This is a genomic window from Bacillus coreaensis (assembly GCF_050586445.1).
Classification (GTDB): domain Bacteria; phylum Bacillota; class Bacilli; order Bacillales; family Cytobacillaceae; genus Robertmurraya_A; species Robertmurraya_A coreaensis.
On the sequence record NZ_JBOCCY010000024.1, the window covers coordinates 1 to 54,418 of the forward strand.

The window sequence follows — 54,418 nt, forward strand, 5'->3', positions numbered from 1 at the left end:
ATCAAGGGTCCATTCGGACAGGAGCCAGAGCAGAAAGCGTAACCAGAGTCCGAATGAAGGGTGGATTTAGACAGATCAGAGCCCGAAAACAAGCATTGAGTCCAAATAAACAGCTCATTCGGATAGGATCCACTCAAAAAGCTAAAAATGAGTCCAAATAGCGTAGACCTCAGAGCTTATCGGTTTAAATCTATTATTCACTCTAGCTTCCCCATATACTAGCAATGCTATCTCAGCTCCTAACTAGAGATCTGCTTTGTTTTCAAATGCTCCCCCATTTTCACTTTCTATGTTAGATTACCTTACAAAAATATACATTTCCAATTTTTATTTTGTTATGATTCATAAATACACTGAATTATATGAAAATTGAGGAGGGGGCACGGATGGAAGCAATCCATGACATTCTACAGAAGATATCAACTTCTAATGAGGGGGTTCTTGCAACGATCATCCGAGTGGAGGGCTCCGCCTATAGAAAAGAAGGAACATCGATGTTGTTCCAAAAAAATGGAACAAGGACTGGCATCCTCAGTGCAGGCTGTCTAGAAACCGATCTTGAGTATCGAGTCAAAGAATGCTTTGGCACAAGTGAGCCCCAAACCATTGTTTATCATATGCAAGAGGAAGATGATCTTTCATGGGGGCAAGGGGCAGGCTGCAATGGAATCATTACAGTCTTACTCGAACCGATTGACGATCAGCTTCTAGAACATTTGATTATTTTAAAAAATCATCTAGCACTAGGCAATAGAGTGACGATGATCAAACAACTAGATGAACATTTATCCGCATCCTCTTGCCTGTTTATTACTGATGATGGAACGATTTTTGGGAGCTGGACGGGGAGTAATGTTTTATCAGCTAAAAGCCTTTTAAAGAATTATCATTTAATGACCCCAAAAAGTGGAACACTGTATTCCTCCGAGTTAGCTTCAAATCTATATATTCATACCTTTGAACCCAAACCTCGGCTCATGATTTTCGGAGCGGGAGAAGATGTCATTCCATTAGTCGATTTAGCTTCTAAAACCGGATTTTCGGTAATTGTATCTGATTGGCGTCCGGCATTATGCCATCAAGGAGCTTTTCCGAAGGCAGACCAACTGATTGTGGGATTTCCTCAGGAAAGCTTTGAAAAATTAACTTTCCAGCCTACAGATTCAGCTATCGTCGTTTCCCATAATTTTCAGAGAGACAAAGAATATTTACAGTATTTGCTTACCAAAGAGATCAGGTATTTAGGCGTACTTGGTTCGAAAAACAGGACACAGCGTTTGCTAGAAGGAAATATCATTCCATCCCATGTAAAAAGTCCAATTGGTTTATCTATTGGAGCAGAGGGACCAGAGGAAATTGCGGTTAGTATTGTCGCTGAGTTAATTCAACAACGGAAAAAAAGTAAAGAGGGAATACACTATGAAGAATGGAATCATCGCCATATATCTTGCTGCGGGTAAGAGTAGCAGGATGGGGGAAAACAAGCTTTCTCTTCCACTCTCTACTTGTACCATCGGAAGCTCCGCCCTACGTACAGCATTATCTTCCTCCCTGGAACATGTCCTTGTTGTTTCAAAAAAAGCAGACTCCCTCGAATGGGTTGATCCCTCTCTCTTTGATTCTCCTTATTCTAGACAATGGTCTCATGTGGTTTGCGATGACGCTGAGAAAGGGCAGGCGCATACATTGCAACGGGGATTATATGCAGCAATGAGGCGTGTGAATCCAAAAGGAATCATGGTTCTTCTAGCCGATCAGCCTTTTTTGTCGAAGGCTACCATAGATAAGGTAATCACAACTTATATTAGTGCTGACAAGCAAGATTTCGTCGCTGCTTGTTACGAAGGAATCGCTAGACCACCTGTCATCTTTTCACCACGAGTCCTCCCTAAGTTGATGAAGCTACAGGGAGATGTAGGGGCACGAAAGATTTTTAAGGAATTAGAAGGAATGTTTGTAGAGTTCTCAGAAGCTCGCGACTTCTATGATATTGATACAAAGAAAGATTATGAAAGGGTAATTGGTGGTGAATGGAGATGATTAGACAAGGAACGACCTCACTAATTGATACGGAATTATGGATGCCTACCTCACTCGTGGAGGCTTGGGATCTAATGGAAAAGTTAGGGGAAACCGCTTCGTTTATTGCAGGCGGAACTTTAATGCAAACTCATTGGGCGAAAGGGCTTGATGCTCCTTCCCATTTAATTAGTTTAGATGGTATTAAAGAGATGAAAGGCTGGGGGAAGGAACTTGTTAATGGTCAATCATATACTCGTTTAGACGCAGGTATTACCTTGGACTTCTGTCGTCAAAACAATGAACTTTTCCATCCTCTTCTTGTGGAGGCTGCTAGAAATATTGCGGCACCTGCTGTCCGAAACAGAGCAACGATAGGTGGTAACATCGCTAATGGATTTGGCGATATGATTCCTGCTTTACTAGCCATGGATGCTGTCCTTGCCGTGTATGACGGAAACTCAGTTCAAAATCAACCGTTATATGATTATATAAAAAATAACAATCACTCGCTTATTATCTCTGTCCATGTGCCAGACGATCAAACGAAGCGTTTTTTTTATAAGAAGCTTTGTCATCGTGAAGCATTTACACCGAGTATTGTGACGGTGGCAGGAACCTTCCATCTGCATGAAAAAAGGAAGATATCAGCCGTTCGATTGGCTGTAAGCGGGAGTACTACTCATCCTCAGCGATTATATGAATCTGAGCAACTATTAGAAAGTGCTTCACTTACGAACGATCAATTACAGAAGGTCTTCCAAACTATTGAAGAAGAATATACTCCTTCTACAGATTCTTATTCAACTGCCACTTATAAAAAATCAGTAGCCGCCAATTGGATAGTTTCAGAGATTGCAAGGGGTTAGCTAGATAAAGGAGGGGGCTCAAGGTGATAGAAACTAAGAAAAAGAAGATACGTCCTGACGGTCCTGGAAAAGTAACTGGTGCACTAAAATATTTAACTGACTTATCGTTTCCAGGTATGTTATACGGAAAAATATTAAGAAGTACTGAACCTCATGCAGAAATACACTCTATTTCCGTGGTCCAGGCAAAGCAGCTTCCTGGGGTAAGAGCAATTGTCACTTATGAGGACGTTCCAGGGTTAAACGGGTTTGGACTCATTTTTCCTGACCAGCCTGTGCTTTGTGAGGATCGAGTGCGCTATGTTGGGGATGCGATCGCAGCTGTGGCAGCAGACACAATAGAAATTGCAGATGAAGCGTTGCAGCTTATAAAGGTGGAATATAAGAAGCTCGCGGTCATTGTTGAACCTGAAGAAGCTCTTCATCCTGAGGCACCCAAGCTTCATCCTGATGGAAATCTACTCCACCGTGCCTATTATTCAAAGGGAGATGTGGAGGAAGGATTCCAGTCATGCTCCCATATTGTAGAGGAAACGTATGAACTTCCAAGACAAATGCATGCTTATATGGAAACAGAAGGTGGAGTGATTGTCCCTGAAGTTGACGGGAAATTAACGGTCTATGTTGGTACGCAGCATGGGTTCAAAGATCGTTATCAGCTATCAAGAATTTTAAATATGAATGAGTCTGATATTCGGATTGTTTCGAGTCCAATGGGGGGATCGTTTGGGGGGAAAGATGAATTAAACATTCAGCCATATGGAGCACTACTCGCACTTGCAACAAATTGTCCTGTTAAAATTCACCAAACGAGAAGAGAATCGGTTCGCGCTGGGCTAAAGCGACATCCGATGAAAATAACGATGAAAACCGGTGTGGATGATTCGGGAAAAATCCTCTCACATAAGGTAAAGATTTTAACGGATACAGGAGCTTATGCCACACTAGGTCCTGCCGTTTTGGATTTTGCTGTTGAGCATGCTCCAGGTCCATACGTCATTCCGAACATTGAAATAGAGGGCTTGTCCGTTTTTACGAATAACGGTGTGGCAGGTGAATTTAGAGGATTTGGTGGGAATCAGGTAACGTTTGCACTTGAAGGCCAAATCGACCGTTTGGCTGAAAAATTAAACATGGATCCTATTGTATTTCGCGAGAAAAACTTGAGACAAGTGAATAGTCCAGGACCGTTAGGACAAAAAATTGCTCCAACTAGTGGCGCTAGAGATGTGTTAGAGGAAATCAAGGGAAAGGTGGTTGAAAAAACAAACGAAAGTCATTTATCAGATCAGTGGAAGGTAACAGGAACTGGAGTGGCCATATCCATTCACGGCGGAGGATTAGGTGTTGGTCGAATTGATCCGGCAGGTGGACGACTATCTTTTACTAAAGAGGGGAAAATAGAAGCTGCTTTTGGCTTCGAAGAGTGTGGGCAAGGCTTGTTAGCTGTGATTGAGACCTTAGTTATGGAAGAATTTAAGTGCAAGGAAGATGATATTCGTATTGTTGTCGGAGATACAGATGCTGTACCCATATCGGGATCGTCCACAGCCTCTCGTGCAACGAGCATGGTGTGGAATTCCATTCAAAGAATGAAGGAAACATTTCGAGACGAGATTTTGGAGAGGGCATCGAATGTAACCGGTATACCAGTTACTGAACTGAATATGGGACCAAATGGAATTTGGCTCACTGATGGCAATCTATGTGTCTCGTATGCCGAATTAGCCGAAAAAACTCTCAATGAACCACTTTTAAAAGTAGAAACTTCCTTTAATTTTCCTGTAAGTCCTGATGCGGTTGTTGACGGAAGTCATTTTTTATATGCGTTCTCTTCTGTGTTAGCAAGGGTGGAGGTAGACCTGTTAACAGGAAAGGTAAAGGTGCTTGATTTAGATCAAGCGATTGCTGCAGGTCCTGTTGTTAGCTTGCTAGGTTATCAGGGACAAATTGAAGGAGGAGGGATTATGGCGCTAGGCTACAGTTTGATGGAAGAAGCAAAGATGGAAAATGGAGCGTACGTTAATGATAATTTTGATACGTATCTAATCCCTACCATCCAAGATGTGCCGTTCGTCATGAATGTGGAAGCAATCGAGAAGCTTCAAGAGGGGGATATATATGGACCGCGTGGAGTGGGAGAGATTGGTACCATTGCCGTTGCTCCAGCGATTGTGAAGGCGATCCATGATGCAACGGGGTGTTGGGTCAATAAGTTACCTGTATCAAGGGAGTTTTTACTAGAGCAATTGTCTGTTAGAGGGGAGAAGCGATGGATATGAAAGAACAAACAGAAATCATGACTCCTCCCAAAATGGAGCTCTCTTTAACCATTAATGGAACCCATGTTATATTACAGGTTCCCCCCACGAAAAGGCTTGTCACCATTTTGAGGGAAGAACTAAGCCTCACTGGTACGAAAATTTCGTGTGAAGTGGGCCGTTGCGGAGCTTGTGCGGTTCAAATGAACAATCAGTTAGTTAATTCATGCCTAGTGATGGCTTATCAGGCCAATGACGCTTCTATTGTTACGATTGAAGGATTAGCAGGAGAGGAACTGGATCCTATTCAACGTGCATTTTTAGAAGAGGGTGGTTTTCAATGTGGTTATTGCACACCGGGAATGGTGATGGCGGTAAATGCCTTGTTAGCTACAAACCCTTCTCCATCAGACGAGCAAATCCAGGAAGCCCTATCTGGGAACCTTTGTCGATGTACGGGATATGGTGGAATAATACGAGCTGTCCAAAAGGCGATTGCAAGTAATAATCAAGAAATTTGAGGGTCCTTTCATAGGGCTCTTTTTTATATACAAATCTTTAAGTATATTTTACAATTCTCCAAAGTCTCGTTTAAAACACTTTTTTATACTAGATGGATAGTATGAAAGGTGTTTTTTATTTTATTTAGACTCAAGTTTGTCCGTATGTAAAAAACGAGCAAAGGTGGCTAAATATGAAAATCTTACTAACAACAGAGTGCTATGCGCCTGTTATAAATGGGGTAGTCACGTCTGTTATGACTTTGGAAAAAGAACTAAGGGGACTTGGACATGAGGTGAAAATTCTTACGTTGTCTATGACCAAACGGTCGTATAAGAAGAACCATGTTACTTATATTAGCTCACTTGGAGCGGGTAAGTTGTACCCTGGAGCAAGGTTTGCTTGGCGCACAGATACGGAATATCTTGACGAGTTGGTTGACTGGCAGCCGGATATTATACATTCTCACTGTGAATTCAGTACCTTTTTAATGGCACGACAACTAGCAAGGAAACTGGGGATTCCGATTGTGCATACATATCATACGGTTTATGAGGACTATACGCATTATTTTTCTCCTAACAAAAAGTGGGGCAGAGCCATGGTTGCACTTTTTACAAGAAAAGTATTAAAAAACACTCAGTGTGTGATCGCGCCTACGGGAAAAGTTCGCTCTATTCTCCTTGAATATGGAGTGACTCGACCTATTCAGGTGGTTCCTACAGGAATTAATTTATCTAGAATAACCAGACCCATTGACGACCAAGAGAAGCAAACTCTTCGAATGAAAATGGGTATTCCTAAACATCATCAGGTACTTTTATCAGTTGGCCGTTTAGCAAAGGAAAAGAACCTCGAGGAGATTCTATTGTTTCTATCAAAAATAGAGCAAAAGGATGTGACCTTACTGATTGTTGGAGATGGGCCAAATCGGGAGAACCTGGAGCAATACGCAAAAACTTTAGGAATTCATAATCATGTGATCTTTGTGGGAATGATCTCCCCCTCAGAAATTTCTGCTTATTACCAATTGGGGGATGTATTTGTTAGTGCTTCGAATAGTGAAACACAAGGATTAACTTATGTTGAGGCATTAGCAAATGGAGTGCCTGCCCTTTGCAGGAAGGATAGTTGTTTAGATGATGTGATTATTGATGGGGTAAATGGGTGGCAATACTTGAACTTTGGAGAGTTTGATGAAAAGCTTCGCCTGATGCTGAGTCAGGAAGAGGTGTATCGTCGATTAAGTCTTCACGCAAGAACGAAAGCCGCATGTGACTACTCTTCAGAATCGTTTGCCGTGAAGGCTGAACAAATTTATCACCAGGAAATTATTAATTATCGGAGAACGATACTAAAATCCAGAGGTGGCGGTCTTCATAGAGTGGATGAAGGACGTTAGCCCAGGCAATATGGGAGGAAACGGTCTTCATAAAGTGGATGAAGGTCATTAGCTCAGGCAATATGGGAGGAAACGGTCTTCATAAAGTGGATGAAGGTCATTAGCTCAGGTAATATGGGAGGAAACGGTCTTCATAAAGTGGATGAAGGTCGTTAGCTCAGGCAATATGGGAGGAAACGGTCTTCATGAAGTGGATGAAGGTCATTAGGTCAGGCAATATGGGAGGAAATGGTCTTCATGAAGTGGATGAAGGACGTTAGCCCAGGCAATATGGGAGGAAACGGTCTTCATAAAGTGGATGAAGGTCATTAGCTCAGGCAATATGGGAGGAAACGGTCTTCATAAAGTGGATGAAGGTCATTAGGTCAGGCAATATGGGAGGAAACGGTCTTCATGAAGTGGATGAAGGCCGTTAGCCCAGGCAATATGGGAGGAAACGGTCTTCATAAAGTGGATGAAGGTCGTTAGCTCAGGCAATATGGGAGGAAACGGTCTTCATGAAGTGGATGAAGGTCATTAGCTCAGGCAATATGGGAGGAAACGGTCTTCATGAAGTGGATGAAGGTCGTTAGCCCAGATAATTTAGAAGAAACGACCTTCATAAGGACGCTAGCCCAAAATAACATGATGATAATTGGTGAATTTATATTAAAATGTAAGTAAATGACAAAGGGGTGAAGTTAATGGGAAAAGTAGTAGGTTTTGAATTAAATAGTCAGGACCCAAAAAAGGCGACTAGTTTTTACTCTGCAGTTTTTGGTTGGGAGATTACAGAGCCACATTGGGATTATCAAACAGTAACTACTACGAAGGATCAGGAATCGGGAATCAACGGTGGAATTGCAAAGGGACCGCACGACTATCCTCACGGTATTCGCTTGCAAATAGAGGTGGATTCGATTGAGGAAGCAATCACTAAAGCAACTGCAAATGGTGCATTAGTGGTTAGGGACAAGATGGAGTTCGCAGAGTTTTATCTTGCTTACATAGTGGATCCGGTAGGTCTCGGATTAGGATTAATTGAGAGAAAGTAACATGAACAAGCACCAGAAAATTCTGGTGCTTGCTTGTTAATAAGATACTCCGGTACGCTTATGAGATTTTTCAAATTCTGTTGGATTTGGATCAAAGTACTCTGCTGTGTACTGTGCGACGAAAGCATCGTCTTTAATATAACCTGCTCCCCATGTTGGATCCATGGTCAGCCAATTTCCATCGACTTTTGCTTCTACCCAAGCATGCTTTTGCGGCCAAAATCCTCCAAAGGCATTTCCTTCAATTAATCGTGCTTCTACATTGCTTGCTCGTAGTAAGGCAATGGTTAGGTAAGCGTAGTCCTGACAAATCCCCTTCCGTAGCTCAAGTGTTTTTAAGGCACTATCATCCCAGTTATAGTTTTTCGTTTCGTATTTTTCAACATCGTAGGAGATATTGCTTGCCACATATTTAAAAATGGCTTCTCCTTTTTCCCTGTCGGTGGTTAAACCGTTTGTTAACTGCCCAGCTAACTCTTTAATTTCTGGTGCATCGGACTCAACCCCACGTGATGGTAGCAGATCACGTTTATCTTCAGAGGTTGACTCTACTTCAAATTTGGCAAATCCAAAATATCGAAATCGATCACTATTCTCTTCCTTGATTTCAGGGACGCTAAGCATGACTTCATACGTTCCAGGTCCAAATCGTAAGTAGAAGGAATCATCAAACGAGAAATTCTCTACAGGAATTACGTCTAGCGCTTCGTCTTCGCCTTTTTTCGTTGTCACATAAATATGTGTGGTTTCGGGTCCAAATGAAGCCTTCGGGTCAATCGTACCTTTAATCGTAAAAAGGCCATCCGATTCGACTCCGCCAAAATGTGGATACTGGAGTGTGACTCCTCGTTCTAGATAAGTACTTGAAAAATCGATTGGTAGCATGGTTCGGTCAGATTCATTATTAATGAGAATCTTTGTTGCTGGTTGATAATATTTTTCTCGCTCTTCATCAGGGACTAGAACTTCGAGTTCATGCACACCTTTTCCATATAAAAGGGGGACATCAAAGGAAAATTGTCCATCCACAATCGGCAATACATGAGTCCAGGAATCGGAGTCTTTGGTTAGTTTAATCATGATGGTGTCGTTATCGGATAATGTTCCTGCATCTCCACTTATTGCAAAAATTTCTTTATCCGTCACATATCCGTGATCAAGATTTAGTAGTATTTCTGCTTCTTGACCAAAAGGAGAATACGTCACATCACGTTCAATGTCTGGGTTCACGTTATGAACATAAATGATGCAGTTTCATAATAATAGTCTTCACGATCTAAGCTAGGAACCTGCACTTTTACTTCATACTGGCCTTCTCCATTAAAAAGGGAAATCTCTTGCTTAAACTTCCCTTCACTAATCGGTGCGTAATATTCCTGCTCCATTCCAGCTGGTCCCTCTTCGTTAGCTCGAACCTTGATCCAAACATAGTCAAACTTGGTCTCTGAAAACTTCTCGATCGCACCTTCTACCATCACTTTTTGATTGACGGCGAATTCTTTATAAGTGGGTTTTTTTAATGTGACTCCTGCTTCCTCGCTATAAGAAGTTAGCTCAATGGGCTGAAGATCGAGTTCTTTGTTCTTTTCTTTTACAAGCTTATCGTATGTGTTTTCTTCTTTTTGAGCTTCCTTAGAATGACTTGCCTCAGAGTTGCTGCATCCGGAAATAAAAAGAATAATGCTTAGTAAACTGATGATAATACATATGAAAGGTGTTTTCTTTTTCATATATCCTTCTTTATAACGACCGTTTACAAAGGTATTTACGTTATCATGGTGGATTTGGTTTCTGGGTCTTCCTCCTTATTTATTGATTGTGATAGTATTCACAAAAAGTTCAATATTCCTATCACCCAAACAACGTTCGGTAAAGTATATTAATAATATGTTAATAGTGCTAATCGCAAGGAGGACTATCAATGAAGAAAATCTTTTTCTTTACAACACTAATCGGAGCTATTTTAACCCCTTATTTTGCACAAGCCCATGTGAAGTGGTTCACAAATATAGCGCCACAAAAAGAAACCATTGAAAATATATTATCGCCGTTTTTTATATCTTTAGCACTACTTGCTGCGGTTGTTTTAGGGGTACTCACCTTACTTATTCCAAGATTTGCTGAATGGAAGCAAATTAAAGTTTGGGATGACAAATTATCAAGTCTCAGAAAATATTCAAGACATCTGCTGAAATACGGGACTGCCATCGCGCTTATTTTACAAATTATCAACGGAACTTTATTTGCACCAGAACTACAAGTAAGTCAGATGGTATCCATTATTGCTTGGATTAGTGTTGGATTCTTATTGATTCCACATCATATAGCAACAAAGGTCGGTTCAGCTATTCTTTTAGGATTATTTGTTTATATTACTGCCGAACATGGTATTTTCTACATGCTTGATTACAGCTTTTATATCGCCATTATTGGAGTTTTACTTGTAGGAAAAACAAAACTAGAAAATGTAGGATTTCCATTTTTATATTTAGGAACAGGGTTATCTCTATGCTGGGTGGCCGTTGAAAAATGGGTGTATCCAAGCATGGCAATGGATATTATTGCGATCCATCATGTTCCAACATTTGGTTTTGCGCCAGCGACTTTCCTTGTGATGGCTGCATTTATTGAATTTGTCGTAGGTTATTTACTTGTGGTAGGTATTTTAAATAGAGTGTTAGGTCTTGTTGTTACGGTTATCTTTATTATGACGACCATGTTGTTTGGTTTTACAGAAATTATCGGTCACTTTATGATTCATATTGTTTTAATCATCTTTATCATTGAAGGTGTATCTTTCTATAATCCACCGATCAAATGGCATAAAACAAAACTGGATCAATTTATCTTTGTATTTTTAAATTTCTTGTTTGTACTAGCAACGATTGTATTAGTTTACTACCGTTTTGGATAAAAATATGGATCTTTGAAAGCTACCGTGTTTTCGGTAGCTTTTTTTTCTATGTTATATAATCTGACATGTTCCTTGAACCACTGCTTTCCCACGTCTATACTTCAGAGTATAAAAGCATACGGGTTCTCGTTAGAATAATTGAGGACGAAAATGGCTCTCTAGGGTTCCGGTTGGAAAACGTCTGGTCCGAGAGAGAGCGTACAGTACATCTGTAGACACGGAGGGACAAAAGCCCGGGAGAATTTTTTTGTAAAATTCTCCTGGGCTTTTGTTTTTTTATAACACGAAATCCAAAAAAGAAGGTGTTAGAGAATGAACAAAGGAACAGGATTAGTAAAATCACTTAAGCTACATCAAGTTGTATTTATGGGACTTGCTTGGATGACACCGATGATTTTCTTTACCGTATACGGTGTTGCTTATGAAGCATCGAGTGGGATGATGGCGGCTGCCTATGTAACAGCCTTCATTGCAATCTTTTTCACTGCTTATAGTTACAGTTTAATGGTTAAGGCTTACCCGGTCTCAGGTTCTGCCTATACGTATACGAAGAGGGCCGTTCACCCAATGGCAGGATTTCTTGTTGGTTGGGCTCTTCTTTTGGATTATATTTTCTCTCCTATTATTGCTATCCTTACGTTTGGCATCTTCATGCATACAGAATTTCCTTCTATACCGGTTTTTGTTTGGATTATCATTATGAATATCATCCTTGCTATCGTTAATATCGTTGGCATCAAATCGGCAGCTCGCGTGAGTGGACTATCGGTCCTTGTTCAAATCGGATTTATTCTCATTTTTTGTATTCTCGTCGCAAAGGATCTTTTAGCAGGTGGAACAGGTGCAAGCTCATTATTCTCTTTAACACCTTTCTTCGGTGAACATATTGCCTTAAGTGCCGTATTTTCTGGTGCAGCACTCATCTGTTTTTGCTTCCTCGGTTTTGACGCAGTGACAACGATGGCAGAAGAAACGATCGATGCAAAAAAGACGATACCAAAAGCCATCTTTCTCATTGTGATCATAGCGGTAACGATGTACACAGCGATTTCTTATTTGACTCAACTTGCGTATCCAGACTTTACTTTTTCCAATCCTGATAATGCAGCTTATAATCTCGTTCAATTAGTTGGTGGCAATTTATTCAGTTCTCTTTTTATTATGGTTCTTATGATCGCAACCTTTACACAGGGTGTTTCCTCCGTAACAAGTGTGAGCCGATTTTTATATGCACTTGGTAAGGAATCGATTCTTCCAGGAAAAATATTTACAAGCATTCATCCTAAGTACAAAACACCCTTTGCCAATATCATGTTGGTAGCCATTATTTCATTATCTGCGGTGTTTATTAGTCTAGATACGGCTGTCATGTTTGTAAGCTTCGGTGCTTTAACCGCATTTATATTTGTCAATTTATCAGTCATTGCTCATTATTATGTGAAAATGAAAAAACGCTCACTAAAAGACACTTGTTTTTATCTTATTTTTCCACTTGTCGGGGCAAGTTTTATCGGTTGGCTGTTAACCTTGCTTGATAAGCATACATTAACAGCCGGAGTCATCTGGGTTGCTGTAGGATTTACGTATCTCTTCTTGAAGACTGAATGGAGCAAAGCTAAGGAACGTAAAATGGCTTTGGATTTCCATCAAACAGCGATTAAGAAAAACATTGTTAGATAGTCTGACACTTTCATTGTTATCTGTCTTTTCTGACAGTTATACTAATTACAACAACATACAGGTTTCCACATCCTGTTGGAAACGAAAAAGCTTTCTAGGGTTCCGGTTATTAACGTCAGGTCCGAGAGAGAGCGTACAGCAATCGCTGTATACACGGAAGGATAAAAGCCTGGGAGATGAATGATCTCCTAGTCTTTTATCCTTTTTTATTTTAAAGGAGGCTAAATGATGAGTAAGCTACTTACGAAAATAATTCCTGCTGGTGGAAAATGGTCAACAAAAATTAGAAGTGGAAAACAACTAACTTTTAAAGCTCTTGGAGACGGAGCCAATCTTTCTCTCCTTTTATATAACGCAGATGACACATCGGAGCGCTACAATATGCCGGATACATTAAAGGCTCAGCATACCGCTCACTTAACGACTGGAAACGTCTTGATGAGTGACAATGGAAGAGTACTAGCTAGTATGATTGATGATTCTCTTGGCTGGCATGACACGATATCAGGCTATGCGACACGCCTTATGATCGACGAACGATATGGGAAGACCACATATCAAGAACAAAGAAATGATTGGTATCGAAGTGGGGAAGAAAACTTTGCGGTTGAATTGTTCCGAAATGGATTAACGAACAGAGATCTGATCCCTGTTGTAAATTTATTCTCAAAAGTATTTTGCAAGGAAGATGGTTCACTCCATTTTGCTCGAAGTCATTCCAAAAAGGGTGACACCATTACACTGAGAGCCGAGATGGACGTTCTTATTATTTTATCAAACACGCCAAACCCGCTTGACCCAAGTTCCAACTATCCTTCTGTTCCTGTCGAGATAACGATCACCGATGCAGCTCCTGTAGAGGAGAACGATATTTGTGTGAACTATCGTCCGGAAAACCGTCGTGCATTTGAGAACACATGGGACTATTGTTTATTAACAAAAGGAGGAACAAACTAATGGCCACTTTACAATATAAGATTAGTGAAAGACAGATAGATGAAGCAATTGATAACTACATCGTTCCTGCTGGAGAAGGGTGGACCAAAATTCTTGAACCAGGACAGGTGTTAAGAATAGTGGATATAGAGGGAAACCAGGCAGCAGACACACTATTCTACGATGCTGATCATCCAACCGACCATTATAGTGCAATAAATACGATTCAACGCCAGGGCAATGTGTATTTAACGACGGGTTCAGTTCTAGTTTCCGAGTCAGGGAGAGAACTGGTTGAGATTGTTGCCGATACATGTGGACGCCACGATACGCTTGGTGGTGCTTGTTCCGCGCAAAGTAACACCGTTCGCTATGCTCATGACACGCTTCCGATGCACAACTGTCGAGATACATTTATGCTTCAACTATCAAAGTATGGAAGCCAATTTAACAAACGAGATCTAGCACCAAACGTCAACTTCTTTATGAATGTTCCTGTGACTCCAGAAGGTGGATTAACGTTTGAAGATGGTGTGTCCGCCCCAGGATATTATGTAGAAATGAAAGCAGTCAGTCGGACACTTGTCCTTATTAGCAACTGTCCACAATTAAATAATCCTTGTAACGCTTATAATCCAACTCCTATTCAACTACTAATCTGGGATAAATAACATAGAGAGGAGCTCCAACCATGTTCAAGAAAGTACTAATTGCCAACCGTGGAGCGATTGCGGTTCGAATTGAAAGAACTCTAAAAAAATTAAACATTGCATCTGTTGCAGTTTATACAAAAGCAGACCAAGATAGCCTTCATGTCGATCACGCGGATGAAGCAGTATTAATTGGTGAAGGTGCTGCAAAAGATAGTTATCTTAACGCAGAGCTCATTTTAAAAACGGCACTGAAAACAGGAGCGGAAGCCATTCATCCAGGATATGGGTTCCTTAGTGAAAATGCTGATTTCGCCCGTGCATGTCAAGCACATGGAATCACCTTTATTGGTCCTACTCCTGAGCAAATGGAGCTGTTTGGTTTAAAGCATTCAGCACGTGAAATAGCTATGAGAGCAGGAGTTCCACTTTTACCGGGAACATCCTTAATAACCCAAGTAGAAACCGCCGTTGCTGAAGCAGAACGAATTGGATATCCTGTTATGCTTAAAAGTACAGCGGGAGGTGGAGGAATTGGAATGCGTGTTTGTGCAGATGAGTCTGCCCTAACAGATGCCTTTGATTCGGTCTGTCGCCTAGCTGAAACGAATTTTAACAACGGAGGAGTCTTTTTAGAAAAATATATTCAAAAAGCACGCCATGTGGAAGTTCAAATCTTCGGAAATGAGTACGGTGAAGTGGTCGCATTAGGAGAACGTGATTGCTCCGTTCAGCGTCGTAATCAAAAGGTGGTAGAAGAAAGTCCAGCTCCATGCTTATCTTCAGCTGTACGTGAGGAAATGCTAGCTGCTTCTAAACGATTAGCCGAAGAAGTGGGCTATAGAAGTGCAGGAACGGTGGAATATTTGTATGACCCAGAAGCGGAAAAGTTTTACTTTCTAGAAGTGAATACCAGACTTCAGGTAGAACACGGTGTGACCGAAGAAGTGTTAGGTCTTGATTTAGTCGAGTGGATGGTTCGTGAAGCGGCTGGTGAGCTTCGTGATCTAAATACTTTGTATACCCCTCCGAAAGGGCATAGTATTCAAGCTCGGATTTATGCGGAAGACTGTCTGAATGATTTTCGTCCGAGCGGTGGCCTGTTGGATCAAGTTCGATTTTCAAAGGATGCCCGGATTGAAACGTGGGTAAGAGATGGCTTAACGGTTACCTCTTTGTATGACCCTATGCTTGCCAAAATTATTGTTCATGCAGACACTCGTGAACAAGCCATTAATCAACTAAGTCAAGCATTACAAGATACAAGACTATATGGTGTCACAACCAACTTACAATATGTGCAGTCCCTGTTAGAGGAAGAAGAATGTCGCTCTGGACATGTGCATACTCAAATGTTAAAGGAATTTTCGCCAGCGGAATGTGCTATTGAAGTACTGGATGGTGGGATCCAAACGACTGTTCAAGATTGGCCAGGACGAGTGGGGCACTGGGATGTGGGAGTTCCTCCTTGTGGACCGATGGATCCTTTCTCCTTCCGAATCGGAAATCAGTTGCTAGGGAATGATTCTCATGCTGCTGGGTTAGAGCTAACGTTACGAGGGGGCTCTTACCGTTTCCGTGGAGATATCGTTTTTTGCTTATCCGGCTCCGATATGAAAGCTACATTGGATGATATTCCTGTTCCGACCTATAAAGTGGTCACTGCCAAGCGCGGCCAAATTCTTTCATTTGGTGAAGCTACACAAGGAATGCGAACTTATTTACTAGTTGCAGGTGGGTTCGATATGGCCCTCTATTTAGGAAGTGCTTCAACCTTTACGCTTGGAGGGTTTGGCGGACATGGTGGGCGTGCGCTTCGCACAGGAGATGTGTTGAGAGTTCATCCTTGTGCTACACCTTCAAATAAAGAGCTTAGCATTACTCAACAACCTGTATTAACAAAAGAATGGACAATTGGCGTCATTCCAGGTCCACACTGTACAGAAGAGTTTTTATTACCAGAGTATTTGACACAGTTGACAGAAACAAGCTGGGAAGTCCATTTTAATAGCTCACGTACAGGTGTCCGTTTAATTGGGCCGGCTCCACTTTGGGCTAGAGAAGACGGAGGAGAGGCAGGGTTACATCCTTCTAATATTCACGACAACGCATATGCGATAGGTACATTAGATTTAACCGGGGATATGCCGATCTTACTTGGTCCTGATGGTCCGAGTCTTGGCGGGTTTGTTTGTCCAGTGACAACAGCATCAGCCGAATTTTGGAAACTCGGCCAGCTTCACGCAGGTGATCGTGTCTGCTTTCAGCTTTTAACGCTAGAAGAGGCGGAACAACTAAGAAAATCACAAGAACTATTTTTGAAAAATATAGGAGATCACTCAGTTCCTACATTGCCAGAAGAAACGAAGCTCTTATCACCAAGTTATCCGATACTTGTTCAAAATGATGAAAGTCATTTTCCAATGACGATTCGTGCAGCGGGAGATGAGCATATCCTCATCGAGTATGGAGAAATGGAGCTAGATCTCTTGCTCCGTTTTCAAATACATGCATTGATGGATGCTATTCAAGCTCGTAAGGATATTCCGGTATTAGATTTAACACCAGGAATTCGTTCCTTACAAGTTCATTTTGATGCATCTCAAATATCGACCTTTACTATTTGTGCATTAATGGAAGGGATCAATCGAGAGTTACCGCCTCTAGAGGAGATTGAAGTTCCGTCCCGTGTAGTTCGACTTCCACTTTCATGGGATGATCCAGCCACTCAACTTGCCATTGATCGTTATCAAAAAAATGTCCGTCCTGATGCTCCTTGGTGTCCAAGTAACTTAGAATTCATCCGACGAGTCAATGGTTTACCTCAAATAGAAGATGTGAAGAAGACGGTCTTTGATGCGAGCTATTTAGTCCTAGGTCTTGGGGATGTTTACTTGGGTGCACCTGTTGCAACTCCAATCGATCCAAGACATCGATTAGTAACAACAAAGTATAATCCGGCTCGAACATGGACACCGGAAAATGCCGTTGGAATTGGTGGCGCCTATATGTGTATTTATGGAATGGAGGGTCCAGGCGGATACCAGTTTGTTGGACGTACCGTTCAAGTTTGGAATCGAGTTCGCGAAACAAAGAGCTTTACAGAGAAGAAGCCATGGTTACTTCGTTTCTTTGACCAAATTCAATTTTATCCAGTCAGTACAGAAGAGCTTACAGTCATGAGAGAAGATTTCCTTAGAGGCCGTTTTGAAGTAGAAATTACCGAGACAACCTTTAACCTTGGAGAGTACCTAGCGTTTTTAGATTCGATTAAAGAGAGTGCAGAAGGGTTCCGAAAAACGCAGGAGGCAGCATTTAAGGCAGAGCGTGAGAGTTGGAAAGAGCTTGGTCTTGCTGAGTATATTTCGGAACAATCGGTGTCTGAAACGGTTGAAGAAGAATTGCCACAAGGAGTAGAAGCGGTCCGTTGTACGATGCCAGGGAGCGTGTGGAAAGTGCTTGTTTCTTCTGGAGATGTTGTAAAGAAAGGCGACGTATTAATGATTGAGGAAAGTATGAAGATGGAATTTCCTCAACATGCACCGTTTGATGGCGTGATTCAATCTGTCCACGTATCGCCAGGTGATGAAGTTCATGCGGGACAACTGTTTGTCTCCATTACAAAAGAAAAGCGGGGGATATCTAATGAAAACGATGAACACGCCAAAGCTACTATCCATTCATAATTTAAGAGAAAAATATAAGTCTAACGAATTAACACCAGAAAAGCTGATTCAAGAGATTATCCAACGAAGTGAAGCTGACAAAGAGATGAATATTTGGATCACTCCACCATCAATGGAATTCATCCAGCCTTACTTAGATAATTTGAAAAAAATGGACCCAGAGAAAGCTCCTCTCTGGGGAATCCCCTTTGCGATTAAAGATAATATTGATCTAGCAGGTGTACCAACAACAGCGGGTTGTGCTGAGTTCGCTTATACTCCTGTAGAACATGCGACAGTAGTTAAACGGTTCATCGACGCTGGAGCCATCCCGGTTGGAAAAGCAAATCTGGATCAATTTGCTACCGGACTTGTCGGAACCAGAAGTCCTTATGGTGAAACAAAAAACGCTCTGAAATCTGAATTGATTAGTGGAGGATCAAGCTCAGGTTCAGCTGTATCAGTTGCGAGAGGTCAAGTAGCCTTTGCTCTTGGAACAGATACAGCAGGATCTGGCCGTGTACCAGCTGCGCTTAATCGATTGCTAGGCTTTAAGCCAAGTCTCGGTGCATGGCCAACAAAGGGGGTAGTTCCAGCCTGTGCGAGTCTAGACTGTGTCACGGTATTTGCTCATACTTTATCTGATGTTGAAATCGTTGACGAGATCGCAAGAGGCTTTGATAAAGAAGATCCATGGTCGAGGGAGCTTGCAAGTAAGCCAAATGCTTTACCGGAAAAAATCTACATGGTCCAACAGCCGCACCGCTTCTTTGGTCCATATGCAGCTGAATATCAAAAAGCATGGGAAATGGCAATTTTACAATTGGAACAGCTAAATATTCCAATTGAATACATTGATGGAGACTATTTATCCGAAGCAGCCAGCGTTTTATATGATGGTCCGTGGGTGGCAGAACGCTGGGCTGACCTAGGGAATTTCATTACCGAGAATAGTGGAGTAGCTTTTTCTGTAACGGAGACTGTTTTGCGTTCGGGGGCGAAGCCGGAATATGATGCTGCATCTGTTTTTAAAGCGATGCACAAACTTCAGATGTTTAAACAGAGGGCTCACCAACAGTTTAAAGATGGTGTTCTCGTGATGCCTACCTCTGGTGGAACCTGGACTAGAGAGGAAGTACGAAGAAACCCAATTGAAACCAATAGTGCGATGGGATTGTACACCAATCATTGCAATCTATTAGATCTTAGTGCGATTAATATTCCGACAGAGGATGCTGCTAAAAATCTACCTTTTGGCATTACCCTATTTTCCAATCATCAAAATGAACATATCATACGGGGACTGGCGGATTTATTTCTTCATGGAAATCGCACTGAAGGTAACCAAACTACAACATTAGTAGCCGTTTGTGGTTTGCATATGAGAGGTTTTCCACTGGAAAAGCAAATGACCCTGCATCGTGCAACCTTTGTAAGAGAAGCTAAAACGGCTCCATTCTACAAACTTGTAAAACTTGATACGCTACCGGCAAAGCCAGGGCTTATTCGAACGAATGACGCTGGAGCTTCTATAGAAATAGAGCTTTGGGAGATGCCTATTTCGGAATTCGGCAAGTTTGCCCTGTTGATTCCTGCTCCACTTGCAATGGGAAAGGTGCAGCTTGAGGATGGAACTGATGTACCTGGATTTGTTTGTGAAACGAGTGGCGAGAGAAATGGAAAAGATATCACTCACTTTGGTGGGTGGAGATATTTACCGAAATAAAAAGAATTTGAACCCTTTGCATAAAAGTGCAAGGGGTTTTTTTGTGGTAGAAAAGATTAGCAGTTATTAATTTATTCCACAAGCTTTTATAAACATATCCCTATTTCTACCGATATATAATAAAAGATTATTCTAGGGGCTTATTATGGATAAAACATTGAATAGACAGTATGGAAAAATCAGCATTATTATCCTCCTTTTTATTGTCTCTGAGTTGATTGAGTTTTTTATTCCACACAATTCTGATGTATTTAAGGTTGCGCATTATCTTTTCGTTGTAATGATTATCATTCTATTATTTTTTTTAACAAAAAGAATCAATAAGCATACAACAGATTTAAACGAGACCAACCAACGGCTTAGTACCATTTTTGAAACATTGGACGTGGCGATTTGGTCCATGAATTTAAAAACTAATAAACTTCTGATCACTCCTGGAATTGAAAAATTATACGGCTATCCTTTATCAGATTTTTACGAGAATACAGAGCTATGGAAGGAAACGATTCTAGAAGAGGATTCTCTTGTGCTTGAGGAAAGAAAGAAAAAAATAGAGAGAGGTGAAGCGGTCACTAGTGTGTACCGTATTCGCCGTCCAAATGGTGAGATTCGTTGGATTCAGGATAGAGGGATTCCCATACTAGATTCATGCGGAACCTTAATCGATTTTACAAGTGTGTTATTTGATATTACGACTCTTAGAGAAAGTGAAGAACGTTACCGTAGCTTGGTGGAAATGTCACCGACTTTTATTGCAATTATCAAGAATAATAAGGTAGATTATTTGAATCTTGCAGGTTATCAGCTATTGGGTATCTCAGATGATCATCCGATAAGTAATGAATCGATTACAAAATTTATGAAGATCGAAACAATTAGACATATAAATAATAGAATGTTAATAGATCAATATGAGAAAAATTTCTTAAGTTATGAGACCGTTATAACCGACATACAGGGAAGGGGAATTTCAGTCGAACTTTCTGTATTACCTATCAATATTGAGGGACGTCCTGTGTACCAAATCATTGGTAAGGACATTACGGAGAGGAAAAAAGCAGAAGAAACGATCCATCATATGGCTTATTATGATACGTTAACAGGGTTAGGTAATAGAAATAAACTAAAAGAACATTTAGTTCATGAAACTTCCTTTTCTACTACATTCGCTGTTTTGTTTCTTGATTTAGATAGATTTAAAGTAATTAATGATACGAAAGGCCATTCTACCGGGGATTTAATTTTACGAGAGGTTGCCAATCGGTTAAATACGATTATTGGAAAAAAAGGCTCCGTATTTAGGCATAGCGGTGATGAATTTATAGTGGTTTTTTCTTATCATGAAATACAAAAAATTGAGCAAATAGCAAATAGTATCCTTCGAAATCTTAATACTCCTTTTGAAATCAATGGAGAAGAGTATTATTTAACGACTAGCATTGGAGTAAGTCGCTATCCTGAAGATGGCGAAGATCAGGAGACGCTAATTAAGCATGCAGATACAGCCATGTATTTGGCGAAGGAACATGGGAAAAATAATTTTCAATTTTATACCTCTCAGCTTGATGAAATAAAACTAAGGAAATTAGAGTTGGAAAATGGGTTAAGAAAAGCCATTGAGTTAAAGCAATTCTCTTTATTTTATCAACCTAAATTTCATTTGAAAAGTAAGGAAATTGTAGGTACCGAAGCGTTGTTGCGGTGGTTTCATCCAACCTTAGGTATGGTGTCTCCGATTGAATTTATCCCTCTAGCTGAAGAAACAGGGATCATAGTTGATATTGGAAAATGGGTTCTAAAAGAAGCTGTTAGGCAAAATAAAAAGTGGCAAGATACAGGGCTAAAGTCAGTTTCAGTGGCTGTTAATATTTCGGTCAGGCAATTGTTAGAAGAAGATTTCATTGAATTCGTGGATAACACATTATCAGAGTATAATCTAGAACCAAAGTATTTAGAGTTAGAAATTACCGAAACGATTATGCAAGACATTGAGAATTCTATTCGTGTCTTAAATCAATTAAAGAATTTAGGCATCACCATTGCTATTGATGACTTTGGTACGGGTTACTCCTCTCTAAGTTACTTAAAACATCTTCCTATTGATACAATTAAAATCGATAAATCCTTTTTAGATGATTTAGAAAAGGAAACGGGGACTAATTCTATCGTAAAAGCTATTATCGAAATGGGAAGAACTTTAAAGTTTGATGTTATTGCAGAAGGAATCGAAACAGAATATCAAGCAAAGTATTTAATCAATAACTATTGCGTTCATGGGCAAGGGTATATTTTTAGTAAACCCGTAAGGTCAGAGGAAATTGAAGCCCTGCTAGTGTAAACTAATATTGCAGCCCTGGGCTGCAATATTTTTTTCTAGAGTGCACGACGAAAGGAGCAAAAGATTGAAAAAGCAAGGGGTCATTTCACTAGGTGAGGCTTTTGTTGATTTTATCTCCCAAGATCAGACGAATACAAATTATCAGCGACTTTTAGGAGGAGCCACTGTTAATGTCGCGGTAGGAGTTCAAAGGTTAGGAATTCCTTCGTATTATTTATGTAAGCTTGGGATGGATGAGACAAGTGTGTTTGTGCAAGAAGAAATGAAAAAAGCACAAGTGAATCTATCTTATTGTACTTACGAGGCCACTAAAAAGATTTGCTCGGTATATGTTCATGTAAATGATCAAGGGGATCGTTATTTCCATTCATACATAAATGAAACGCCTGATGACTGGATGACAGCAGAAGAACTCGACAAAGAGCTGTTCATTCAAAGTAAACTATTCTATTTTGGATCAGGCACCCTTTTCCATCCAGTAGCAAGAAAAACAACCAATCAAGCTCTCGCATTTGCTAGTGAAGGGGATTTGCTTGTAGCATTTGACACCAATATTCGTTTGAAACGCTGGGAAAGTGAAGAGCAATGCAGAGAAGTGATTCTCTCCTATGTAAAAAAGGCGGATATCGTAAAAATGGCAGAGGATGAATTATTGTTTTTAACACAATCGGAGAATGTTGAACAAGGGCTACTTGCTATTTCTAAACTGGGTATTCCTTTTCTTTTTATCACGAGAGGGAAGGAAGGAGCGATGGGTTTACATGGACAACATGTGGTAAAGGTTCCTGGTGTAGCTGTGAAAGCAGTGGATACAACCGGTGCAGGAGATGCGTTCTTGGCAGCCCTTATAAGTGAATTTCATAATCATGGCTTGCCTGAAAAAAGATCCCAGTTAGAAAGATTTACGAGAGTTGCTAATGATGCAGGAGCACTTTCGACAACGAAGGTTGGTTCGCTATAGTTAAAAACGTTAAAAACCCTCCTAAGATAAAAAGGGTTTTAACGTTTCTAACGTAATTTTAATGTTCTAACTGTGGTGGTAGCTGCTTAAAACCATTCGTTCGAAAATAAAGAAATGCGATTCCAATGATTAACCAAACAGTTCCTAAAATGAAAGCGAATTTGTCCATACCGCTCCATACATAAGCAATTACTGCAAAGCCAAGTGCTGGAAGAACCATGTATCTTAGGTGGAATATTCCAAAAGGTTTCCAGTTAACTTGCTCATATAAATGGAGTGGTGCTTCTCCTTTTTTCTTGATGTAGTACAACCATATAACGGATAAATTTAAAGTAGCAAATCCAAAAAATGCCCCATAGTTTACTAAATTAGAGATCATTCCAATATCGACCGTAATTCCAAGTACGAATTCGATGGCAACAATTAGTATGATATTAAAATGGGGAGTATTAAATCGTTTGTTGATAGCGGCAAATATTCCTTTTGGTAAAAGATTATCGCGGCCCATTCCGTAAAGTAGCCTAGCACCTGCAGCAGTTGCTACTAAATTAAATACTGCTAGGGAGCTTAAAAAACCGGCAGTGAAAAAGAGGCCAAAAGCGTCGCCACCTGTTAATATGGATACTTGAAATAAGACCGTATTCATCCAATTTTCGTCAGATATGGAATCTCTCCAATCTGGAATAACAAGCATAGCAATATAGCTACATACCACCATAGTTATTAATCCAATTCCAATGCATAGAAATATTGCTCGAGGAATGTCTTTTTTAGGATTGCGAGTTTCTTCCGCTAATGTTGTGATAGCATCAAAACCTAAGAAGCTTAGGACAGCTAATGAGGTAGCTGCGATTAATCCAGTCATGCTATCAAACTGAAATGGTAAGCTACTTATTAAAGTACCAGTACCTATACCATCAGAGTATACGGCTTTTCCCCATACGAGAATACAGGTCCATACAACAAATTCACCTAAAATTAAAAACCATATCCCCATCTTAGACATTAATTCCACACCAAGAATATTCAGTAAACCAATACCTATGGAGAACATACCAAGTAGAATCCAGAAGGGAATAGTGGGGAAATACTGTTGAACTAAGTATGCAGCACTTACAGAAGTTATGGTTGGTATCAATACATAATCTAACGTAACGACCCAACCCGCTAAAAAACCAAAGTGGGGATTCCAGCCACGACCTACATAACTATAAACCGACCCAGCTAAAGGGAAATTCTTCACCATAGTAGAGTAACTAAATGCGGTTAATAGCATCGCAATACCAGCAAGGAGAAATGGAAGAGCGACCGTACCACCTGATGTAGAAAGGAGTACACCAAAGATAACGGCAGGAGCTAGAGGTAGCATATAGTTAAGACCAAATGCAGTTAGTTGCAGTACAGTCATCGATCCTTGCAGCTCTTTTGTGTAGCCGAACTTGTCTACCAACATACTATCATTATTTTGTACCATATTTTTTTCTTGTAACTCCAAATTAATTCCTCCTTCTAATTGTTTTATTTTTTTTCAAACTTTATGAGAAGTACTTATATGGAGGTTTTAGTGTGAGTGTTTATGAACAGTTGGTTGAAATTCAACCTGTTCTTTTGTCACAGATTGTAAAACTCCTATTGTACTAATAAATGTGATACTTAGGATAAATACAGTATAGTAGATAACAATTTTTGAATTCAGCTTCTTTTGTTTTTCCACTTTCGTCAATAGCAGCATGATTGCTAGTAAGCTTATTAGGTATATGATATCGGCAGCAATGACCATAGTGACTACTTCGCTAGTCGATAGCATAACCCCTAACATCGCACCCATCATGGCTCCCATAAAACTCGATGATTGAGCCTCTATGATTCCACTAATCCCAAACACTCTTCCTATCAAAAATGCAATAATAGCGGATAGCATGATGGAAAATATAGTTGATATGGCAAGTAGGTGAGGAATCCAGATGGCAATAATTAAACCTATTGTGACACTACTAGTCATACTTAGTAACATCGGAATACACTTTGCTAAAGAGGAATTCGATATATGTTCTCTTACAGTTCTACTAGTACTAAAGTAAATGCTGTATGCAATGACCATCAGTAAACTAATCCAATTAATCATTTGTATCTCTCCTTACTTATTAGGAGAAGAATGTTAGGTTCTTCTCCTTGGTAGCCAAGTATTGTTAGTGACAATTTGTTTGATTGTTCATATGACAAGTAGATCCTTTGGCCTTTGGGCGAGGTAAATCAAGAGCTGGGTTACGATCAAAGAACCCTACTGGTTTTAACTGGAAGTTAATATAAGCAGTTGGCATAACAGGCCAGTCTTCCGGACGTGTGATATGATGATGTCCCATGGTGTACCATAAAACGATGTCCTCATTTTCAATATTTCGATTGGCTGAAGCATATTTTGGAAGACCATCTCCACCTTTATGCTGATTTGGATAATTTCCAGTTGCAAATTTTTCTTTCGAATTGTACTTAGTCACATAAAGGTGATTTTTAAGGAAACCCGCCCGCTTCATTACGCTAGAGTCCTGACTAGCATATGGCAAGCAGTTTTCTCCAGGCATGATTTTATATCCAACTGGTGTACCAACCGCATTTAATGAATGAGGATTAATCACCTTCCACGTACGTTGAGATGCGAAATCCATTGTTCTTTGTGCTTCCTGTTCCGTTTTAAATGTTTTCGTCTCAATATAGAAAGCATTATTATTCGGGTTATGAGGTCCTTTTGTCTCAGGTAAAGTGCTTACTTCTACTACTGAATTTTTCATTCCATCCAACATGGTGTCGAGGCGGAAGTTAAAGAAATGCTGGTGGTAAGCCGCATTTAATTGAGGAGCGATTTCCGTACCGTATTTAGATTTGCCAGTCTCATCAAATGTACCAGTATTGAGCATCCCGGTTAATTTCACTTCACTTTCAATTGTTCCGTCTTGATAGAAGCTCCAGTAAAAACCATAGTCATAATTTCCAACTGTACAGAAAAAGGAAATAACTAATCTGCGAGAACGACGCGTTTCTACTTGGTCGGTTCTCCAATCCGTATGCTTCCAAGCAACTCCATAATCTTCCTCGTGAAGACAAATCGCATTAGGGATCGTACGTACATTTCCTCTACTGTCTGTCATGACTGCATCAAAATATCGTATTTCACCTAAACAGTCACATCCTAATGTTAATGGGTTGGCAAGCTGACCCATTCCGTATTCTCCTGCATCAAAAGCATTTTGCGTGTTATGGGCAAAGCTTCCATCTGCATAAGGTACAACCATTTCGGATAAAGCTGCACGGTATAAAATAGGACGAATAGTACCTTTATCCTCATATCCTACTGTATAAAGAACGAGTCCTTCTCGTGGAGTAAAACCAAAGCGTAAATGCCATTTTTGCCATTTAATATAATGGCCATCTACTTCAAAGCTTGGACCTTCAGGTTGGATAATCTCTAATGGTTTCAAATCTGTTCGTAGTGTAATGCTATCGGACGTTTCTGGTGTATAGTTTGCATCCGTAGGTGGGAGTGGACGAATACCATGGTCCTCAAATCTATGAACCTCCATTTTATTTAAATCTACATAAACTACGATTCCTGTTAAGGGGTACGCATATCCATTATCAGTTGGAAATTTTCTTACCCAACAAATTGCTCTAGCTAGCCGTTTCCCTTCATCTTCTTCTATACCGAAGTAACCAGCCGACCAAGGGTCTACCATAACAAGATCTGTGTTTGTGATTCCCCTTTTTAGTAAAGCAGCCTGAAATTCTGGGCACTCTTTGACTACCTTTTCACACTCCTCAAATTCATCAAGCATGATGCCTGGTTGGACTCCTGGAATGTGTTCCCATGTAACAACTGTTTCGTTTGTAATTGAAACAACAGCCTCGTAGGTTTGTTCTGATTCATTGTCGAGAATGATAATAAAAGCTTCTCTTTCGATTTCCTCTCCCGTTTGAAAATTAAGAACAAAGTCTTTCTCAGGCTCATTTAACACGACTGTAACAAATCTTACATGTTCACTTAAGTTCATCTCTTTACGTAAAATGGCTACAGCTTTGTTAATTTCTTCTCCAGTTAAAGGTTCTAAAGGATGCTTCACTTTATTTATTACTTTTACTTTTTCCATTTGTAGTTCCTCCTTGTGATTGGTTGTTCTAAATATACGAAACACTCAGAATAAAATCATTGTAAAAAAAGGAACTACGTAATAACTAGTAACAAATGATGTTATATTATCTAACGCATAAGGAGGGGCTGGACTGTAAATAAGTTATAATGTTTCTCAACTTGTATATGGTGAAAATATTTGTATAAAGGAGGATGAAAATGACTTGGTTATTTAACCCTACCCAGCCGGAGATGATTAAAAATAGCTATTATTATGAGGAAGAAAAGCCTCCAGAAATCTTAAAAAAGAATGTATCTTTATTCTATCAATTTAAAATTTTAGAAACGTCCTCAGGTTTTTTACCAGTTATTCCAGATGGCTGTGTAGATCTACTTTTTTGCTTTGATTCCGCCAAACCTTTTGCGGTTGTTGCAACTAGCCCCTTACAAAGATGTACATATGAATTCAGGAAGGATGCTGACTATTTTGGTGTGAGGTTTTATCCTGAACAAGGCAGTTTGAAATTCCAATGTTCCTTAAAGGAACTGCTTCATCATCAACAAATCCCTTTATTTGATGCATTTACATTTCATCCGTCCATCCTAGAAGAATTAGCAGAACAAACCACCTTAAATGATCGGATCATGTGGTTTACTTCGTTTTTAACTTCAATAAACTATGAAGGGAATTATGACTTAAATCTAACCAATTTTTGCTTAAATAAGATCTATTCTTCTCAGGGCTCAATGAGTGTAAAGCAATTGTCTTCCATTACAGGCTATACGGACAGGTACATTCGGAAAAAGTTTGACCAATATATTGGTTTTTCTCCAAAGGAATTTTGCCAAATTGTTCGATTGCAAAAGTCTATCCATCAACTCCTAGAATTCAGCAAAAATATTGAGGATCAAACGGTAGATGATTTAGGCTTCTTTGATAAATCTCATTTCTATAAGGAATTTAAAAAGTATATGTCCATAACGCCAAAAGAATATAAAAATCTCTTTTTATATCAGGACCAATAAAAAACGCCAATATCCAGTTTCAATATTGGCGTTTGTATCTTAATTTTTACTGAGTCTATCAATTTCAACCTCTGGCTCTAACGAATTACTCACTTCTTCTACAATGATATCTTTGGTAACTGTGAAGGTAGCGGTGCCTTTAATATTTTCTGATGAAGCTCCAACCTTTACAGTATATTTACCTTTTTCTACAATCCATTGATTTTTCTCTTCATCAAAGGAAGCGAGGTCTTTCGCTTTCAAATCAAACTTTAATAGTTCAGTTTGATTTGGTTTTAATTCTTTTGTTTTTCCAAATGCCTTTAATTCTATTTCAGGTTTTTCAAGCTTTCCATCTGGAGCCGAAACATATACTTGCACCGCTTCTTTTCCTGATACTTTTCCTGTATTTTTTATATTAGCAAATACGGTAATTTGATCTTTGAATTTACCTCCCTGATTCACTCGAACATTACTGTAATCAAAGCTTGTATAAGACAATCCATATCCAAATTCATAGGCAGGTTTCACATCAAAGGTTGAGTAATAGCGATAACCAACATAAATGTCTTCTTCATAGACAACCTGAGTAGGGTTCTCTGCTGGTGTACCAGGGAAATTTTCAGATGAAGGTACATCTTCATATTTTACAGGGAAGGTGGTTGCTAGCTTTCCGGAAGGGTTCACCGCTCCAGTTAATATATCTGCTACCGCATCACCTGCTTCCTGTCCCGGTTGCCATGCTAGAAGGATGGAATCCACTTGATCTCTCCAACTTGCTATTTCAACAGGGCCACCAATATTCAGGACAACTGCCACTTTCTTTCCAGCATCATGATATGCTTTTGAGACGTTTTGAATCATCGCTTTTTCCGTATCTGTTAGAAGGTAATCACCTTTTACATTTTGACGATCCACACCTTCACCAGAATTTCTTCCAATCACAATGACCCCGATATCTGATTCACCCTCGATTGTTTTAATCTGGTTCGTATCTAAAACCATTTCAGGAATGACTGGTATTTCTTTTCCAAAGTCCTCACCCCATGGACTCGGCTTTATTTTGTATTGTTCCATTTGTCTTAACTCACTAATGTGGTTGCTATATTGATTCACAAGGTCTTCATGGAGTGAATATCCTGCATGTTTCAATCCGTCTACAATAGACACGGTATAGGCTGCGTTTACATCTCCACTACCTGTTCCACCTTTTACCGTTTCAATCTGTGCGGTACCAAATAACGCCACTTTGTTTTCTTTTTGAAGTGGAAGTGCATTTTGATTATTTTTTAATAGAACCATTCCATCCGCCGCAGCTTGACGAGCAACTAGGGCATGAGCTTGGAGGTCTGGATTGTCAGAATGGCTATAATTTTTAAAGCTAGGAGATTCGACGACGAAGTTTAAGATGTTCTTAACATTTCTATCTAATATCGCCTCGTCTAAGCTTCCGTTTTTAACCGAATTTGCAATTCGTTCTGAGCTTTGAGGGAAACCAGGCATAATCTGATCATTTCCTGCTCTCATTTGGGCAACCGGATCTGTTCCAGCAAACCAGTCAGTCATCACATAGCCATCGTAGCCCCAATCTCCTCTTAAGACTGTTGTCAGCAATTCTTCATTTTGAGATGCAGGTGTACCATTTAGCAGATTATAAGAACTCATGACAGCTTTCGGATGAGATTCCTTCACAGCGATCTCAAAGCCTTTTAAATACAACTCTCTAAGAGCTCTTTCAGAAACAATCGTATCAATGGTAAAACGATTGGTTTCCTGATTATTAGCTGCATAGTGTTTGATGGTAGCACCTACTCCATTAGATTGGACACCATTTACTAAGGCAGCGGTCATCTTACCTGCAATCAAAGGATCCTCAGAAAAATATTCAAAGTTTCTTCCGGTTAATATGTTTCGGTGAAGGTTTAGAGCTGGTGCAAGCAATACATCCACACCGTATTCCTTCACTTCATTCCCCTGTGCTTGCCCAACCTTATTTACTACACTCGTATCCCAAGTGGATGCCAATGAGGTAGCGATGGGGAAGGCAGTGGTATAATACGTTTTTGACTCTCCAGGACGTGTTGGACTAATTCTTAACCCGGCCGGTCCATCCGCATAATACATGGCAGGAATTCCTAATCTCTCAATGGCTGGTGTTCCTCCCACTGCACCTTGCACGGGAAGTTTAGGAATTGTCATTCCAGGCATGCCCACACCTACTACGAGTTTTGCCTTTTCCTCCACCGTCATAGCGGCGATGACAGCATCAATGGAAGCCTTGTCTACTAATTGAGGAACTATATTTTTGATTGTTTGTTCTGTCTTTAGTGCTTCTTGTTCAGCTGCGAATACTCCTGTTTGAAAACTTAATCCGGATAAAGCAATACCTGTTGCTAATGCAATGGAAGTTAATTGTCTTCTTTTTTTCCTCATCTTCTTTAACATCATATCCCCCCAAAAAGTTAAGTGAGTATGTTTGGTAACGCTTTCATAAACAATCTTACCAACTAGAGTGTGAATTTTCAGAAGTTTTAAAAAGGAGTATTTTAGTATTACTAGTAATTTTTCAATGCAAAATCTACTGAAAATTGCCATACGACAACATTCACTTTTAATCGACAGAAAGGTATACTTGAAAAAATAGGTTAAAAGTCGGGTGAATACGATGAACTTTACATATGAAATTATCGAAATGAATAAGGACCTGCCGATACATATTTTTCTGCACAGCGTTGATTATGTGACAAACCATTGGCATGACAGCATAGAAATGATCTTTGTGTTAAAAGGGAAGGTTGCTGTTTCGGTTAATGATAAAAGATACCATTTAAATGAAAAGGATATTTTTCTGATCAACGCAAATGATATCCACTCCATACAACATCAAGAAGATAATTTATTACTAGCTCTTCAAATCCCGATCCCTGATTTGAAGAATAATATAAAAGACGCCGACACATATTCTTTCTCTTGTAAGTCTTTTTTATTCGATGAAAGCCATCAAGGGGAGTTTAATGAGATTCGAGCTCTGCTTGCACAAATGATGTGGGTTATTAATAAAGAGGGAGAAGGATATGAGCTACAAATACAATCTCTTTATTTCCAATTAATATACTTGTTAACGAAAAATTTCAAAGATGAAAACGTTAAGGAAAGCAAAATCTCCAGCCAAAAGCATATCGATAGACTCTTACGAATCACTTCTTATGTAAAGGATAATTTTAAGCAAGAAATAACACTTAACGAACTAGCTCAGATTGAGTTTCTTTCTATTCACTATCTTTCTAAATTTATTCAGAAGCATCTTGGCATGCCCTTTTCAAAGTATGTCGATAGTATTCGACTAGACCATGCGGTAAAAGATATTGTTTTTACCGATATTCCTTTAACGCAAATTGCCCTTGATAATGGATTTGCTAGTGTAAAGGCGTTTAACCGAGCTTTTAAGGAATTTTATCAACAGACACCAAGTGAATATCGACGGGCCGTTGAAATGGAACCAAGAAAAACAGATAGTAGCAAAGTGACGCTTGCTAACTATGTTGAAATTGATAAGGATCAAGCCTTCTCAAAGCTCTTTTCGTTTTTACCTCAAGAGGATAAATTAATTGAAGTGAATCATAAAGCGGTGGTTAAGAAAAAGATTCCTATTAATATAAAAGGGAAAACCTCTAAACTGAATCATACTTGGAAAAATTTAATGACAATCGGAAAGGCGAAAGAGGGTCTTTATACAGGTGTTCAAAAGCAAATAAAGAGAGTGAAAAAAGCAACCGACTTTCACTATCTTCGCTTTCATGGATTGTTTGACGATGAAATGATGGTATACGCGGAAAACGATAGGGGTGAGGTCGAGTATAACTTTTTCTATACAGATCAGCTATTCGATTTTTTAAAAAGCATAGACGTAAAACCATTTGTTGAACTTGGTTTTATGCCAAGAGACTTAGCTGAAAATCAAGAGGAAACGGTTTTTTATAAAAAAAGTATTATTAGCCAGCCGAAGGATATCGAAAAATGGAATTCTCTAGTGAAGAACTTTATTTTACATTATGAAAATAGATATGGAACGGAAGAAGTGAAAAACTGGTATTTTGAGGTATGGAATGAACCTGATTTTTACGTGTTTTGGAGAGGGACCTTTGAGGATTATTGTGATTTTTATAAAAGTACCTATAACACGATAAAAAAGCACAATCCTACCTATAAAGTGGGCGGCCCAAGTATTAATACGGTGAATAGTGTTTGGTTACAGGGGTTTTTAGACTTTTGTAGTAACGAGAATTGCATTCCTGATTTTATTACGTTCCATTGTTACTCACATGAAGAAAAAGATATTAATAAGAAAAGAAAAATGGTAGACGGCGATTCCTTCGAGTTTGGTTACATTTCACGAGACGAAGACTTTTTAAAAAATAAGATTAACCGACTCAAGGACATTCTAGCGGAGAAAAAAATGTCACAATTAGAGGTTCACCTAACAGAATGGAATTCAACCGCCTTTCATCGAGATTTAACAAATGATACAAGCTTTAAAGCCGCTTTTATCGTTAAAAATCTGCTTGAAAATATCGATAAGATCCAAAGCTTGGGCTATTGGACTTTGACAGACTTCATTGAGGAACAAAGGATTGCCCTTGAAACGTATCATGGTGGCCTCGGTTTAACAACGAACAATGGCATTCCAAAGCCTGCTTTATATGCATATGAATTTCTAGGAAAGCTTGGAAATGAGTTAATAGCATCAGGGGAAGGGTATTTTGTGACCAAAAGTTCTGGGGGGTATCAAATCATTCTTTATCATTATTGCCATTATGACAGATTGTATTGTATGAATCAGCATGCAAAAATCGATTTGACCGATCGCTATAAGGTATTTCTCGATAAAGATGATATTCGCATGACACTATATGTAGGCGGTTTGGATAAGGGGATTTATATAGTGAACCAACACAAAATAAACCGAGGCAATGGGAGTAGCTTTGATCAATGGGTAGAAATGGGAGCGCCTATCCGGATGGATGAGGAAGCCGTTGAATATTTAAAGCATTCTTCCATTCCTAAAAAGCATATAAGAGAGGTAAGTGTTGAAGGAGAGTTCATTATAGAAGAGACCCTACAGCCTCACGAAGTGCAATTAATAGAAATTATTCCTCAAAGAACCCTCTAGGCAGGCTAAAATACCTGCCTTTTTTTGTTGTAGTTAGTTAATGTAAAAAGTCAATTCAAAAGAGAAATGACAATTTACGGTCTCTCTTTGAGCAAATATCGGATAGTGTAAAGGTTTTCATAGTTCTATAATGAAGTACATAGGAAGCGTTTCCAGCGCGGAAAGAAAATGAGTTTATTTAGCACTTATGTTATGTAGTAGTTTTATAGGGCTTTTGAAAGCGCTTAGATAGTTATTAAAGGGAGGTTAAACAAATGGAAAGTGTAACATGGAATAAAACACCTACACCGCTGTTTCGATTAGTTTTTGCAGCTATTTTGGGAGTAGGTACGGCAGTAGCTCCTCTCGTATTACTTGGTTTTGGTCTTATTCAGTTTAATATTATTCGACTTGTTGGAGAGGAAAATGTAACCGCTGTTTATGGTATGGTTGCTGGGATTGGTGGACTTGCGATTGTATTTTTAGGTCCTTTAGGCGGAGTCATCGCTGATAAGACTCGCTTGAAGTTTGGTAGAAGAAGATTTTGGATGGTTGCGGGAAGTATCGGTGGAGCGCTATCCATGCTTTACTAACATATGCCCCATCAATACCTGTTCTAGTAGTAGGTTTCTGCTTAGTTCAATTCTTTTATGGAATGGTTTCTCTTTCTTGCTTTGCCATCGTACCTGAACAAGTGGAACCTGAAAAATTTGGTCGTGTATCTGGACTGATTGGTGCAGCGGCTCCTGCATTCGTTATGTCAGGTCAAATGATCATGGGTGTGTTTGCAGATTCAACAGTCCAACAGAAATTAGTAGCAATAGCCATTATTCAGTTAATTGGTGGAATTGCAGCAGCTCTACTTGTAAAAGATAACTACTTTGCTGGTACAGCGCAAGCTTCAAAGAATACACCAATTTGGAAGCGACTACAAAACTTCTATCCTAGTTATAAAAAGCACCCAACATTCACTTGGGCATTACTAACAAAACTATTTATTAACGTTTCAAATGCTGGATTATCACTATTAACTCTGTTCTATATTGCTAGATTCCATCTTGGGGAAGCAGATATCTTTAAATTAATGGCTTATACGGCACCTTCCATTATGCTAATGGTGGTGGCGGGAATTCTTGGAGGCTTCCTTTCTGATAAGGTCAAGAAACAAAAACCTTTTGTTATGGGGGCAGCGTTAGTAACAGGTGTGTGTCTTGTTGCATTTGCATTCTCTAAAGATATCATATGGGTCATTGTTGGTAACTTTATCTTCAACTTTGGATTTGGTATGTACGGAGCAGTTGATAATGCACTAGTTAACCGTATCCTGCCGTCAAAAATGGATACGGGAAAAGACTTGTCTATTATGAATGTTACCGTCCAGCTTTCTTCAGCATTAGTAAACTTTGCAGCACCTGCAGTAATTGCATTAGGGGTCTTATGGTTTGGTGGTGACGGTTATACTTTATTCTTCTTAATACTTGCTGGGTTCTCTGTACTATCTGCATTAGCTGTTATTCCAATTCCAGAAATGGGAGCGCCTATTAAAGGAAAAGACGATTCAGAAGAAATTCCTTATGAAAAGATAGGATAATAGGTAAACAATATAGAAAAAAGTATGGGTTCGGTTTTTCAATCGGGCCCATTATTCTGTTAAACAAATAAGGAGGAATTATCGTTATGTTAATGGAAAAAATCAGACTATGGGAAAATTGTGATCATGTATACTTACAAACTTATATTCACGAAAATTCATTAGAATTACAAACGGACAAAACACGTCCCGCTATCATTATCTGTCCTGGTGGTGGATATTTAGGAACATCCGACCGTGAGGCAGAACCCGTTGCATTACGCTTTGCATCTCAAGGCTATCATACATTTGTTTTACGCTATACTACTTATTTTAAGGAATGGGTTAAGGATTTTAATAATCTACCGGCTCCGAATGAACAGTCTGCTTACCCTCAACCATTATTCGATTTAGCACAAGCCATTTTAATGATTAAAGAACATGCTTCTAAATGGTTAGTAAACACTGAAAAAATTGCTGTTTGTGGATTCTCTGCAGGAGCGCATTTAGCTGCTAGTTTGGGAGTTCAATGGAATAGTGCACTTTTAACAGAAAAATTTAGTGTTGAAAGTGACGTCTTTAGGCCTAGCGCTGTTATTCTCGGATATCCCCTAGTAGACTATCAGCTTATGAAGGAAAAAGTAGACACAGATGCAGATTCATTCGCTAAAGGGTTTTGGGATATTTCGAGTAAAGCTGTTTTTGGAACGGCCACTCCTACAGAAGAGCAGCTTATTGAAGTTAGTCCCGTGAACTACGTTTCTCCTCAGACTCCGCCAACTTTCATTTGGCACACAGCAGATGATTCACTCGTTTATGCTGAAAATGCTCTAAGATTTGCAACAGCACTCGCGCAAAAGAAGGTTCCTTATGAACTGCATGTCTTTGAAAGCGGAGTACATGGATTATCTCTTTGTGATGAAACAACGGCAAATAATCCAAGTCATTTAAATGAAGACTGCAAGATATGGTTCGATCTTGCGGCTAGGTGGTTGAAGAAACAATTGTAAGTTCGTATGAAGACTGTTATTAGGGCCAACTAGATAAGAAGTGGTCGTCATAGAGGAAATGAAGACTGTTATTAAAGTGAATCTAGAAAGAAGCGGTCTTCATAGTGGGTATGAAGACCGTTATTGAAGTGAATCTAGTAAGAAACGGTTATCATAGAGGAAATGAAGACCACTAATGAAGTGAATATAATAAGAAATGGTCTTTATCCCCTTAATTCTTAGCCTCCTCAGTAAGTTTGTTCATCTTCACTTTCCTTAATCAAATCCTCTATTTTTGTCCTTTATCGTTTCAGCAATCCTTCTCCAATTTCATTTAGAACAAATAACGGCTATTTTAATGTCAAAAAGGGGAAAGCGCAAATTTAAAAAATCTTATATCATAAAAATAATGAAACGCTTTCAAACAATCAATATGGTGGAAACGCCCTGAGATAAGGATGGGATATATGAAAAAGTCAGCAGTCATTTTTGATTTAGATGGGGTTATTGTCTCTACAGATGAATATCATTTCGAAGCTTGGAAACAAATTAGCGATCAGGAAGAGATTCCTTTTAATCGAGAGATAAACGAAAAATTACGAGGCGTAAGCCGAATGGAAAGTCTCGACATCATTTTGAACCATACAACTAAGAGTTATTGCGAAACTGAAAAGCTCCTTCTAGCTGAACGAAAAAACGAAACATATCGTGAACTCTTAAACCATCTATCTGCTAAAGATATTTTGCCGGGTGTAAGGGAACTTATTCTGAATCTAAAAGGTAGAGAAATCCAAATAGCGATCGGTTCCTCAAGTAAAAATACACCTTTTATCTTAGAAAAAATCGGAATGGCTTCAAGCTTTGATGCGATTGCAGATGGAAATGCGATTAAAAATAGTAAACCAGATCCAGAGGTTTTCTTGCTAGCAGCTGAAAGGCTTGGCGTACGACCGGAAGAATGTATCGTTATGGAGGATGCAGAAGCAGGGATTGAAGCTGCGATTGCTGCAGGAATGAAGGCAGTAGGAATTGGCGCAGCTGCGACCTGTCCTAACGCACATATCTGTGTAGAGGATTTAACTAAGCTCAATATTGAACAATTATTGGAGAGATAAGGAGAGCAAACGATGATACAAATGGAAAGTAAATACGCTCATTTAAAAAACAAACCGTTTTTTTTATCAGATAAAGATATCAGTTGGATTGAACAAACCCTCCAGTCCATGAGTTTACGTGAGAAAGTTGGCCAACTATTCTGTCCGATTGGCAGCTCCGATCAGGAAGAAGAGTTAACTAGATTTATCGAAGAATTCAAGCCAGGTGGGATCATGTATCGTCCGAACGAGGGAGCGAAAATGCAGGAAACCCACCGACTTTTACAGAGTCTTTCTCCTATTCCTTTGTTAATTTCCGCTAATTTAGAAGCGGGAGGAAACGGTATTGCAACCGATGGAACGTACTTTGGGAAGCAGTTACAGGTGGCAGCCACGGACAATGTGGACATGGCTTATAAGTTGGGGGTAGTTGCCGGTCGCGAAGGAAGAGCAGTAGGTTGTAACTGGGCATTTGCACCAATCGTTGATATTGATATGAACTATCAAAATCCGATTACCAATGTAAGAACATTTGGTTCTGATCCTGTAAGAGTGACGAATATGGGAAAAGCCTATATGGAAGGTTTGATTAAAAGTGGTGTAGCAGCCGCTGTTAAGCATTTTCCAGGGGATGGAGTAGATGATCGAGATCACCATCTTTTATCTTCTGTGAATTCACTATCACCAGAAGAGTGGGACCAAACATTTGGAATGGTATATAAAGAAATGATTGAGGCTGATGCAAAATCGATTATGATAGGTCATATCAAACTACCACATTATTCTAGAAAACTCGTTCCAACCATTCAAGACGAAGAGATTATGCCAGCCACTTTAGCTCCAGAGCTGTTAAATGATTTGTTGAGAAAACAATTAGGCTTTAATGGACTAATCATTACAGATGCGACTCCAATGCTTGGTTTCACTGTTTCGGAAAAAAGAGAAATTGCTGTACCAAAAGCCATTGCGTCAGGCTGTGATATGTTCCTCTTTAATCGTGATATTAGAGAAGATTATGAGTTTATGATGAAGGGAATTGAAACGGGTATTCTTTCAGTCGAAAGAGTAGATGAAGCCGTAACGAGAATATTAGCTTTAAAGTTGTCTATAGGTTTACACAATCAAAAAGTTGATGGAACACTTGTACCCGGTCAAGAAGCATTATCTGTACTACAGAGTGAGGAGCATAAGAAGTGGGCAAGCGAATGTGCTGACCAGTCGGTAACGTTAGTAAAGGACACACAGAAATTATTACCGATTAGCCCTAAACAATATAAACGGATCAGATTAAATATTTTAGGTGACCAAAGTGGCGGCTTGAAAGAAGGCGCTTCTGTAACTCATTCCTTTTTAGAAGCTCTTCAAAAAGAAGGATTTGAAGTCGATCTTTTCGATAATAGCAAGGTGAACTTTAAAGAATTACTCATGAGTGTTCATGATCTAAAAGAAAAATATGACCTTGTTTTATATGTAGCGAATTTAGAAACGGCAAGTAATCAAACAACTGTTAGAATCAATTGGATGCAGCCTTTAAATGCAAATGCTCCATGGTTTGTAAACGAAATTCCTATCATGTTTATATCTGTAGCCAACCCTTATCACCTTCAGGATGTACCGATGGTAAAAACGTATATTAATGCGTATTCGTCTAATGAGTTTGTCGTCAAGGCAGTGATCGATAAAATTACTGGAAGATCAGAATTCAAAGGCAAGAGTCCCGTAGATGCGTTTTGTGGAAAATGGGATACTAGATTATAAAAAGAAAGAGTACTAGTTAAAAGGAGACTCTAACATGAAAATCATAAATTTAAAAACGAACCGTATAACAAACCCTTTGGGATTTGATCTAGGAAAACCAAGACTATCTTTTATCACCTGTGAAACAGAAGCAAAAAAGCAAACAGCTGCACAAATTCAGGTGGCTTTAGATCCTCATTTTTCTAACATCGTGTTCGATAGTGGGAAAAGTGAAGAAATAGACAGTCTTGCTTTTGAACTACCAATCGAACTACAACCGAATACACGCTATTTTTGGCGCGTGACCGTATGGGCGGATAATGGGGATATGGCAACTAGCGATCCTGCCTGGTTTGAGACAGCCAAGGGGGAGGAGCCGTGGAAGGCAAGTTGGATTACACCAGAGCTTGATAAGAGTATAGAGCCTGTACTAATGAAAGATTTTATGATTGAAAAAGAAATTGAATCTGCTCGAGCATATGTATGTGGGTTAGGTTTATATGAAATGGAGATCAACGGTGACAAGGTCGGGAATGAATATTTAACTCCCCATTTTAATGCTTATCATAAATGGCTGCAATATCAAACCTATGACATTACAGAGTATATTAAAACAGGACAAAACAATGTTGAAGTGATGCTAGGAAGTGGTCTTTATAAAGGAAGATTTGGTTTTGATGGAGGAACCTCTGAAATCTATGGAGATAAGTATGCTCTCCTATGTGAAATGGTCTTTTACTTTAAAGATGGAACAAGTCAACTTATATCTACAGATAACACTTGGGCAGCGAGAAAAAGTAATATTTTAGAAAGCAGTATTTATGATGGTGAGGTGTATGATGCCACTTTTGATGATCGTACAACCTATACCGTCCAAGAAATTGATTTAGGGTTTGAACGATTAAAAGCAAGATTAAGCTTACCTGTTGTGATAAAGGAAACGATTCAACCAATCGAGATTATTTCCACACCTGCGGGTGAGACCGTGTTAGATATGGGGCAAAACATGGTGGGTTGGATTCAATTTAACAATAGGACTCCTAAGGGTTCAGAAATTACGTTAGAGTATGGGGAGCTTCTTCAGGAAGGTAATTTCTATCGTGAAAATTTGCGTACAGCTCAAGCGAAGTTTACGTATATATCCGATGGAGAAGAAACGGTTGTTAGACCACACTTCACTTTCTACGGTTTCAGGTACGTAAAAGTGTCGGGATGGCAGGGAGAATTGAATTCTGATGATTTTACAGGTTGTGTTTTGTATTCAGATATGGATGAAACAGGGCATATTGAAACGAGTAATCCATTAGTGAACCGATTATTTTTGAATGCCTTATGGGGACAAAAAGGGAACTTTTTAGATGTGCCAACCGATTGTCCGCAAAGAGATGAACGGATGGGTTGGACGGGGGATGCACAAGTCTTTTCAGGGACGGCCTGTTTTAATATGGATTCGTATGCTTTTTTCAGCAAATATGGATATGATCTTTGGAAGGAACAAGAAGACAAAGCAGGCATGGTTCCAATGGTGGTACCAGCTACAAATATTAATGGTGGCGGTTCAAGTGCTTGGGGTGATGCAGCTACTATTATTCCTTGGAATGTGTACCTTCATTATGGTGATAAAGCCATATTAGAGCAACAATTTGATAGCATGAAAGCTTGGGTTGATTATATTAAAAGAGCAGATGAGGAATCAGGCTCAAAGAGACTGTGTACAACAGGCTTCCATTTCGGTGATTGGCTTGCTTTAGACGGGGAAAACCCTAATTTTCCTACCGGTGGAACAGAGGTGAGCTTTATCTCATCTGCTTATTATTGCTATTCCGCAGGTTTAGTCGCAAAAGCAGCGAAAGTACTTGGAATGGAGGATGTGTCGAACGAATACGAAAACCTGTCAAATGAGGTAAGAACCGCAATCCAGGACGAGTACTTCACAAGAAATGGTCGACTCGCATTAAATACGCAAACGGCACTAATTGTAGCATTATTTATGGAGTTAGTTCCTGAAGAGTTTGCCGATAGAATCGCCAATGATTTACGTGCGAAGTTAAAGAATGATGGTAATCATTTAAAGACGGGCTTTGTGGGAACTCCATATTTGTGCAGAGTATTATCTGAAAATGAAAGCAATGACGTAGCGTATACGTTGTTACTAAATAAAGATTATCCAAGTTGGTTATATGCAGTGACAATGGGAGCAACAACCATTTGGGAGCGCTGGAATTCTGTATTGCCGGATGGAACAATAAGTGGGACCGATATGAATTCTCTAAATCACTATGCATACGGTTCGATAGTTGAATGGATGTTTAGAAATATGGCTGGTATCAATCCAGTAGAAGAACAGCCAGGATTCCGCCATATTCAATTAGCTCCACAACCAAACAGCAGAATCAATCAGGTAAAGGCTAGTTTGAATTCTGCCTCTGGTTTATATGAAAGCCAATGGTCAATAGATGAGGAAGGAAACCTGGACTTTGCATTCACAATTCCATTTAATGCAACAGCCACACTTGTCTTACCAGATGCATTACTACAAACCGTAAAGATTAATGGTCAATTATTAGGTGAGACTGGATTATCCGCACACCAATTGAATGAGAATGTGCAGGTAGAGCTGGAAAGCGGAGTATGGGAAGTAAGGTATACTCCAACGAAAGCTTATATCGAAAGCTACAGCACAGAATTTGCCTTGACCGAGTTACTCCACAACGAAGAGGCAAAAAACATTTTAGTAGAAAAGGCATCACAGATATCTCAATTACCTGAGGATTTGATAGGAAAAGTGGGACATTTGTCTTTAAGAGAAGTAGCAAACAAACCATTCTTACCGTTACCTAAGGAAGTCTTGGATGAACTAGATGAGTTATTAGGTAAGGTTAAAGTGAGTTATAAGTAAATGAAGAATAAGCAGACCACATATAGTGTCTGCTTATTTCATTTTAATTTTCTTTTACCTCTGATAAATTTACTTTCTCCGGCCGAATCCAAAAGGTCCCCGAAACTAAGAAAACCCCACTAACCAAAAACACAGACATAATTCCAACCGAGGCACCGATTACCCCAAATAAAAGAGGAGCAATCAGCTGTGATAAGCGATTTGTGGTTAGTCGTAGCCCGAGAACTTCTCCGGTCCTTGACTTAGGAGAAGCATTATACGTCGTTGTCATGGAGAGAGGTTGACCACAACCCAAGCCCAACCCCATAAGGGAGCTCAAAATGCCCATAAAAATCACATTCTCTGAAAAAGGCATTAGCAGAAAGGAGATTCCAGCAACAATGATAGAAGTAAGAAGAACCCTGTCTCTACCGATTACTTCAATTAATTTTGGTAGAAACACCCTTACAACAATCATCGCTAATCCTTGGACAGCTATAATGATTCCAATAGTAGAGTCGGACATATGGAAGATTTTCGCATACAAAGGAAAATAGGCAATAAAAATATCTCTTGAGTACAATACTAGGGCACTTGAAAATAAGGCTTTTTGTAATAATGGATTTTGTAATAGCTTAATAGAAGAAAGCATTCCATAATGATTTGCAGAACCTTGCCTTTTCATGACTGGCAGGAAAAAAGTAAAAATCACTGGTACGATTCCAATAAGAATGGAAAGAAGAAAAGAAAACGAATATGAAATATGCTCCGTAACAAATCCACCGATGATAGGCCCGATTAATGCACCGGTTGCAACTGCCATGCCAAGCATACTAAAGTAGTGATCACGATTCTCCTTTGTTGCACTATTTCCAAGAACATTTTGTAAGGAAACAGGGATAAATACACTACCAATTCCTACAAAAAACTGGCTCACAAACAAGGCCCACATGCTTGGGAAAGAAAATGGAATAGCCATCCCCACAATAATGGAAAATAACCCGATAAAAACAGGAATGCGATCTCCAAGTTTATCCGCTAATTTACCGGCTTGAATCGCAAAAATGAGCGGAAATAAGGCAAAGGCTGCCGTAAGGATACCTATTTCAAGAGGAGAAGCTCCAAGCTCTGATGCATATAACGTGATGACAGGTCTTGTCATATTAATAATCGTCTGAAACCCTAATGTAATGATAAATACAATTCTTACAACCAACCCAATCACCTCAATCTGAAAAACGTCACTGTGGTCTAAGACATACTCTAAGTATACTGTTCATTTGACAGAGTAAAAATTAGGAAAATCCTATCAAGGATGATAATTAAAATGAATCCACTTTACTCCTGTCTTAAAAATGTGTACACAATCGTAAAAATAGCTCTCTATCGCTGAATGGTAGATAGGGAGTAAGATAATTTTATAGGAGACCGGTCCCTCCATAATTGAAAGCGCTTAAAAAACCTGAAAGGAAGTGCTGTGTTGAAAAAATCCCGTCTTTCTAGAATAGGGAGAAAATCACTGTCCGTATTGCTTGTTACTTCGCTAACCGCGAGTCTCGTTGGATTTAAAGTTCCAGAGAAAAAAGCAGAAGAGAAAATCATATTTAAAAATCAGGTTGGTGGTGTATTTGATGGAATGCCATTGTTTGATGGTGTCCCTGACCATCTAGATGAATATGTGGATGCTTATTTTGAATATACAGGTCTAGAAGGACCGGCCGTCTATGCAACTGGTTCAAGAAACCATTACACCTTACAGCGTGGAGCCAATAAAGGCAAGGTGATCCCTGGTGCTCTATCAGCTGCAGATAATGTTCAAGGGGTTTCAACGGATTTCCCTGCGTTGGTAGGAATGGGGCAAACTTGGAATAAAGAACTTCTTACGGACATTGGTAAAGTAGTAGGAAGTGAAAAAATTAGTACATTAAAAGTGAAGCAAGGGGAGTCGAATATACACGGTGGAACAGATCCTTCTGCGACTGTTGCCTTTACGGTTGTGAGCGATATGCGAATTAATCCGTTAAGCGGTCGATTTGACGAAGGGTTTTCTGAAGATGTTCACATGGCTTCTACGATGATTGATAATATGGCAGCAGGTCTTAGTGGGACGGATCAGGAAAAGAGTGAAGATGGATTTTGGATGCGTGCCGCTGTTGGGACGAAGCATTACTCCGTATATAATGCACAATGGTTCCGTCAAACGGCTAATAATAGTGCTGGTGCTAGATCTATTTTCGAATATCAGACAAAAAGTCCTTTGAAAGCACTAAGCTCTGGTTCTGTTGCAGGGGTCATGACTTCATTTGGACGTACGAATGGAATTCCGAATATCCTTTCACCTTACCAAATTCATGCGAATAATCATTCTAAATACGGTGTTTACAGCTCTCCAGATTTTAATGGAGATGCCCACGTTTTTGGAGCAAATGCGCAAGGCAATGGTTATGATACGCAATATGCAACGGATCGAACGACTGCAACTATCTTAATGATTTTAGCTGATGCGAATGCCGGTCGTCCTGGGCCAAATCCTCAAAATGCTTTAGACGATGTGGCAGCTGTAGTTGATGCAGTTGAAGCAGGGAAATACGGTGTGACAAAAGAGGATTTAATCGATGCAGCTCGTCCGCATGTGAATCAAATGGTTCGAGGGGGTATTTTTAATGAAGTAGATGAGAACGGAATTCCTAAGAACTATCCGTTTGCTCAAGAGGCGAAAGATGTTAGGGAAGAACTAGCTACATATAGTGATCCTGAACATCAAGATGTTGCATTAAGGGCTGCTCAAGAAAGTATCGTCCTTCTAAAGAATGATGGGGCACTCCCACTAGAGAAAAACAAGAAGGCGTCCGTTTCTGGAGTGTATGCAGATTCAAGGTTTAAAACCACATACTCAGCAAGAACGACACCGAATATAGACAACTCTGGAATCTCACCACTATTAGCCATTATCAAGGCGAATGGTTCCAATAATGTTTCCTACGATCCGGCGATAGAAGTGGTTGCATTAAAATCAAAGCTGAATGGGCAGACAGTTACAGCCGACGAAAATGCAGCAGATGTAACAAAGGGTTCTCAGCTTGTAACTACAACTGAACCATTAGATGTGAATAACCCTGCTCATTTATTTGAAGTGTATGATTGGGGCCAAAAAGGGTATAGCTTACGTTCAGTATTAAACGGAAAATGGGTGACGTCACCTACAGCTGCTAATGCATCTGTTGAAAATTCAAATCCAACGGCATTAAACTTAACCAATAATGACTGGGATCTTGCCCAAATGTTAGGAAATACAAGTGCGATTCCACCAACCATCCGATTGGAGGAAAATGCAGATCAGACGGTTTCCCTTGTGGCGAGTGGATACAGAACTGGATTCTCAGGTGATTTCACGAATTGGTATTATTCCAACGGACGAGTGATTACCACTGGCTCTGATGGAAAATTGAAGACTGCGGCATCAACGATTGGAAATGCTGAAAATGTAACCAATCGAAATGATGATGTGAAATTTGAACAAACAGTCGTAAAAGAAGTAGGAGTTGAAGCGGTCAATCGTGCGAAAACGGATGACTATGCTGTTGTATTTGTAGGAGCTATTCCACGTCATAGTGCGGGGGAAGGCAATGATCGCTCTGACTTAAATATGGGAGAGGCAGATTACGAATTGGTTGAAAAAGTATCGGCTGCTTTTGCTGCGGAAGGGAAAAAGACAGTTGTGGTTGTAAAATCTAGCTTCCCGGTCGGAATGGAGCCAATTCAAAATAACCCGAACGTTTCAGCCATTGTTTATCAACCATATGGAGGTCAGTACGATTCACATGCATTAGCTCAAGTATTATATGGGGACTATGCTCCAACGGGACGACTTTCTTCAACATGGTATGCAGATATGTCTACATTCCCAGAAATCAGTAAGTATTCTATTCCTGAAGGAAATACAACTATTGCATTGGTTGACATTGATCCAAGATTTAAGTTGGATATGACAAATGCCGATCCAATTGAACAAGAATTAACCTACATGTATACAAAGGCTCCTGTCACATACCCATTTGGTTACGGCCTATCTTATAGTAACTTTACGTATAGTGACTTTAAAGCACCAAAGATGGCTTCTGATGGTTCTCCTTTTGAAGTAACAGTTCAAGTGAAGAATGAAGGAACGGTAAATACTTCTGAAGTCGTTCAGCTATACGGAAAAAATAATAAATCTGCTTATGGGGAATATGCCCCTCAAAAGCAACTCGTGGCTTTTGAGAAGGTATCCTTACAAGCTGGTGAGACAAAGAAAGTTACACTCAAGGTCGATCCAAAAGATTTAGCTGTTTGGGATGTAAATGCCGGGGATTTCCTTGTAGAGGAAGGAAACTATGTATTGATGATAGGATCTTCTTCTGAAGATGTTAAAGCAGAAAGTACCATTGCCATTGATGGAGAATCACTTGCGGCTTTACCAACAAATAAGCCATTTAATGTGTTCGACCACTCTTTTGCATCAAATGAAGTTGTTTATCATGAAGTCTCCAAAGCAAGAACAGCCGAAAGTTTAAAAGCAGAAAAGGTTGTTGGAGAATATCATGCTGTTCGATCGAAACAAAATGGTTCATGGGTAGCTCTACCAAAAGTAGTACTAACAGGTTCAAAACAAGTAACGGCTAGTGTTGCTTCCGATGTGACAGGAGGAAAAATTACTTTGCATTCAGGTTCTGTTACTAGCGAACCTGTTGCTGAAATTGAAGTACCGAAAACAGAAAAGAACACATACACCATCGAGAATGCAGGGGTGACCGTAAACGAGTTGGGATACACAGATGTGACTGTTGATCTAAAAGGAAAATTGCCGAAGGGTCAAAACACGGTATATGTCGTATTCCATTCACCAGATCTTCGAATTGATAGTTTATCTTTTGAAGGTGATAAACCCAAAAAGAAATAAATCACAAGAAGGGTCACAACCAGTCGATTAGACGGTTGTGGTCTTTTTTTAGTATGACCTAAAAAAAGCAGACATCAACCAAAAAGATAGCGTTTTCAAAATATTATAAAACTTAGTAAAATGAAAGTACTGAAAAAGTGAATTTTATCTCCTTCTGTTCTTCTTCAATAAACAATCTAGTAGATGTCCTCCAACGTAAACTTGACTATCTAGAAATCTATTTAACCCGTATATATTCAATCTCTGTAAATATTTGATGGATAAGGAGTTGAAGAATGTAATGGTTAAGGCTTCCATTTTTGAACTTGAGTGTAAGGCATTGACAGAAAAGGAACTTACTCAAAGAAAACAGTCACTTCTACTTAGTCTCCGCATGCTTGATCGTGAAGCGTTTCTACAAAAAATAGAGGAATTTAATTGTTCCATGATAGAGCGGAAATTAGACCCAGAAGTAGTAAAAGGGAAGATGCTAAGACTTATTTACCTAAGTATGGAAGTAGCTAAAGAAAGTCTTTGGAATAAAGGATATTTGCCACATCAGGAAGTTGCCAATCTACACTCAACGATAGAGCTATGCTATTGGTTTCAACAGCAGATGCATCAAATTTTGCAATGGGTAAAGAACAATCAGATTAAGCCTAAACATATCGCCATTGAGCGTGCCCTCCGTTTTATTCATTTGAATTACGAGACAGAACTTAGCCTTCAAGAAGTGGCAGAGCATTCTAACATGAGTAGCACCTATTTTAGTGTGTTATTTAAGGAACAAATGGGAGAGTCCTACATAAAGTACGTCACAAAATTGAGGATTGAACAGGCAAAGAAATTGCTAAAGAATGGAGCGAAAGTAAACGAAGTTAGTGAAAAAGTGGGTTATTATAATTATCGCCACTTCTCTGTGTTATTTAAAAAACATGTTGGAATGACACCCGGCAAGTATCGAGATAGACAATCAAAAGCCTAGTAACTAGATAAATAGAGCTGTTCAATAGTAACAGCTCTAAAAAAATTATTATTCATTAACCATTTTTTGTTGCTTATGCAAATTGTGTTTCGTACCCCAATCATGCATGGCTCTTAATATGGGCTCTAAGCTTTTCCCATAATCCGTTATGGAGTACTCCACCTTTGGCGGAACCTGTGGATAAACGACACGTTGCACAATGTCTTCCTCTTCTAAATCACGTAACTGATTAGTTAGCATCTTCTGGGTGATTCCAGGCATATTTCTCTTTAACTCGCTAAATCGTTGAGTTCCTTTTGTTAAAAGATGTAATAAGATAATGGGTTTCCATTTCCCCGTTAAAATTCCTAAAGCATCGTCGACACGACATAATTCAGGCTTTATTTCCAATCTCAATTCCTCCTTTAGGTAAAAATTAACTGGCTATGTGAAGGTGATTGCTAAAGTGATAGTATACATTTTGATACTATACCACTTTTAAGTGCGTACTTAACAATCATTTGACTCTGATTATAATAATTATAGTTAGGTTAGTTAGTGTTACTAGCCTGGCAAAGAAGTCAATAAAGGAGAGAATGTAAATGAATGTTTTAGTAGTAAAAGCAAATAACCGCCCTGCTTCTGAGGCGATTTCTAGTAAGATGTACGAAACGTTTATGACGGAGTTAGAAGGGAAAGACGTAAACGTTACTACTTATGATGTGTTTGAAGAGGATACACCATATTTTGGTCAAGACCTTTTTGATGCATTTGGTAAGGTTCAAAATGGTGGAGAACTAACTGACGTTGAATCACGTTTGTTAGCTGCAAAACAAAAAGCAATGGATGCACTTTCAAGCGCAGATGTTGTTGTGTTTGCGTTTCCGTTATGGAATTTAACGATCCCTGCAAAATTACAAACGTTTATTGATTATGTATACGCAGCAGGCTTCGCATTTAAATATGATGCTTCTGGTAACCTAGTAAGCTTAATGCCAGAAAAGAAGGCCATATTCCTAAATGCACGCGGAGGGGTTTATTCAGCGCCTGAAGCAGCACCGATGGAAATGGCTGTGAACTATATGCGTAATGTTTTTGGTGGAGTGTTTGGAATGCAAATCATTGATGAAGTGATTATCGAAGGACATAATGCGATGCCAGATAAAGCACAAGAAATCATTGCTGCAGGTTTAGAAGAAGTAAAAGCATCTGCACGCCGTGTAGTTGAGTTAGCAGTCAAAGCATAAATAGATTAAGTAAGGCCCTTGCGATAAAACGCAAGGGTTTTTTAATATCTTAAAATATGAAAAACCTACTATATCTTTTAGAGAATTATGATTAAGTCCATATAATTGGCAATGATAGGACGGAAAAAAGTTAGGTTGCTTGAAGAAATTGACATAAAGAAGAAATTACTTTTAGAAATAGCTTCTGAGCTAGAATTAACAAATGAAAAAGTTGTTACCTGCAGCCAAGAGTTAGATGTGTTAATAAATTTATTCTATAAAATAGATCATTCTCCAGCCATATGTCTAACAGACCAAATCATAAATTGGGGGAAGTGCAGTGACCATGTTTGAATCTATTCCAAAAACAGTTGATAACAATGACCGGATTTCCCAGGAATATTAGCTTTATGAAATGGAAAGTGATTTAAAGAAAGCATTAGTAAGAGAAGAATTCATCCTTAACTATCAACCGAGAGTGGATACATATACAGGGGAAATTAAAGGAGCAGAAGCGCTTATCCGATGGAATCATCCTATATGGGGAGTAATTTCTCCAATGGAATTTATCCCTTTGGCAGAAGAGAGCGGTTTGATAGATGAAATGAGTGTATGGATTCTCCAAAAAGTTTGCAGCTTGCTTATAAAATGGGAAGGAACAGGAGTTAAAAGAGTCCCTATTTCCATTAACCTATCTGCAAAAACATTGAAGAGGGCGGATTTTATTCCAATAGTTTTAAAATATTTACAAAAATATCAAGTAAGCCCTAGTTTATTAGAAATAGAGATTACAGAGAATTCCATGCTTGAGATGGATGCGTCTGTTTTCTCCAATATTGATTCGCTAAAAGATTTAGGAATATCTATTTCGATTGACGATTTTGGTACAGGATTTACTTCCATCAGTCATCTGAAAAAGCTTAAGGTTCAGTTTTTAAAAATTGATAAGTCTTTTATAAAAAATATAATAGAAAACGAAGAAGATTCCATCATAGTAGAATGCATTCATTTACTGGCAAAAGGGTTTAATTTAAAGGTCGTTGCGGAGGGTGTTGAAACGATTGAACAGTGGGAAATGTTAAAAAAAATGAATTGTCACTTTATTCAAGGTTACTTATTTAGTAAACCATTGGAAGAAAAGCAGTTTGTAAATTTTATTTCAAATGGTAAGAACATTCCTGCTTTTGCTAGATGATTAACCTAGATTTACCATTTAAATGATTCAAAAAGACGACGATATACTTAATAAATAAACCATCGATAATGGCAAACTTATTGAAAAATAAGGACGCAAAGCTACGGGTCTAAAGCTAGGTTCAGCAATGATCGCCGGGTTTCCGAAAGGGTTGGAATAATAAGATAGGAGGCAGTCTACCCTATTCTATTAGAGCTCACCAATCTTTTTGGTGAGCTTTTTTGCACCTATTAAGTTAGAAACAATATGCTTTGGGTCTATCTCTTATAGAGATTAAATACTTCATAAGGAGGTAGAGAAAATGGGATTAGTAATAGAAAAGGAAGAACAGGGGACAACAACTGTTTTTAAATTTAAAGGGATTTTAGATATATCGACTGCGAATGTTATTGATCCACTACTAGAAGAAACTCAGGGTATCAATACCTTAATTTTTGACTTTAGTGATTTAGATTTTATTGATTCTACAGGTATAGGTTCAATAATAAACTCTATTTATTTGTCACAGGAAAATAATTTTCAACTTAAACTTTTAGGAATGAATGAACTAACTCACCAAATATTTGAAACTGTAGGAGTGTATCGTATTTTAGATACGATACAAAGGGAGGTTGTTTAATGTATTTTGATAGCCTCACATACAATTATCCTACTAAAACGGATGACAAACAAAATGTCTTTGATAAGTCTTTACAAAGAGAAATAAATTTAGCAAGAAATATTCAGTCTCAACTTCTTAATGGAAAAACTCCTACCTTTGAAGGTGGGGAAGTATCAGGTTCATCTCTTCCTGCTCGACTAATCGGTGGTGATTATTATGATTTTTATCTTTTAGTTAATGGAAACATTCGGATTGTTATCGGTGATGTAATGGGGAAAGGGATACCGGCTGCCATGTTAATGATATTAACTAGAGGCGCTTTTCGGAGTGCTGCTGAAAGTACTCAAGGTCCTGGTGAAACATTAACGGCTATGAACCAAGCGCTCTATGAAGATCTAAGAACATTAAAGTCATTTGTCACTCTTTTTTGTGCAGATTGGAACCCTAAAACAGGAATATTAACGTACGCCAATGCGGGGCATAATCTCCCTCTTTATATTAAGGGGAAAAGCAATAATATTGAGGAACTACCAAATGTAAAAGGAATTATGGTTGGGGGACTACCAAATCAAGTGTATAAAGAAAATAATGTATATCTTGAAGAATTAGATACAATCTTTTTCTATACAGATGGAATTATTGAAGCCCAAAATGATACGGGTGAACGATATAAATTGGAAAGGCTAATTCAAACATTGATACAAAACAAAGATCTAGGGGTAGGAGAACTTGAGAAATGTGTCATGAAATCAATAGAGCAATTTACAGAGGGCGTTCCTCAAAAAGATGATATCACAATGGTTTTATTAAAAATAAGCCAACAAAAGGCTGATATTACCAGCCTAAATTCCCCTGTTATTGGTTAGGAGGGATTCTTTCATGCAAAGTATATTATCAAAAGGGAATAGCATAAACGAAGCGATACATGTTGGTCTTGAGATACTAGATACAACGAGGGATAAAGTAAATATTGAGATTATTGAGCAGGGCACAAAAGGAATATTGGGCATAGGATCAAAAAAGTCAGTCGTAAAGTTAACAAAGGTTTTAACTTCTTCCACACCTGAAATTGAAGATCTTTTAAATGAAATGATTGAAGAAGAAAGTTTTGAAGAAGAAGAGAATTCGAAAAACATATTATATGAAGACCATACGAAACAGGTTGAATTAGATCCACTTCAAGGAAAGGTTTGGATATCGAATGGAAGAATAAATTTCAAAGCATCAGCAAATCATTTTCCTACAATTACTATTCAACCTGGAATTAAATTGTATAGAAATAATTTACTTGTTAATGAGAAAACGGCGGTCATTTCTGATTTGGATCTATACGACATCGAAGGGGAAAATGTTGAGTCCGAAACGAAATGGAAAGTAACACTTGATAATCAAAAGTTAAAAGCTCAGTTATCTATAGAACCAGGTTATCGCATTATTCGGACAATCCCAGATATTGAACCAAATAATCATCTAGATGTATCAGCTATTGAGAAAAAAGAGGTAAATAATACACTAACTTTTCCAGAGGTTATGCAAAAACTTGAAGAAATGGGTGTTAAACAGGGGATTAACAAAGGCCAAATTCAAAAAGCAATTGATGCATTGGTTCCTTCAACGTTTGAGATTGCTTCGGGGCTTGCCCCTAAAGAAGGAACTGATGGTTGGGTTGAACTGAAAGTCGATGTAGAGATGCAGAAGGGGCCGAAGGAAAAAGAAGATGGTAGGGTGGATTTTCGTGAAACCATTACAATTCCAAATGTTGAGAGAGGACAGGTAATTGGAATCATACATCAACATACACCAGGAGAGCCAGGATATACAGTAACAGATGAACCCATTCCTCCGAAACGAGTTTATCCAACTATTTTCATTGCTGGAACAGGGGTAGTGAAAGTGGCTAACAAAATCGTTGCAACGCAATCAGGACGTCCTTTTATAGAACGGAGAGGTCAGTTGCTTCGGGTAAAAATATTCCAGAAACTTACACATAAAGGGAATGTTGACTTATCAAGTGGCAATATCCGCTTTTCTGGAGATGTAGAAATATTTGGTGAAGTTGAAAATAACATGATTGTTGAGGCTGAAGGAGATTTATATGTTCAAAAGACAGTCACAAATGCAATCCTTATTTCCTCAGGAGCTATTCAAGCAAATGGAACCATTATCGGATCGGAAGTATCAGCAGGGAAAAATAATTTACTTGTAACAGAATTAGGGCATCTGCTGGGGATTATCAACAGGAATGTGGAAAATATTATTACCATTATTAAGCAATTAAATCAAACTTCGGCATTTAAATCTAGTGATCTACAAAGTGGTGGGTTACAGCCATTAATCCGTATCCTGTTAGAGAAGAAATTCAAAAGCTTTCCTCCTGTTGTAAAAAAATATATTGAAGCTGTAAGAATAGGAGAAAAGTATTTAGAAAATGAAGATTGGAGATTGATAGGTGTAACTTTATCTCGGTATTTTTTATCAATTTCTAATGAAGTAACCTCACTCGATGATTTAATGCTACTAACTAAGAAAATGAAGAGATTAATTGAACTTGCTGATACACCTGTGGAGCCAGATTCATATATAACGATTCCGAATACTCTCAATAGCAAAATTTATTGTAGTGGAGATATACATGTCTTTGGACAAGGATGTGTAAATACAAAAATACACGCTGGAGGCATATTGAAAATATCCGGTATTATCCGTGGTGGAGAGGTATATGGAAGAATGGGAGTTGAAGTGAATGAATCAGGTGCGGAAAGCGCTTCATCAACACTTATATCGGTTCCTAGTGACAAAAAAATCCAAATTAATAAAGCGATGGAAGGAACAATAATAAAAATAGGTTCGGCTAAATTTGTATTTAAGGATACTCGGTATAACATTCAGGCCTCTCTGGATCATGAGGGAAGAATAGTTTTTAAGTAAGGAAAATTGGGGGTTAACAGAATGATAGAAGTTAAGCTTAGTCCAGATGGAAAAAAACTTACAGTAGATATCATAGGGGATTTAGACATAGATAGTACAGAACTGGTTGAAGAGGATTTAATTCCTACTTTGGAAAAGTATAAAAATATTAACCTAGTTTTTACTGATGTCCCTTTTGTAGATTCCTCGGGTATGGGGCTCCTCTTAACTGTAGTACAAACATTACAAGAAAAAGATATAGAGGTAAGTATTTCAAATGTAAGAAAAGACGTTATGGAGGTTTTTGAAATTCTTCAATTACCTGAAATTCTAGGGGAAAAGGTTTTTGTTTAGTTTTCAACTCCTAATAATGCTTGAGATATTAAATACCTTGAAAGGAGGTGAATAAAACTATGAAAGCAAAATTAACGAGATTTTTAACAATTGCTGCTGTAATCGCTGCTACATTTGGTGCAGTAATCGGTAGACCTTGGTGGTAAAACATTGGAGACTTAGAGGGTTTTATTAAAATCTTCTAAGTCTTTCCAATAATTAAATTGACTATAAGGAGGTTGTTGGAGTGAAATACATTCTTATATTAGCAATTTTACTGACACTTTTAAAAGGGAGAAATCCTCTGACTTTTATAAATAATGTTAAATTTCAATGGCCTCTAGTCATTTTAATTAGTTTTGGTGTCCAAATTGCTTTAGCTATTATTGCAATAGAATCAAAGGAGAAATTTGAATCTATTCTTATATATACATTTATTGGGATTATCGTGGGACTAATAATAAATTATAAAATCCCAGGTGTAATCTGGATCGTAGCGGGGGCTATTTTAAATTTATTAGCACTCCTATTAAATGAAGGATTAATGCCTGTAGATGAAAATGCACTTAAACAAACAGGTCAAGAGGTAACATCATTTGAAACAGATTCGCGTCATCAATTGATGACTGAGACTACAAAATTTTGGATTTTAGGCGACTGGATACCTGTAATAAAATACGTACTAAGTCCTGGAGATCTCTTTGTTGCAATAGGGATCATATTACTTATTTATAAAAATTCCTCAAAGATAAAGACAAAGGTGAGAAAAAATG

41 protein-coding genes and 3 riboswitches are annotated in these 54,418 nt (G+C 38.8%); of the genes, 33 read left to right on the plus strand and 8 right to left on the minus strand.

The window, feature by feature from the left end; genetic code table 11:
* Nucleotides 1-386 precede the first annotated feature (386 nt).
* The 7 genes from ACQ5H4_RS21985 (at nucleotide 387) to ACQ5H4_RS22015 (ending at nucleotide 8,086) form a co-directional block, all read left to right on the plus strand.
* Nucleotides 387-1,460 (plus strand): XdhC family protein, encoded by a 1,074-nt coding sequence (locus tag ACQ5H4_RS21985; RefSeq protein WP_430777024.1) that lies wholly within the window; start codon nucleotides 387-389, stop codon nucleotides 1,458-1,460.
* Complete coding sequence (locus ACQ5H4_RS21990) at nucleotides 1,420-2,040, plus strand: NTP transferase domain-containing protein (RefSeq protein WP_430777025.1); 621 nt, start codon at nucleotides 1,420-1,422, stop codon at nucleotides 2,038-2,040. Before ACQ5H4_RS21985 ends, ACQ5H4_RS21990 begins: the two co-directional genes overlap by 41 nt.
* Complete coding sequence (locus ACQ5H4_RS21995; RefSeq protein WP_430777026.1) at nucleotides 2,037-2,888, plus strand: FAD binding domain-containing protein; 852 nt, start codon at nucleotides 2,037-2,039, stop codon at nucleotides 2,886-2,888. Before ACQ5H4_RS21990 ends, ACQ5H4_RS21995 begins: the two co-directional genes overlap by 4 nt.
* Nucleotides 2,889-2,911: 23 nt before the next feature.
* Nucleotides 2,912-5,170: a xanthine dehydrogenase subunit D gene (gene pucD / locus ACQ5H4_RS22000; protein ID WP_430777027.1), complete on the plus strand. Its 2,259-nt coding sequence runs from the start codon at nucleotides 2,912-2,914 to the stop codon at nucleotides 5,168-5,170.
* Nucleotides 5,161-5,670: a (2Fe-2S)-binding protein gene (locus ACQ5H4_RS22005; protein WP_430777028.1), complete on the plus strand. Its 510-nt coding sequence runs from the start codon at nucleotides 5,161-5,163 to the stop codon at nucleotides 5,668-5,670. The genes pucD and ACQ5H4_RS22005 overlap by 10 nt, the downstream gene beginning before the upstream one ends.
* 173 nt (nucleotides 5,671-5,843) lie before the next feature.
* On the plus strand, nucleotides 5,844-7,052 hold the full coding sequence (locus ACQ5H4_RS22010) for a glycosyltransferase family 4 protein (RefSeq protein WP_430777029.1): 1,209 nt from the start codon (nucleotides 5,844-5,846) through the stop codon (nucleotides 7,050-7,052).
* A gap of 683 nt (nucleotides 7,053-7,735) precedes the next feature.
* Nucleotides 7,736-8,086, plus strand: a complete 351-nt coding sequence (locus ACQ5H4_RS22015; RefSeq protein WP_430777030.1) for a VOC family protein — start codon at nucleotides 7,736-7,738, stop codon at nucleotides 8,084-8,086.
* A gap of 36 nt (nucleotides 8,087-8,122) precedes the next feature.
* On the opposite strand, the gene ACQ5H4_RS22020 is transcribed toward ACQ5H4_RS22015, so the two are convergent.
* Nucleotides 8,123-9,316: a transglutaminase domain-containing protein gene (locus tag ACQ5H4_RS22020; protein ID WP_430777031.1), complete on the minus strand. Its 1,194-nt coding sequence runs from the start codon at nucleotides 9,314-9,316 to the stop codon at nucleotides 8,123-8,125.
* Nucleotides 9,313-9,816, minus strand: a complete 504-nt coding sequence (locus tag ACQ5H4_RS22025; protein ID WP_430777032.1) for a hypothetical protein — start codon at nucleotides 9,814-9,816, stop codon at nucleotides 9,313-9,315. The genes ACQ5H4_RS22020 and ACQ5H4_RS22025 overlap by 4 nt, the downstream gene beginning before the upstream one ends.
* Before the next feature lie 191 nt (nucleotides 9,817-10,007).
* Between ACQ5H4_RS22025 and ACQ5H4_RS22030 the strand changes: the two genes are divergently transcribed.
* The 8 genes from ACQ5H4_RS22030 to ACQ5H4_RS22065 all read left to right on the plus strand — a co-directional run bounded on the left by ACQ5H4_RS22030 (nucleotide 10,008) and on the right by ACQ5H4_RS22065 (nucleotide 22,956).
* Nucleotides 10,008-11,000: a hypothetical protein gene (locus ACQ5H4_RS22030; protein ID WP_430777033.1), complete on the plus strand. Its 993-nt coding sequence runs from the start codon at nucleotides 10,008-10,010 to the stop codon at nucleotides 10,998-11,000.
* A gap of 147 nt (nucleotides 11,001-11,147) precedes the next feature.
* A riboswitch (guanidine-I (ykkC/yxkD leader) is annotated at nucleotides 11,148-11,242 on the plus strand.
* A 70-nt stretch (nucleotides 11,243-11,312) separates the two neighbouring features.
* Nucleotides 11,313-12,680, plus strand: coding sequence for an APC family permease (locus ACQ5H4_RS22035; RefSeq protein WP_430777034.1), 1,368 nt, complete (start codon nucleotides 11,313-11,315; stop codon nucleotides 12,678-12,680).
* A gap of 83 nt (nucleotides 12,681-12,763) precedes the next feature.
* Nucleotides 12,764-12,858, plus strand: a riboswitch (guanidine-I (ykkC/yxkD leader).
* Nucleotides 12,859-12,908: 50 nt separating this feature from the next.
* Entirely contained in the window at nucleotides 12,909-13,637 is a 729-nt protein-coding gene (locus ACQ5H4_RS22040) for an urea amidolyase associated protein UAAP1 (protein ID WP_430777035.1), read from the plus strand.
* A complete protein-coding gene (locus ACQ5H4_RS22045; protein ID WP_430777036.1) occupies nucleotides 13,637-14,287 on the plus strand; it encodes an urea amidolyase associated protein UAAP2 in 651 nt (216 codons plus the stop codon). The genes ACQ5H4_RS22040 and ACQ5H4_RS22045 overlap by 1 nt, the downstream gene beginning before the upstream one ends.
* Nucleotides 14,288-14,307: 20 nt before the next feature.
* Nucleotides 14,308-17,952, plus strand: a complete 3,645-nt coding sequence (uca, locus tag ACQ5H4_RS22050) for an urea carboxylase (protein WP_430777037.1) — start codon at nucleotides 14,308-14,310, stop codon at nucleotides 17,950-17,952.
* Nucleotides 17,912-19,657 carry an allophanate hydrolase gene (gene atzF, locus ACQ5H4_RS22055; protein WP_430777038.1) on the plus strand — a complete coding sequence of 582 codons (1,746 nt, stop codon included), beginning with the start codon at nucleotides 17,912-17,914 and terminating at the stop codon, nucleotides 19,655-19,657. Before uca ends, atzF begins: the two co-directional genes overlap by 41 nt.
* Before the next feature lie 145 nt (nucleotides 19,658-19,802).
* Entirely contained in the window at nucleotides 19,803-21,995 is a 2,193-nt protein-coding gene (locus tag ACQ5H4_RS22060; protein ID WP_430777039.1) for a sensor domain-containing protein, read from the plus strand.
* A 64-nt stretch (nucleotides 21,996-22,059) separates the two neighbouring features.
* The gene (locus ACQ5H4_RS22065) at nucleotides 22,060-22,956 is read left to right on the plus strand and encodes a carbohydrate kinase family protein (protein ID WP_430777040.1); all 897 of its coding nucleotides are present in this window, start codon (nucleotides 22,060-22,062) and stop codon (nucleotides 22,954-22,956) included.
* 58 nt (nucleotides 22,957-23,014) lie between these two features.
* Here ACQ5H4_RS22065 and ACQ5H4_RS22070 read toward each other — a convergent pair whose 3' ends face one another.
* The 3 genes from ACQ5H4_RS22070 to ACQ5H4_RS22080 all read right to left on the minus strand — a co-directional run bounded on the left by ACQ5H4_RS22070 (nucleotide 23,015) and on the right by ACQ5H4_RS22080 (nucleotide 27,098).
* Nucleotides 23,015-24,451 (minus strand): APC family permease, encoded by a 1,437-nt coding sequence (locus ACQ5H4_RS22070; RefSeq protein ID WP_430777041.1) that lies wholly within the window; start codon nucleotides 24,449-24,451, stop codon nucleotides 23,015-23,017.
* Nucleotides 24,452-24,517: 66 nt separating this feature from the next.
* Nucleotides 24,518-25,081, minus strand: a complete 564-nt coding sequence (locus ACQ5H4_RS22075) for a hypothetical protein (RefSeq protein ID WP_430777042.1) — start codon at nucleotides 25,079-25,081, stop codon at nucleotides 24,518-24,520.
* Between the two features lie 64 nt (nucleotides 25,082-25,145).
* Entirely contained in the window at nucleotides 25,146-27,098 is a 1,953-nt protein-coding gene (locus ACQ5H4_RS22080) for a primary-amine oxidase (RefSeq protein WP_430777043.1), read from the minus strand.
* Nucleotides 27,099-27,298: 200 nt separating this feature from the next.
* Between ACQ5H4_RS22080 and ACQ5H4_RS22085 the strand changes: the two genes are divergently transcribed.
* Entirely contained in the window at nucleotides 27,299-28,105 is an 807-nt protein-coding gene (locus ACQ5H4_RS22085; protein WP_430777044.1) for a helix-turn-helix domain-containing protein, read from the plus strand.
* 39 nt (nucleotides 28,106-28,144) lie between these two features.
* Here ACQ5H4_RS22085 and ACQ5H4_RS22090 read toward each other — a convergent pair whose 3' ends face one another.
* A complete protein-coding gene (locus tag ACQ5H4_RS22090) occupies nucleotides 28,145-30,529 on the minus strand; it encodes a beta-glucosidase (protein ID WP_430777045.1) in 2,385 nt (794 codons plus the stop codon).
* Nucleotides 30,530-30,749: 220 nt separating this feature from the next.
* Between ACQ5H4_RS22090 and ACQ5H4_RS22095 the strand changes: the two genes are divergently transcribed.
* The 7 genes from ACQ5H4_RS22095 to ACQ5H4_RS22125 all read left to right on the plus strand — a co-directional run bounded on the left by ACQ5H4_RS22095 (nucleotide 30,750) and on the right by ACQ5H4_RS22125 (nucleotide 41,522).
* On the plus strand, nucleotides 30,750-33,254 hold the full coding sequence (locus ACQ5H4_RS22095) for a GH39 family glycosyl hydrolase (RefSeq protein ID WP_430777046.1): 2,505 nt from the start codon (nucleotides 30,750-30,752) through the stop codon (nucleotides 33,252-33,254).
* 254 nt (nucleotides 33,255-33,508) lie between these two features.
* On the plus strand, nucleotides 33,509-33,826 hold the full coding sequence (locus ACQ5H4_RS22100) for a hypothetical protein (RefSeq protein WP_430777047.1): 318 nt from the start codon (nucleotides 33,509-33,511) through the stop codon (nucleotides 33,824-33,826).
* A complete protein-coding gene (locus tag ACQ5H4_RS22105) occupies nucleotides 33,778-34,824 on the plus strand; it encodes an MFS transporter (RefSeq protein ID WP_430777048.1) in 1,047 nt (348 codons plus the stop codon). The genes ACQ5H4_RS22100 and ACQ5H4_RS22105 overlap by 49 nt, the downstream gene beginning before the upstream one ends.
* A gap of 86 nt (nucleotides 34,825-34,910) precedes the next feature.
* Nucleotides 34,911-35,813: an alpha/beta hydrolase gene (locus tag ACQ5H4_RS22110; RefSeq protein WP_430777049.1), complete on the plus strand. Its 903-nt coding sequence runs from the start codon at nucleotides 34,911-34,913 to the stop codon at nucleotides 35,811-35,813.
* A 446-nt stretch (nucleotides 35,814-36,259) separates the two neighbouring features.
* On the plus strand, nucleotides 36,260-36,907 hold the full coding sequence (gene pgmB / locus ACQ5H4_RS22115) for a beta-phosphoglucomutase (protein WP_430777050.1): 648 nt from the start codon (nucleotides 36,260-36,262) through the stop codon (nucleotides 36,905-36,907).
* Between the two features lie 12 nt (nucleotides 36,908-36,919).
* Nucleotides 36,920-38,644, plus strand: a complete 1,725-nt coding sequence (locus tag ACQ5H4_RS22120; RefSeq protein WP_430777051.1) for a glycoside hydrolase family 3 protein — start codon at nucleotides 36,920-36,922, stop codon at nucleotides 38,642-38,644.
* Nucleotides 38,645-38,678: 34 nt separating this feature from the next.
* Complete coding sequence (locus tag ACQ5H4_RS22125) at nucleotides 38,679-41,522, plus strand: alpha-L-rhamnosidase (protein WP_430777052.1); 2,844 nt, start codon at nucleotides 38,679-38,681, stop codon at nucleotides 41,520-41,522.
* A 43-nt stretch (nucleotides 41,523-41,565) separates the two neighbouring features.
* Here the strand turns inward: ACQ5H4_RS22125 and ACQ5H4_RS22130 are convergent, their stop codons facing one another.
* The gene (locus ACQ5H4_RS22130; RefSeq protein ID WP_430777053.1) at nucleotides 41,566-42,726 is read right to left on the minus strand and encodes an MFS transporter; all 1,161 of its coding nucleotides are present in this window, start codon (nucleotides 42,724-42,726) and stop codon (nucleotides 41,566-41,568) included.
* 255 nt (nucleotides 42,727-42,981) lie between these two features.
* On the opposite strand from ACQ5H4_RS22130, the gene ACQ5H4_RS22135 reads away from it, so the two are divergent.
* Both ACQ5H4_RS22135 and ACQ5H4_RS22140 read left to right on the plus strand, forming a co-directional pair.
* On the plus strand, nucleotides 42,982-46,440 hold the full coding sequence (locus ACQ5H4_RS22135) for a glycoside hydrolase family 3 C-terminal domain-containing protein (protein WP_430777054.1): 3,459 nt from the start codon (nucleotides 42,982-42,984) through the stop codon (nucleotides 46,438-46,440).
* Between the two features lie 280 nt (nucleotides 46,441-46,720).
* Nucleotides 46,721-47,404, plus strand: a complete 684-nt coding sequence (locus ACQ5H4_RS22140) for a helix-turn-helix domain-containing protein (protein ID WP_430777055.1) — start codon at nucleotides 46,721-46,723, stop codon at nucleotides 47,402-47,404.
* A 48-nt stretch (nucleotides 47,405-47,452) separates the two neighbouring features.
* On the opposite strand, the gene ACQ5H4_RS22145 is transcribed toward ACQ5H4_RS22140, so the two are convergent.
* Nucleotides 47,453-47,794, minus strand: a complete 342-nt coding sequence (locus tag ACQ5H4_RS22145) for a winged helix-turn-helix transcriptional regulator (protein ID WP_430777056.1) — start codon at nucleotides 47,792-47,794, stop codon at nucleotides 47,453-47,455.
* Between the two features lie 191 nt (nucleotides 47,795-47,985).
* On the opposite strand from ACQ5H4_RS22145, the gene ACQ5H4_RS22150 reads away from it, so the two are divergent.
* The 8 genes from ACQ5H4_RS22150 to ACQ5H4_RS22185 form a co-directional block, all read left to right on the plus strand.
* Nucleotides 47,986-48,630 carry an FMN-dependent NADH-azoreductase gene (locus ACQ5H4_RS22150; RefSeq protein ID WP_430777057.1) on the plus strand — a complete coding sequence of 215 codons (645 nt, stop codon included), beginning with the start codon at nucleotides 47,986-47,988 and terminating at the stop codon, nucleotides 48,628-48,630.
* A 111-nt stretch (nucleotides 48,631-48,741) separates the two neighbouring features.
* Nucleotides 48,742-48,963 carry a Spo0E family sporulation regulatory protein-aspartic acid phosphatase gene (locus ACQ5H4_RS22155; protein ID WP_430777064.1) on the plus strand — a complete coding sequence of 74 codons (222 nt, stop codon included), beginning with the start codon at nucleotides 48,742-48,744 and terminating at the stop codon, nucleotides 48,961-48,963.
* Nucleotides 48,964-49,024: 61 nt separating this feature from the next.
* Nucleotides 49,025-49,804 (plus strand): putative bifunctional diguanylate cyclase/phosphodiesterase, encoded by a 780-nt coding sequence (locus ACQ5H4_RS22160; RefSeq protein WP_430777058.1) that lies wholly within the window; start codon nucleotides 49,025-49,027, stop codon nucleotides 49,802-49,804.
* A gap of 60 nt (nucleotides 49,805-49,864) precedes the next feature.
* Nucleotides 49,865-49,951, plus strand: a riboswitch (cyclic di-GMP riboswitch).
* Between the two features lie 154 nt (nucleotides 49,952-50,105).
* On the plus strand, nucleotides 50,106-50,423 hold the full coding sequence (locus tag ACQ5H4_RS22165; RefSeq protein ID WP_430777059.1) for an STAS domain-containing protein: 318 nt from the start codon (nucleotides 50,106-50,108) through the stop codon (nucleotides 50,421-50,423).
* The gene (locus ACQ5H4_RS22170; protein WP_430777060.1) at nucleotides 50,423-51,271 is read left to right on the plus strand and encodes a PP2C family protein-serine/threonine phosphatase; all 849 of its coding nucleotides are present in this window, start codon (nucleotides 50,423-50,425) and stop codon (nucleotides 51,269-51,271) included. The genes ACQ5H4_RS22165 and ACQ5H4_RS22170 overlap by 1 nt, the downstream gene beginning before the upstream one ends.
* Nucleotides 51,272-51,284: 13 nt before the next feature.
* Nucleotides 51,285-53,333: a flagellar assembly protein A gene (locus ACQ5H4_RS22175; protein ID WP_430777061.1), complete on the plus strand. Its 2,049-nt coding sequence runs from the start codon at nucleotides 51,285-51,287 to the stop codon at nucleotides 53,331-53,333.
* A 21-nt stretch (nucleotides 53,334-53,354) separates the two neighbouring features.
* Nucleotides 53,355-53,666, plus strand: coding sequence for an STAS domain-containing protein (locus tag ACQ5H4_RS22180; protein ID WP_430777062.1), 312 nt, complete (start codon nucleotides 53,355-53,357; stop codon nucleotides 53,664-53,666).
* 226 nt (nucleotides 53,667-53,892) lie between these two features.
* Nucleotides 53,893-54,418 (plus strand): DUF5317 family protein (locus ACQ5H4_RS22185; RefSeq protein ID WP_430777063.1); only part of this gene is annotated, 526 nt, incomplete at its 3' end.

Excerpts from the sequence above, each read along its gene's own strand:
- ACQ5H4_RS22035 (WP_430777034.1), top strand. The coding sequence starts at position 11,313 with ATGAACAAAGGAACAGGATTAGTAAAATCACTTAAGCTACATCAAGTT.
- ACQ5H4_RS22015 (WP_430777030.1), top strand. The coding sequence starts at position 7,736 with ATGGGAAAAGTAGTAGGTTTTGAATTAAATAGTCAGGACCCAAAAAAG.
- ACQ5H4_RS22005 (WP_430777028.1), top strand. The coding sequence starts at position 5,161 with ATGGATATGAAAGAACAAACAGAAATCATGACTCCTCCCAAAATGGAG.
- ACQ5H4_RS22110 (WP_430777049.1), top strand. The coding sequence starts at position 34,911 with ATGTTAATGGAAAAAATCAGACTATGGGAAAATTGTGATCATGTATAC.
- ACQ5H4_RS22045 (WP_430777036.1), top strand. The coding sequence starts at position 13,637 with ATGGCCACTTTACAATATAAGATTAGTGAAAGACAGATAGATGAAGCA.
- ACQ5H4_RS22100 (WP_430777047.1), top strand. The coding sequence starts at position 33,509 with ATGGAAAGTGTAACATGGAATAAAACACCTACACCGCTGTTTCGATTA.
- ACQ5H4_RS22120 (WP_430777051.1), top strand. The coding sequence starts at position 36,920 with ATGATACAAATGGAAAGTAAATACGCTCATTTAAAAAACAAACCGTTT.
- ACQ5H4_RS22150 (WP_430777057.1), top strand. The coding sequence starts at position 47,986 with ATGAATGTTTTAGTAGTAAAAGCAAATAACCGCCCTGCTTCTGAGGCG.
- ACQ5H4_RS22155 (WP_430777064.1), top strand. The coding sequence starts at position 48,742 with ATGATAGGACGGAAAAAAGTTAGGTTGCTTGAAGAAATTGACATAAAG.
- ACQ5H4_RS22010 (WP_430777029.1), top strand. The coding sequence starts at position 5,844 with ATGAAAATCTTACTAACAACAGAGTGCTATGCGCCTGTTATAAATGGG.
- uca (WP_430777037.1), top strand. The coding sequence starts at position 14,308 with ATGTTCAAGAAAGTACTAATTGCCAACCGTGGAGCGATTGCGGTTCGA.
- ACQ5H4_RS22085 (WP_430777044.1), top strand. The coding sequence starts at position 27,299 with ATGACTTGGTTATTTAACCCTACCCAGCCGGAGATGATTAAAAATAGC.
- ACQ5H4_RS22170 (WP_430777060.1), top strand. The coding sequence starts at position 50,423 with ATGTATTTTGATAGCCTCACATACAATTATCCTACTAAAACGGATGAC.
- ACQ5H4_RS22160 (WP_430777058.1), top strand. The coding sequence starts at position 49,025 with ATGGAAAGTGATTTAAAGAAAGCATTAGTAAGAGAAGAATTCATCCTT.
- ACQ5H4_RS22095 (WP_430777046.1), top strand. The coding sequence starts at position 30,750 with ATGAACTTTACATATGAAATTATCGAAATGAATAAGGACCTGCCGATA.
- ACQ5H4_RS22180 (WP_430777062.1), top strand. The coding sequence starts at position 53,355 with ATGATAGAAGTTAAGCTTAGTCCAGATGGAAAAAAACTTACAGTAGAT.
- ACQ5H4_RS22075 (WP_430777042.1), bottom strand. The coding sequence starts at position 25,081 with ATGATTAATTGGATTAGTTTACTGATGGTCATTGCATACAGCATTTAC.
- ACQ5H4_RS22125 (WP_430777052.1), top strand. The coding sequence starts at position 38,679 with ATGAAAATCATAAATTTAAAAACGAACCGTATAACAAACCCTTTGGGA.
- atzF (WP_430777038.1), top strand. The coding sequence starts at position 17,912 with ATGAAAACGATGAACACGCCAAAGCTACTATCCATTCATAATTTAAGA.
- ACQ5H4_RS21995 (WP_430777026.1), top strand. The coding sequence starts at position 2,037 with ATGATTAGACAAGGAACGACCTCACTAATTGATACGGAATTATGGATG.
- pgmB (WP_430777050.1), top strand. The coding sequence starts at position 36,260 with ATGAAAAAGTCAGCAGTCATTTTTGATTTAGATGGGGTTATTGTCTCT.
- ACQ5H4_RS22165 (WP_430777059.1), top strand. The coding sequence starts at position 50,106 with ATGGGATTAGTAATAGAAAAGGAAGAACAGGGGACAACAACTGTTTTT.
- ACQ5H4_RS22040 (WP_430777035.1), top strand. The coding sequence starts at position 12,909 with ATGAGTAAGCTACTTACGAAAATAATTCCTGCTGGTGGAAAATGGTCA.
- ACQ5H4_RS21985 (WP_430777024.1), top strand. The coding sequence starts at position 387 with ATGGAAGCAATCCATGACATTCTACAGAAGATATCAACTTCTAATGAG.
- ACQ5H4_RS22060 (WP_430777039.1), top strand. The coding sequence starts at position 19,803 with ATGGATAAAACATTGAATAGACAGTATGGAAAAATCAGCATTATTATC.
- ACQ5H4_RS22030 (WP_430777033.1), top strand. The coding sequence starts at position 10,008 with ATGAAGAAAATCTTTTTCTTTACAACACTAATCGGAGCTATTTTAACC.
- ACQ5H4_RS22025 (WP_430777032.1), bottom strand. The coding sequence starts at position 9,816 with ATGAAAAAGAAAACACCTTTCATATGTATTATCATCAGTTTACTAAGC.
- ACQ5H4_RS22090 (WP_430777045.1), bottom strand. The coding sequence starts at position 30,529 with ATGTTAAAGAAGATGAGGAAAAAAAGAAGACAATTAACTTCCATTGCA.
- ACQ5H4_RS22175 (WP_430777061.1), top strand. The coding sequence starts at position 51,285 with ATGCAAAGTATATTATCAAAAGGGAATAGCATAAACGAAGCGATACAT.
- ACQ5H4_RS21990 (WP_430777025.1), top strand. The coding sequence starts at position 1,420 with ATGAAGAATGGAATCATCGCCATATATCTTGCTGCGGGTAAGAGTAGC.
- ACQ5H4_RS22140 (WP_430777055.1), top strand. The coding sequence starts at position 46,721 with ATGGTTAAGGCTTCCATTTTTGAACTTGAGTGTAAGGCATTGACAGAA.
- ACQ5H4_RS22080 (WP_430777043.1), bottom strand. The coding sequence starts at position 27,098 with ATGGAAAAAGTAAAAGTAATAAATAAAGTGAAGCATCCTTTAGAACCT.